Below are 55,699 nucleotides of genomic sequence, written 5' to 3'. Positions count from 1 at the left end.
CCCAAGCTTCACAGAAGATGACGCCAAACTTTTGCATCGAGAAGAACACCGCTTAACGCTGTCATTGGAAGAGGCGAGTCGCACCAACTTACCTATCGTATGCATGATGCATTACCCGCCCGTCGACAGCACCGGCGAGTCAAGCACTTTTTCGTCACTGCTACAGTCCTATAACGTGAAGGTTTGTCTATATGGGCATCTGCACGGGGCGTCACACAAATTTGCCTATAACGGTTATTTAGAAGGCGTTTACTACCGGCTTGTAAGCAGCGATTATCTCGGGTTTACACCCTTTCGTATTCCTGATGAATGGCTTATATAAATACGGCCGGCGGTCAACCAACCGCCGGCATCAAACACCGCTTCGCGATTACCCCGTACCCGACTAACCTTGGAATCCAAGGATCAGGCGTTTGACAGCTCTGTTGAATCCCATAAGGTCCAAACCTTCCTCTGCAACCTACACAACTGACATCCGTCGCCCTGATATCCCTCGAGACCGGGTTCAACATAGGCTTGCATCATCAGATGTTTGGAGCGAGTACGATCGCGATCGAGAAGGCGATGTCGATTGTACTATGTCCAGTGAACACAAGGTTTATGTTCGTCTACAACGCAGTTCAAACACACCGTAGCCCATTTCTTTTCCGTGTTCCTCCATCCACTGGGCGTTACGCTGCAGAACTGTTCGAACTTGAGGATCCAATAATGCCTTCGGATCAGCCAAAGTTGAGTCTTGCTGATTTACCGGCAGGGGCAAGCTTGACACCGAGCCGGAGCGCAGCACCTTGACCTCAAAACCGGCATCGTGAAAAAGCTGTTTCCACCCGGACAGATCGGGCACATACTGAGCGCCATATAGATTTCGGACTTCTCTTCGCCAAGCGTCCGTCACAGGGCCAAGTGTCATCATCTCAACCGCAATCACGAAACCATTTTCCTCCATCACGCGCCGATATTCCCGAAGGGCACGGTGGGGCTTCGTAAAGACCAACACAGATTCGCTGACAATCGCATCGAACGATTCGCGCTGGAACGGCATCGCCTCGGCCGAACCCACCACTCCACGCAAACGTAGATTGCGCTCAGAAGCTAAACGAAGAGCGTGATCGATCATCTTGCGACGCACATCGAGCACGGTGACATTTGCATCCCAACGTTGCGCAAGTAAACATGCAGTTGCACCGTTACCACAGCCGACATCCAAGATACGAGCGTGTTCTCGCAACGAAATGCGGTCCATCCACCACGTAGTCAATTGTTCACCGCCAGGGTGTGCATGAAGAATTCCGAGTTGTGCCAAGGCATCATGATATGTCACCGCTCGCCCCTCCTCAGCCCATCGTATGCGGCCAAGATGCTTTACGAACCCGTTGAATGCCTAGACACCGACCAACCTGCAAAGTTGCAGTTGCCTGGTCTGATCTCGTACAGTGAAGAAACGAACCGGGAGGGGAACCTGACATGGCCAAGATTGGGCGTATCTTTGAGGCAAGTATTGAGGAAGCAGGGGATTACATCTTCACACCGTCCGGAGTGATCATCCTGATGGAGAGCGGGGATTTTCAAATATATAGCGAGAGCGCTCGCCACAACCTCCTGCGTCGCACTTGCATGCGCTACGCTTGGGATCAGCTCGTCGACGGTGTGAAGGTGGATGAACTCAACATCCGGATTCGCGACATCACCGCAGACCTACGGCGTCGCCTCGACTCCGAAAATGAATGGACGACGGACGAAATTCTGAAGACGTGGTACGAGCAAAATCCACGCCAACTATTTTTTCTCCGCCGTTATTCAAGCTCGCCATCCCACACCAACATGCCGCCGCTGTAATTGGCCACATGTTCGAAACCGTTGGCACGTAAAAATTCGGCAACGCGCTGCGATCGATTGCCGCTACGGCAGACAAACACATACGACTTTTGCGGATCGAGCTCTGACATCCAATCTGCTACTTCCTGCATCGGTCGCAGCGGCACGTTGGGAATGTGGCCCTCTGCGTATTCTTCTGGTGTCCGCACGTCGATCACCTGTACATCGCCAGCCTGTAGCAACCGCTTCAGTTCATCCGCATTGTACTGAGGAATATCGTTGACCATAACTGCCTCCAAGGTACAGATTTATCTCCGTCTCGCAACCTAGTCGTGGCAGACGGACATCGATACTGTACCACAATCGTGAGGCGATGGATATCAGAGTGGCTCATGCAAAATTTCGCTCACTCGTTTTCTCAGCACATCCGCGCTGATGGCAAAACCGATGCCCTGCGAACTTTGGGACACCGCTGTGTTCATGCCAATCACTTCGCCACGGAGGTTGATGAGTGGTCCACCACTATTGCCTCGATTGATGGCCGCGTCTGTTTGAATGAGATTTGGGTAGTCGCGATCACCAATTTGTAGCGGACGGTTTTTGGCACTAACGATGCCTACCGTCACCGTATGATCGAGGCCGAGCGGCGAACCGATGGCCAACACCCATTCTCCCACGTGAATGTCCCGACTATGGCCAAGTCTCAGGATGGGCGAGGGGACAGGCATGTCAGCCCGTAAAATGGCGATATCATGCCGGCGATCGCGCCCGACAACTTCTGCATCAATGAGTTCCTTGCGCCCAAAAGCACGTAGCATAATGCGATCTGCCTCGGCGATCACGTGTTCATTGGTCAAAATGTACCCTTTGGGGTGGAATACAAAACCTGTTCCAATGTTCAGGGCGGAGCGACCGACTCTTGGCACAGGGCGATCCCAGGGGAAAAACAGCGTTCGATCGCGGTACGGAGTCTGAACAACCTCAATGCCGAGGACAGACTTTTTATAACGCTCAACTAATTTCACGAAATTGGGAATCGCAGCTCCGGAATGCCGCTTCCCAGCCGACACCTGCGACTTTTTCATCATGTGCGTCACCCCTAAGAACAACAAAAGCCGCATACGCCCACGACGATGCGTTGTACATTGTATTCTTGGGGAGAAACGGGCGTGAGATGGGTTTCCAAAAACGGGCTTTAGACCGATACATCTCTCCGATAGCGCACACCATAGTTGCCCCGTCGTGTTTTGTAGACCTGTACGCGAAGATCCGTATTGCCACTTTGTAGATGATCGTCGCGTATGCACATTGCGACGTATGACGCCACCGACTTTGAGTCGTACAGGCGAGCTTCATACACCCATGTCATGTGATATCCCCCTCGCATGGGATAGTGTGTCCACATACCACGAGTTCATGAAATGGTTTTACGGATAGTTCCTATGCTACCAACGTCTACAAACACGTAATTGACACTTCATAACCAGCGAACTTCTTTACATTCCACACACCCTCGTCAAACAACAAGTATTGGCCCTTAGCGCCCCTTAACGTCCCCTCCCAAATCGGTTGCTTATCCAGTTGTACAGACTTTATATTGACATTAAATCCTTCCGGCCGCGGATAACGAAACGCGTATGTTGTAACATCCGAAAGCACGTACTGTGAAAACTCTGGAGCCAATCGTGCCACGACGTCTTGACGAAGTTCCGCAAGCGACTGTTCCGGCCGTTGCTCTTCTTTAAGCATTTTTCGCCAATCCGTTTTGTCCGGCAAGTGCTTTGCAATTTCCATTTCCAGTTCCCCAGCTAACTTTCTAGTTGGTACTTCCGCTATCGGCAACGCCAGTGTGGCACCTTGGTCCATCCATCGTTTAAACTGTCTTCCCTTTCTGGTGAGACCAACCTTATAACCACTACTCCAAGCGAGATATACATAGTGCGGAACCATGCAGTGTTCTTCCGCAAACGCCTCGTCTCTGCATGTACCGAGGTGAAAGTGACAGTCATGGGGTTTGACAATGCAAAGGTCACATTCAGCCAATGAGCGAACGCACGGGAAACAATATCCATTTTGAAAAAGCTTGTTTACCTTCCGCCCACAAACAATGCACCGCCGGACGCCTGTAAAGTTCACCCGCACGGTCTTGTTAAACCAACTGGCAAGTTCTATCGTTCCCGACGATAACGATAAGCGATAGGTGACGGGCTCACCTACCTGCGGGTCCAATTCCCGGATGTCTCCTTCAAACATATTTGCCGCCTCCATTCGCCAAACTACGGGCACAATTTCCGACAAGGAGTGGGCCCAATGTTGTATGTTGCACTCGCCGTCATTCCGGGCTTGTTTTTGTTGATCTTTATTTACACGCGCGATCAACTCCACCCCGAACCCAAGCGGCAAATAATACGACTGTTCCTCCTCGGGGCCGCCATCGTCTTTCCAGCAGGGCTCATCGAGCGAATGACAATGGATAGCCCTGGCTTTCAACAAGGAGGTCTCGAGGGACGGATTATTACGGCCTTTTTTATTGCTGGGATGATTGAGGAATTTCTCAAGGCCTCGATTTTTGACCGCACAGTCCTTCACAGCAGTCTTATCCAAGGCCGTGTCGATTGTATCGTCTATGCGGCTGCAATCGGACTTGGTTTTGCAACCGTCGAGAATATCTTATATGTGACAAGTTCTGGCTTTCTAACGGCCATCGTACGCTCGGTCACAGCCGTGCCAGCTCACTTCATGTTTGCAATCATCATGGGATATCGATTCGCTAAAACTAAGTTTGACGGCAAGAACAAAGCTTTCGCATATTTGCTGCCAGCGCTTGCTCACGGAACCTACGACACGTTTGCGCTGGCCTCCACCTTGTGGGCCGACATTATCTTGGCCGTATTGCTTCTCGTTCTCGCCGAAATATCTGCAAAAATTTTACGAAATGTCGGCGCCACACGGCGTAGGACAGTACACCTTCGCAACAGCTAGCACACCTGCAACGGGTGCCTAGCGTAAATCAAACCCGTTCTGTCCAAACGGCACCGGTCCAGTAGCGACGCCATGAAATTCAAAGAGCCAGGCCCTCTCGGCACGAAAGATAGACATCTCTATACTTTCATCCAGCATCAGCATTTGAAATAAATTCATGGATGTACGGAAATAAGGGCTCATGTGCTCATCTTGAAGACGAAGGTTTAACACTTTGTAGCGATCTGGCTCCCTTACGCGCACGCCATCCCGTCCGATTACCTCACCGAACACCGCAACGTCTAGTAGATCCTCTTGCTGTGCGCGAGCGCGTAGCACGTCATATAATTGCCGAACCGATTTTGCTTTACGGCTATTGTCGAATACAAGCGCATAATGCGCTATCCGCTCTGTCAACCGTCCATCCCTCTACTTTTTCTCGCAGACGGCGTACCTGCCATCTCCAATATGTTCCCATGCAAAACGCCCCCTGTGGTAAACCAACCTGATTAGGGGGCGATTTGCGCATAAGGATATGGGAAAGTCTGTTCTCATTATACATGACAAAAGTCGAGAAAGAAATAGGACGGGCCCTAGTTCCTGTAGAAAATTCGCGATTTTGCACGAACTTTAACGACACGCATCTACCAATGCGCAAACCCATGCCTCCGCGTCATCCAAAACCCAAATGATGTCCGCACCAGCTCGCACCCCCACTTCTCGTAACCTGCGAACAGGATCCATATTCATTTCTGTGCCCACAACGAGGACACAGCGCGCATCTGCAACCCATTCCGTCGCCCTCGCGATGTGGCGTACCTGTTCACCCTCAAACACAACCCCAGGGAATAGTCTTCCCGCACACGTTGGGCATCGTGGAACCGCTTCCCGAAAGGCCAACTTGGCGGTGAAAAGCGAGCTACATACATCACACCGCAATTCCCGCAAATTGCCATGTAATTCAATTACGCTTTGACTACCAGCATCACGATGAAGGCCATCGACATTTTGGGTGACAATGCGCACGCCCGCGTGTGCTAATGCCAAATGTGCGGCATTGGGAGAAGCACTCCGCCATGTCGACAGCATGTGACGATAGGCATCATAAGCTGAGTGAGGATCATCCAGCCAAATATCCCGTCGAAAAAAGTCGTCAAGCGAAACACCCATAACGGAGCCGGTTCCAACAGGTAAACCACTTTCCACACTAATGCCTGCACCTGTAATGGCCACTAATTGGGATCTGCAAAACCGTGACATATCGATGCGTTTTAAGGTATCCAGGATATTACCGTTACAGTAAAAAACCATTTCATCGCGCACCTATACAAAATTTTATAGATTATTTCCAGTATTGTATTTACATATGCACGCTCAGCCTATATATTTACACCGTGAGCATGATTCACTAATTGTTAGGAGGATTTACATGAAGGATTCTTTTGGGAGCCGTGTTCGAGCCATTCGACAGAGCAGATCGTGGTCACAACAGGAGTTGTCTATGCGTTCGGGAATTTCGACACCGCACATCTCGTCGATTGAACGCGACAAGCGTCACCCATCGTTGGACTATGCCCAGCGATTGGCCGCGGCACTGGGCGTACCGTTGCATGTTCTATGTGATCCCCATACGGCGTACAGAACACCAAACATGCGCAACTCGCCGGATGAATTGCCGCTCTCCATGCAAAACTTTATTTTGAATGAGTCGGCCATGCCCTACCTAGAAGCAGCCCAGCGAATGGCTACGCTATCCGAAGCAGAGGCATCATTTTTACGCGTCGTTATCGAATTATTGGCACAACGAAAATGCCTGATGAACTCTGACAAAGAGAACCGCAAACCGTGACAAAACGGTGCGGGTACTATCGCCGTCCCATCCGATTTTTCAGGTACTTGTTCCACCCCATCGCAAGGGACACATTAGTCCCAAAGAACCTTGACGCCATAGCGTCCACGCTGCGTTTGGAAGACACCGATGAACCTGGGCGGACGCTTTGGCATCCACCATACTCCCTCTTCCAAGCGGGCTGCAAGGCAGTCCGCTTGAAAACGAGTATCAACCAATCGATAATAATATATCCAGGCCAACGCTGATTCACTCCCACTCGTCGGATTGACGTTGCTCTGAATCGGTGCTGATGGGTAAAACAACTGTGAACGTTGTACCCTCGCCGAACCGGCTTTCAACCAATATGTCACCATGGTGTTCCAGCACAATTTGTCTCGCAATCGCCAAGCCGAGACCTGTACCAGATCGAGAACGCGTTCTCGCTTTATCCGCCTTATAAAACCGCTCGAAAATATACGGTAAATCTTCTTCAGGAATGCCTGCTCCCGTATCGGAAACCCGAATGTATGCGTAGCCGTTGCGAATATCCGACGCAAAAGAAATCGTGCCTTCCGCTGTGTGGCGGAAAGCATTGTCCAACAGGTTTGTAAAGACCTGTTCAAGCCTGTCTTCGTCCGCCTCAATCCATACCGGTTCGTCCTGCGTAGACAACTTGAACGCCAATCCATAGTCAGAGGCCAGAGCCTGAAATTTCCGTGCTGTACGCCGGATCAGTTGCACCAAATCGATATGATGAATATTCATCTGGAATTGTCCACTTTCTAACTGTGCCAAGTTGAGCAAGTCGTTGACCAACCGTTTCATACGGAGCGTTTCATCGTGAATGATCTCGGTGAGCTCGTGACGCATGGCCGGATCGTCCGAGATATCATCCAGAAGTGCTTCTGTATACCCTTGCATCATACTCAGAGGAGTACGTAACTCGTGTGACACGTTTGCAATAAAATCCTTGCGCAAGCGGTCTAGCCTGCGCTCTTCCGTCACATCTCGCAATACGCATAACGTTCCCCGCATCGTCGTAGCATCTGCCTCGTACAAAGGAAGCATCGTGATGGCCATCGTGCGACCTTCCCACGTATCTTCGCGGAAGACCGGTTCCTGTTCTTGGGTAACCCGAGCAAACAGCTTCATCAATCGATCCGGCAATAGTTGTTCATTGACCACGCCTTGCTCGGCAACCGATAGCATGCGCAACCTTCTCCTTGCCGGAGGATTGGCAAGGACCACACGGCCTTGCATGTCCGTTGCAACAACACCATCCTCGAGCGAAGACAAGATGCGCTGTAGCCCTTCTCTCTCCATCGAAAGTTGTTCGATGGTTGCGGACAACTCCTCCGCCAGTGCGTTAAAGGTATGGCCTAACCTGCCGACTTCGTCATTGGTTACGACTTTGACTCGTTGCCGATAGTGTCCACGGGCCATTTGCTCCGCCGCGCGATTCATTTGCAACAGCGGCCGTGATAGGTTGTTCGAAATGACAAAAGCGAAGCCTGTCGCGAGGATAACACCCAAAACCGTATCAAAAATGACTAAGTTGCGCATCTCATGCGCAGGTTCATCGAGAACGCTCATCTGCTGTGTGACTACCAGCATACCGGGCGACGCCCCGGCATCCGGAAGCTTGACATAGACAGCCAACTCATTGGACTGGTTCCCCACGCGATGCACAGCTACCGGCTCGCCATCGTTGAATTGGGATTTTTGCGACGGTGTCAAACTGCGGTATGCTCGAAGCAATGTGGGATTTTTTGTATAAGGAATTCCATACTTAATCTCCGCTCGCTCCACATTGCGTGCGAGATCGCTCGCAACTCGTTCCTTGACACCGCGATCGGAATTAGATGTCAACACGGACTGGATTGAGGTGGCGAGTTGGGTCAAGGTTTCAACTTCTCGCTGGACAATGTACTTGTTAAATACCTGTTGCAAAAGCACGGACAACAGAGCTTGAATGACGAACACCATGCCTACGATGGTCAGCCACAGCTTCGCGACAACACTGTTGCGAATCACGAGGCCACCTCGAACTTGTAACCGACGCCCCATACCGTGACGATGTATTGGCTGACGCTATGCGACACTTGTCCAAGTTTTTCTCGGAGTCGCTTGATATGCGTATCGACCGTGCGCTGATCTCCGTAGAACTGATAGTTCCAGACATCGCGCAACAACTCTTCGCGGCTAAACACTTTGTCAGGACGCTGTGCTATATAGACCAAGAGATCAAACTCTTTTGGGGTCAAGCTCACCTCATTGCCATCCACTTCCACGCGGCGGGCATCAATCTGGATGGACAACCCGGGAAACGTAAGCGTCTGGTTTAAGTCGTTACGAGCGTAATCCACTTCTCCCGTTCGTTTCAGCAATGCCTTGATGCGCATCACCAATTCACGAGGACTAAACGGTTTGACAACATAGTCATCTGCGCCAAGTTCGAATCCGTGTATCCGGTTCGACTCATCGCCCGCAGCCGTCAACATAATGATGGGCACGTTGCTGTGTTGTCGAATTTGCGTACACACATCGCGCCCGTCCATTCCTGGCAACATCAGATCCAAAACGATCAGCGAGTACGGCTCGGACAGCGCCTTGTCCACAGCCTCATTGCCATCTTCCGCTTCCGCAACAGAGAATCCGCTGCGTTCCAAATACATCCGAACCAATCGCCGTATGCGCTCTTCGTCGTCAACGACCAGAATACGTGGTTGTGGCATCTTGCGACCTCCGTCCCTGTCTTTCTGTCCATTATAAGGCCAGAAGATCTCGTCAACAACGATCCGCCGATCGCAGAGCGCTTAAAGCCCTGCAACCGACGGATCGACTGTTTAGGATTGAGTCGGAAACATCCGGCTAACAGAGGTCCGAAAGTTGTTCCAGACAGCATCTACCGGTCGACCTGCAGCTAGGTCTTTCGAAAAACTTTGGAAACGCGCATAAACGTCTGGGTTAGCGCTTACGTACACTGTGCGGATTTGCGGATTCATGCGACGTACGCGATGACTGATGGCCTGTTTATCCTTCAGTCCCTGGTTGGTCGTTGCCGGGTGGGCTTGCTGCAGTGCAACATAAGCCGTGTCGCCAGCGACAAACGTCACGGCCTGTTTGGCATAGCCGGCCCGCACAAGATCATCGGAGATCTTTTGAGCAATTTGCATGTGCACAGCATTTGCATGCTGAGGGTTGGCCGGGACGCCCGGCACGCGATTGCCAATGTCTGCGGCAGCCTGTCCTGCTCGACGAGTTGCCGTCGCCGCGCCATTCGCGAGATCGCGCGCGCCCTTGTCCGCTATCTGTCCGGCTCGGTCTGTGGCGTTTGTCACCGCGTTGCCGGCTTGGCGCGTCGCATTCAGCACATCAGTACCTGTTTGCGCTGCGTTTTTGCCTGTACCACAACCGGCGACGGACAGTGCAACCAAACCAACTGCTACCATACGTACAACACGTTTCACTTGGCAACACCTCCTCCGCCCTTAGCATGTGGCCTAGACGAAGGAACATACGCAGCGAATTTCACCGAAAGCCAGTCGTGTTGCCCTTCCTCCGCGCTCCTGTTGCAGATGTCGCCTTGCGCGCCTGCGCACCACCGCGTCGAGAATCGCGCTTCGGGCGTGGTGAATCAAGAAATGTCGGCTTTACGTATGGCGGCGCCGTCAGATCGACACTCCGATATAACGCCTTCCATTCATCAGGCTCAAGCATGCGCCACTCACCCGTCTTTAAGTGGCCGAGTGCGATAGGGCCAAACGCGATTCGCTTGAGCCGCTTCACCGGTAAGCCGAGCGCTTCGAACATGCGGCGAACCTGACGATTACGCCCTTCGTGAATCGTCAAATGAACAACGGACTCTTCCCCTTGCCGTAACACCTCGACGACTGCAGGTGCCGTTAGCCCGTCGTCAAGTTCAACACCTTGCTGCAACAATTGACGGGCCTCTTTGTTCACTCGACCTTGCACCGTGACCCGATAAACCTTCTCGACATGATGAGAAGGATGCAACAAGCGCTCGGTCAATGCGCCATCGTTAGTGAACAGCAAGAGCCCGCTCGTATCATAATCGAGCCGGCCAATGGGATAGAGCCTCTCTTCGATTTTCGGCAAAAGAGACATAACCGTCCGTCGCCCTTCCGGGTCGGACACCGTCGACACGTAAGCCGTCGGCTTGTTCAGCAGAATAATAACCTTTGCTTCGAGGCGAATTGGCTTACCGTCGACGGCGATCACTTGACGAGCGGGGTCGACTTTGTAACCAAGCTCGGTCACTGTTTTTCCATCGACGCTTACCCGGCCATCTGCAATCAAAGACTCACACTTGCGTCGAGATGCGACGCCGGCGTGTGCCAAAATTTTTTGCAGTCGTTCCATGCTTATACTCCCGTCTGCCGCCCTATGTAGATGTCTTCAAAACATCCCGCGATGTATCAGAAGTGTATCATACCAGAAAAGAGCGATACGGCGAACACGGATGCAAGGACACTGATGAAGTCGCTGAGTAAACCTACTTTCAGCGCATACCGAAAGCGGCTGATGCCCACACTGCCAAAATAAACAGTTAAAATATATAACGTTGTATCCGAAGAAGCTTGCATCGTCGATGCCAGCATGCCAAGCCACGAGTCTGGACCATGCTTCTGAAAAATGTCGATCATCATCGCTAGACTACCTTGGCCACTGATGGGACGGAGAATGCCCATAGGGGCAACCTCAGCAGGAATGTGCAACCAATTGAGTACGGGATGTAAACATTTGACGAGCAAGTCCATGGCACCTGATGCCCGAAACACGCTGACCGCCACAACCATCGCGATCAAATGCGGGATCAAACGAACTGCCGTGCCAAAACCACCTTTCGCACCGTCGACGAACGCGCTGTAAATGGGCACGCGTTTAACGATGCCATGAAGCAAAATGACACCAACGAGCAGTGGCAACATCCATTCGCTAATTGCCGAAATTGCCTGCTGCATCACGCTCTCCCCCGCCGTCGCCGATCAATTGCACGGTACATGCGATCCAGCGCGATCGCGGCGACCGTTCCGATGGCCGATGCGATGAGCGTGGTACCGACGACCGCAGTCGGATGCGCCGAATGATATTGCATGCGCATGGCGATCACGGTCGTTGGAATCAGCGTGATACTCGCCGTATTGACTGCCAATAGCGTACACATGGCGTCACTGGCAGTCTCTTTGTCGGGATTGAGTGTCTGCAACTCGCGCATCGCCTGTAGACCGAGCGGTGTGGCTGCATTGCCAATACCAAGCAAGTTGGCACTCATGTTTGCGAGAATTGCACCCATAGCCGGATGGTCCGGCGGCACGGACGGAAACAAAAAACGCGCCACAGGTCGCAAGCGGGCGGATAACCACCCCACCGCACCGGCCTGCTCCGCAATCTTCATGAGACCCAGCCACAGCGCAATCGCGCTAATCAGTCCAATCGACAACTGCACGCCGCTTTCCGCCCCTTTTAATATGGCGTTTGCGACGTGCGACATATGGCCTGTAAACATAGCTGTGACGATGCCTGAGAGAAACAAAGTGAGCCAAATAAAGTCGATCACGCAGGAAACACCCCCGTCGGACAACACCTTGTCCGTACAGGGTATGCCGACTTTGGCCCAGATAACACTCACGCAGAGCCAAAGCCGGAACTCTGTATCACATCACAGGAGGCTGGCTCTGTTGCTTGTTTGCCTGTCCACCGCCGCCTGCAAACAACTGTTGAATGCGCTCGATCACGCTGGGAGCCATATCGATCAACCGGTCATACAACTGGTTTTGATTGTCGGTTGAAAGTAACCTCACATTGTTTCCGTGTACAATGAGGAAGCCGATTGGCGTGATCGAAACACCGCCGCCAGAACCTCCGCCAAACGGGTGTTCACCCCCCTGGCCGGATCCCCCGTCGCCGCCTTCAAACTCGCTACCGCCAGCCGCAAAGCCAAACCCCACTTTTGAGACTGGTAAAATGACAGTCCCGTCAGGGGTCTCCACGGGGTCGCCGATGATCGTGTTGACGTCGACCATTTCCCGAATGTTGGCCATCGCCGTTTGCATCAATCCTTGGATTGGGTGCTCCACGTCAAAAAGCCCTCCTTTTCCAGGCTACAAGCAGCCGGATTCCTGCGCTGATAACGTACCCCATTCGTATCCGCAATATGCTTTGCGTTCGCAGATGAAACAGAGTCTGATGAAAGGCGGGACGTACTTGAATATACGGGCGATCGACAAACTTGCACTGGTGACTGAGCCAACCAAGAAACGTGCTGATCGCTGCATACATGGTGCCTACAAGCATGCCCGTTTGCACCGAGTCGTTGACCCCTACGTGGGCTTCGACACGTAGATTGTAGATGTGAATGTGCGGGGACGTGTTTTTGGCGATGTGCAGAGCACGCTTGATAAACGCGACGAACTCACGAATTTGATCCCAGCGCCGGGGAACATCTGCCGTCGAAACCCCTCCCTCGTCGGTTGGGCCATCGTGCCCTGCTTTGCCATGCGCAACGACGGCCGGTCCGCCCTCGGTCTGCGTCGCTTCCAGTTTCGTCAACTCGCGCCGCACGCGAACCAGACCAAGCAGTGTTCGAATTTCAATAGACGCGCTGTCGTCCGCATGCACGCGCTCATACGCAAGCGAAATTTCAACAGGAAGGCAAAGGAACAAAAAGACGAGTACAAGCAGTGCCAATACAATGAGGAGCAGCCACATGGTACGCACGCCACCTCTTTCGTGTCGATGACATTATGCGTACCTTCCAGCACTCCTATACTTAACCTGTCAGTCACGAGCGATGTCGGATGGCAGTTGGAACAGCGAGACGCCTTCGCGCCCTAAATCTTCTGGCAAGGGGGGCAGTTCGTCGAGCGAACGAAGACCGAATTGGCGTAGAAACTCGCTTGTTGTGCCATAGAGGATGGGCCTACCTGGGGCATCCTGACGACCGACCTCTGCGACAAGTTGGCGGTGCACCAATGTCGCCAAGGCGCGATCCGACTGCACGCCGCGAATTTCGTCGATTTCCGCGCGTGTGATGGGTTGCTTGTAGGCCACGACTGCGAGCACCTCGAGCGCCGCGGTCGACAATGTGCTTTGCATCGGCGTTTGCGCCATCCGCTTGAGATAATCAGCGTATTCAGGGCGAGTGACCAATTGCCACGTGTCGGCGACTTGTTGCACGGCGATCCCAGCCGCGCGCTCGTCAAGTTGTGCCCGCAACTGTAGGCATAGACTCTCCGCCTCGCCCGGGGAAACACCGAGAATGGAGGCGATGTCCCTCGTTTCTAAACCGTCGCTTCCGACTGCAAACAAGACGGCTTCCAATGCGGACAACAGGTGCATATCAATCCCCTACCCAAATCAGCTCAAGTGGACCAAAAGGTTCTGTTTGGCGGCACGCCAAGCGGCCATCTTTAATCAGTTCAAGAACGGCAAGAAACGCCGTCACGAGCGCTGGGCGCGTGCGCGCTCCCTGAAATAACACGGCAAACTCCGTCATCCGGTAGCGGCGCATTCTTTCCACGATTTCTTCCATAACGTTTTCGACGCGCTCAACATGACCCCGAATTTCGGCGACGCGCTCACTAGGCGGTAAACGCAAGTACAACTTGCGAAAGGCGTCCACCAAATCCCAAAGTGTCACGCCGGATAAAGGAGGTACTTCACGCGTGCGAAACGGATGCAAATCCATCGGTTGCCGGGAATAAACCTCGGCACGATTGGCGGCCATCGTCGACAGTTGAGCAGCTGCCCATTTGCAGCGCTCATATTCTAATAATTGCTCGACAAGAGGAGCGCGCGGGTCCTCGACTTCCTCTTCGTCGTTGGTACGCGTGCGCGGCAGAAGCATCCGCGATTTGATAGATAAAAGCGTTGCAGCCATCACCAAAAACTCACTGGCGATTTCCAGAGACCAAGTTTCCATCTCGTGCAGATACTCCATATATTGATCCGTAATGGATGCTATCGGAATATCATAAATGTCGACCTCGTGCTTGCGGATCAGGTGTAGCAACAGATCCAGTGGGCCTTCAAACTGAGCCAGGCGAACTTCGTAAGACATGGCACACACCCCCTCACGTCCCGTAAAACCAAGACATGAGCAGATACACGAGATCGGAAAATGCGGCGTTCAACGGTGGCACAAGGAAAATGAACAGCAGAATCCACGGCCCGTAAGGTTCAATTCGACTGTACACAGCTGCCTGCCGATACGGCAACAGTTCGTATAAGATGCGCGAGCCATCAAGCGGCGGGATGGGAATTATGTTCAGCACGAACAGCGCAATATTGATCTCAAAGAGCATGCCAAGTACCGTGCCCAAAATTCCGTATGTGTACGGTTGCATCGCCCGCAACACGCCATAGCTCGCCGCTGCGATCACGAGGTTGGAACATGGCCCGGCGGCGGCCGTGACGATCACGCCAAGGCGCCGATGGCGAAAGTGTGCGGGTTGGATGGGTACAGGGCGCGCCCAGCCAATTGGCGCGATGAGCATGGCGATGACACCTGTCCACTCAAGGTGAACGAGTGGATTCAAGGTCAGCCGTCCCTCGTGGCGAGCCGTTTTATCTCCTTGAAGATCAGCTGCCAAAGCGTGGGCAAATTCATGAAGAACGAGACTCGCAAGTACCAGTAAAACGCGCAAAATCCAGGTTGGCGACGACCATTGAGCGAACAAAGCGAAACCTCCCGCCGCGATCGATAGACGAATTATAGCACAGCCCCGCGCAAGTCACGCAGACGAGCACGCCACAGGCTACGCTCTACGAAAGCGGCATCCGTGTACAGGAGAGCCTCTTTTAATTCGCCGGCAAGATTGGGTTTGTCACTGACAATGAGCAGGCGATTTTGGCTCGTCCACGGCACGCCCACAGGCAGATCGACGATCGATACGAAGCGTTCGGCACCTTCCCTGACAAACGCTCGCAACTGTCCAGCCCGATAATGGGATGCGATGATGTTGTAGACGATGATCCCTGACGGTTGCAAAACGGCACGCAACCAATCCCACACCTCAGTGGCCAGGGCTGGCTGGTATATGCGCGTTTTGAGGTAGGCATCGACGAAAATGAGATCGTATATTCCGGCCATCTCCGAGCGCACGAACGCGAAGCCGTCACCCACCCAGTAGTCGGCCTCCTTGTGTGTTGGCGCTTGAAAGTACTCGATGGCGAGCCCAAGGACCGTTTCGTCGATCTCGACTCCGTGGAGCTGACAGTTTGGATGTGCCTTACGAACATGGTACAGACTTGTACCTGCACCCACACCTATTGATAAAAACGAAGATAACTGAGGTCGTGTTTGAACAAGTCCCCGAAACGCACGTTGATAAGGGAAAACCGGCCGGTCGGGCCGGGCGAGATCGACCGCTCCCTGCCACCCGCCCCGCTTTCCAAATCGCATTTGGCGCACGCGCCCGTCTTCGATGACTTCTATCCAATCGTGCACCGAACCAGGTCCAGAAAATAGTTCTGAAATCGCACGTCATCCCCAATCGCAATCAGTCTGCAATTAGTATAACGGAACGACGTCAGGCTGTCGCTGTCGCTGGCTGACGTGACCAGAACCGTGAAAGAAACGGCCAAACAGGGCGAACGATCCCCACAAATGTCTGAAACATGCCGAAATAGCGGAATAGCCGGGGAAGGAACATCAACATGCTGAGCATGACGGCTCTCACCTCCACCTTTCTTCTGCACGATATGCTATGGCAGGGTCATTCTTGTGGGCGCTCTTGTCGATGATTGTGTGCCAACATCAACACCCATTCGATTGCGGAGGTGGTGACAGGAGAGCCACGTTGCGGAGCATCGCGCCCTTGCATCTTGCCGATGTCTCCGATGCCAATGACGACGGGCGCGTCAAGTCGCCGCAGAATATCGACCGTGTCCCCTTCGACGATGTAGGAGTTCAATTCAAAACCGTCCTTATCGACTGCCCGTTCCACCCGGTTGCCAAACCGGTCGATGCTAAAATCCACCGCCGCACCTTCGACATCTGTCGTTTTAGAGGCGACGGCGAGGGCTCCAATGACCTCGATGTCAGGGTGGTGCAAGAGCACGCTTAACGCCGACTCGCCGCCTGACTCGTGCTTGTTGCCGTTATCGTCGAGCATGACAATGACAGGATCGCCTGCAGACTGGCGGATCCAGTCGACCAGTTGGATGCCTGTCGCTGGCGTCGGATTGCCGGCACTCTCTGCAATCACCTGGCAGCCCGTACGTCGTGCCGCCATTTTGAGCGCACGTAAAGCCATGTGATCGCCATCGGTGACGACAATGACCCTCCGCTTGCATCCCCCTTTGCCGCTATTTGCATGTGACATGACACTCACCCTTTGGGTTTAGCAAACATGGCCGCCAAAAAGGCGAAGACGATTGCAGCCGAGATGCCTGCGCTGGTTACCTCAAAAATGCCAGTAATGACACCAATCCAGCCGTGTGTCTGCGCTTCGAGCATGGCCCCGTGGACAAGCGCATTGCCAAAACTGGTGATAGGGACTGTCGCACCCGCACCCGCAAATTTAATGAGCGGATCGTAAAGTCCTAACCCGTCGGCCACTGCCCCAGCCACGACCAATATAGACATCACATGTCCAGGCGTCATTCGCGTCGAATCCATCAGAATTTGCCCGACGGCACAGATGGCACCTCCGACGAGAAACGCCCAAAGAAACGTCGACCAAGTTGGCATGGCTTACACATCCTTTCGTTCGAACGCGATCGCGTGGGAAATGCCAGGAATGGTGTCGCTTTGCTGGGCGCTGACCGTCGATAGCAAGGCACCCGTAGCACTGACCAGAATCCGTTTGTAGGTACCGTCGAGAAGTCGTTTAAAGAGATGCCCAAACGTGACGATGGTACAGCAGGCTCCGCCACTTCCACCAGAAAAGACTTCAGGCTGCTTCGCGTCGTAAATCAACGCCCCACAGTCGTTTAAGCGCTCTGGTTCAGGGTTTATACCGCGTTCTGTCAAAAGCTTACGCAACAGCCGCAAACCGATGTGGCCAAGGTCTCCGGTGACCACCAGATCGTAATCGGCAAACGTACGCCCTGTGTCGCGCAGATGTTGCAAAAGGGTATCGCAAGCGGCTGGTGCCATGGCGGCACCCATTTCCCAGGGCGACTTGATACCGTAGTCGACAACACTGCCAATCGTCGCGTGAGTCAGTTGAATGGTGCTCGATGCGCGAGAAAGAACTGCGGCTCCAGCCCCTGTCACGGTCCGTTGCGCTGTCGGTGGCTTTTGTGCGCCGTACTCCGTCGGGTAGCGAAATTGACGCTCTGCCGTGCTGGTATGACTGGACGTCCCGACAATCGCCCGCTGTGCGTGACCAGTGTGAACGATCAAGGCACCAAGCGCCAACGACTCACAAATCGAAGCACAGGCGCTATACACCCCCAAGGCAGGCCGCATAAAGGCGCGCGTACCAAAGTAGAATCCCGTCAACTGAGCGTTGAGGTCGCCCCCGACTAGAACGTCAATGTCTTCGCTCGTCACATTTGCTTTCTCCATTGCAGTCTGTACCGCTTGCGAAAACATTCGCTGTTCTGAATGCTCCCACGTGTCGTCGTCGATGCGGTCGTTGTCAAGACGAATATCAAAATCTTGTCCCAGCGGTCCTTGCGCTTCGACCTGACCGGCAACCGTACCAACGCCGGCGACGTATACCGGATTTTGTTGCAAATCCCACGTGGATCGCCCCAGACGCGCCATGTCCTCATCCTCCTTACAGGTGCTCGATGATATAACGAATGAGTGCGATAAAGAAGGCACTCACGACCCCATAGACAATCACCGGGCCGGACACCTTGAACATGTTGCCACCGATACCTGCAACAAGCCCTTCGCTTCTATGTTCCATGGCGGCTGAAGTCATCGTGTTGGAGAATCCTGTGACAGGCACAGCGGACCCCGCTCCGGCCCACTGCGCAAATCGATCGTACACGCCAAAAGCGGTGAAGCAGGCCGCGAGGAAGATGAGTACTGCGACGGTAGGGTTGCCAGCTTCTGTGGGCTTGAAGTGTCCGTAGCGGATAAACAGCGTTTGGATGACCTGTCCGAGTTCGCAAATCAGACCACCCACGATAAACGCCCGTAAGGTGTTGCGTACAATCCGGCGAGCAGGTCGCTCGCGTTTTACCAATTCTTGATAACGAAGGCGATCCTCTTTTGTGACCAGCGACACGCACATCCCTCCCACAAGCGTTCGTTTGATCGACGATAGGATACCCAGTGCAAATGAAAAAAGCCGCCAACGGCGGCTTTGCAATTATCCACTGAGTTTCCAACCCGTCACTCCAGTTCCTTCTTGATGTGCTGTAAAATGCGTTTCTCAAGCCGAGACACTTGAACTTGCGAAATTCCCAAGACACGGGCGACGTCGCTTTGCGTCTTGTCGCGAAAGAAGCGCATGTACACAATGAAGCGCTCTCGTTCGGGCAAACGCCCAATAATTTCATGAAGCTCGACTTTATCAAAGTTCCCATCCGTCTCTTCGTCGGCAATTTGATCCATCAGATAAATCGGATCGCCGTCATTTTCGTACACCGTTTCATGAATCGATGCGGGTGCCCGCAGCGCCTCCTGCGCAAAGACGATCTCGGAAGGCTCCATGCCCATAGCTTCTGCGACCTCGGTAATGTGAGGTTGCCGACCAAGTTCTTTGGAGAGCCGATCGCGCACGTGTCGTATTTGTTTTGCCGTCTCCTTAAGGCTGCGACTCACCTTGACCGTGCTGTCATCGCGCAAAAATCGTTGGATTTCGCCGATGATCATGGGGACGGCATACGTGGAAAACTTCACGTCATAAGACAAGTCGAACTTATCGACCGCCTTCATCAGGCCAATGCAACCGATTTGAAAAAGATCATCCGCCTCGTACCCGCGGCCCAAAAAGCGTTGTACAACCGCCCACACGAGCCTTTGATTATGTACGATCAACTTGTCGCGTGCCTCTGTATCGCCCTCATGGCTCAACTCAAGCAGCTTGCGTACCTCGTCATCGGAGAGCTTCTGATGTTTCAAAGACGACTCTTTCGCATAGTCCATCGCGAGACAGCCCCCTTACATGACGTCAGGGGCGGTTCGAAACGTTTTAACGAGCGTGACGCGAGTTCCTTCCCCCACTTCAGAGACAATTTCCATCGAGTCGACAAATGTCTCCATGATGGTCATGCCCATCCCGGATCGCTCCAGTTCAGGACGCGATGTATACATGGGCTGTTTGGCCATTTCAATATCAGGGATACCTACGCCATGGTCCTCGATGACCACGCGCACCGTGTGTTCAAATAACGCACACTCGACGGTGACTTCTCCGTCACCCTCCTGGTAGCCGTGAATAATGGCATTTGTGACCGCCTCCGAAACAGCCGTCTTTAATTCTGTCAACTCTTCCATCGTTGGATCCAATGCTGCAACAAAAGACGCAACGGCAACCCGGGCCAACGATTCGTTTTCCGACCTACTTGGGAACTGCAGACGCAGGTAATTGTCAAGGCGGACATCCTCAGCGATGCGATCCATATATATCACGCTCCCAGAATGGCTGCCATCGCAGCTTCCTCAGATTCATACACCGGCAGTATTTTTAACAGGCCTGACATCTCAAACAATCTCCGCAACGGCGCACTTACTTCACAAAGCGCCATCTTACCGCCATGTTCCATGACAGTACGATATCTGCCAAGAATCAGCCCTAACCCCGAACTGTCCATGAAGTCGATGTTGCGAAACGACATCACTAAGCCCCGATACCCATGTTCCTCCAACTGCTGTTCGATTCTATCCCGAATTTGTTCCACAGCATGGTGGTCCAACTCACCTTTGAGTCCAATGACCAAGACACCTTGCTCGTATCTCGTCTCTACCGGCACTGTCATTCTCCCTCCATATCAGCGATCTGGCCAAGAAATTCACGCTTCAAACGGTCAATTCCTGCACGTTGACAAAAGTAGTTGTGATTCTTGCGTTTTCGACAATTCTCCCATTTCAAGCTAAACTTCTACGTAGTAAAATGGACAAAAGCGGTCGTGGAGGTAGCTTTATGGAAACCCTCGGAAGAAAAATGCGGGCTTTGCGCAAGCAACGCGGTTTAACTCAACTACAACTGGCCCGTGGAATTTCAACGCCAAGTATGATTAGTCAAATTGAAAGTGACCGAGCAACACCGTCACCACAATTGCTTGAACAACTCGCCAATCGTCTTGGTGTCGAACTCAATTATTTTGAATCTGAGTTCATTGAAAAATCGGACGAACTGCAGTGCTATCGGTCAGCAAAAGAACACATGGAGGCAGGGAATTACCGCGAGGCTATCGACTTGTTCCAATCCCTGAGTTGGCCACTGGCGCCACAATTTCGTCCAGACTCCATCTATATGGATGTAGCCACCTGTTACTTCCGACTTGAGGAGTACGAACGAGCAGCCAATATGTATGAGTCGCTCGTCGAGTTGGGATGCAACCGCTCGGAAGTTTCGGTCGTGGTGAGCGGATATTACCATGGTGCGTTGGCGCACCGGAAACTAGGTCACGACGATGTGGCGATCGCGTACTTAGAACGTGCTCGCGAAATCCTCCGCACTCATGTGGAACATTACTCCTCCATGTCAATCAAAGTAGGGCTCAGTTTGGCGCGACTTTACCTGCAATGGAGTCATTTTGCAAAGGCCAAGGAGATTTATCTCGAACTGCTCGAACTCACACACAGATATTCGAGCCGTGTTGACTTCGCAACGATCTACCATGGTCTAGCGTGTTCGTCGACCTACCTGGGCGAATTTGACGACGCTTTAGTTTACTGTGAGCGAGCCGTAGAAGAACACGAAAGCTTACAGAACAATGGCAACGCCATGCGCTGCCGGATCAATCGTGGCCTCATTCTGCGTATGGCGAACCGCTACGATGAGGCCTACACTTATCTGCAAGAGCTTCGTGCACGTGTAAATCCGCATGACAGCTTACTTCGGACCGCTATACACCACGAACTCGCTCAACTCTGCTTGCAGTTCGAACGGCTGCACGAGGGGATTGAACACACCGAAATCGCGCTTACGTCGAAACGTCTTGACAGACGTGCGGAGGTCGCGTTGCGAACGTTGCGTATCAAGATATTCTTACAACTTCAGGATCTTGTGAACGCGTATGCTGAATTGGATCGATTGGAAGGCTGCTGCAAAGATGATACAACGTCGTTGCCCACGGACTATGTCCGCTTAAAGTGCGAGGTTCTACACCAACTTGGAGCTGACGCAGAGCTGATCAAGTTCTGTCAAACACAAGCGGGACAAACAATCTCCGCCGACGAAAACCAAGAACGAGAGATAGCGCCGTTCACATTTTGGATATTTCCAAGACAATAAGATTCATCAGCAAAAAACTCGTTCGCTCGACACGTTGTCGATAGGAGTCGAGCGAACGAGTTGCAATTTCGACACGAGATCGTCATGACTCGGCGTGACCAAAGGTGACGACTTTTTTGACGGTTTTCGCAAAACCCTGGAAGAAATTCGCCTTGTCCACGGACTCCTTGGCCACCAAAGGCACTTGTGCGACCGTCTGTCCTCCCGAGCGCACAACGACCTTGCCGACCACGGTTCCCGCATGCACTGGCGCCTTGACCTTGTCGAGAAGTACCTCTGTCGTGTAGGGCTTGCGCATTCCCTTTTCCGTAACAAAGGCGACAGGTTGTTGCGTGACGGCTTCCACCGTATCCCGTTTACCCTTTAAGACCTTTGCCTTACCCACAACTTGCCCCTTCGGAAATACGGAGACGGTCGTGTAATGGGCGAACGCCCAGTTGAGCATACCGCTGACTTCTGCGTTGCGCACCGCAGGCTTGGGCTCGCCCATGACCACCGCGATCACGCGAAATCCTTCGCGCTTGGCAGTCGCCGATAAGCAATATTTAGCTTCCTGTGTGTACCCCGTTTTCAACCCGTCGACACCATCGTAAAAACGCACCAGTTTATTGGTGTTGACTAGCCAAAGTGGGTGATCGGTATCCTTGCGCAGATAGTCGCTGTAGATGGATGTAAAGGACGTCACTTCCGGATGTGCCAACAGCGCGCGCGACATCACCGCAATATCGTGTGCACTCGAATAATGGTTTGCAACAGGAAGCCCATTACAATTTGAAAAGTGCGTATCGGTCATGCCAAGCTGTTTGGCACGCTCATTCATGCGAGCGACAAAGGCTTCTTCACTGCCATCCAGATGCTCCGCCATCGCCACGCATGCGTCGTTCGCAGAAGCGACGGCAATGCCTTTGACCATATCGCGGACGGTCATGCTTTCTTCGGGTTCGAGGAAAATTTGTGACCCACCCATGCTCGCCGCGTGTTCACTGACCTTAACCGAATCGGTCCACTTGAGTTTTCCTGAATCGATGGCTTCAAAGATGAGAAGAAGGGTCATGATCTTCGTGATGCTCGCCATGGGAAGCCGTTCGTGTGCGTCCTTGGCGTACAACACTTTTCCTGTTGTCGCGTCCATGAGCACAGCAGAACGCGCTTGTTTGGCGAGATCGATAGACGACCCCGATTCTGGTACGGGAGTTTCCGGTATTTCCTTAACCGGGACGACAGAACTAAGTTTCGAAGTTGCATCCGCGTACACCATGGGTGCACATGGCCCGGCGAGAGTCGCCAGCAACGCGGTTGCGGCGACGGCCTTGTGCATATGTTTGGAGTGCCGTTTCATCCTGCAACCCCCTTTTCGTTCGGTTTCGAATCGAATCGGGGTTATTTTGTGCAGAGAACCACGCATCTACACGCCCGCGCTGGCCGCTCCCCCACAGTCTCCGCACGATGTCCAAAATTCTGTTCAGCAGTCGAGCAAATCGAGGAACGAAACGCCTACAGGTGGCGCTTCCACGCCAAAGAACGCAGCAACCGTCGCACCGATATCGGCGAAAGTAGAACGTATGCCTAAATCGATGGGGGAGGACATTCGCGTGTGCCAAACGAGCAGCGGAACGCGCTCTCGAGTGTGATCCGTACCAGGAACCGTGGGATCACATCCGTGATCTGCCGTCACAATGAGCAAATCCTGCGGCCGCATGGTGGCGAACAAAGAGCCCAATGAATGATCGAATGCTTCGATGGCTCGCGCAAACCCGACCGGGTCATTGCGGTGTCCATACTTCGCATCAAAGTCCACTAAATTCGCGTAAATGAGACCTTCTTGGACGACTTGCATCTGCTCCAGAACGACGCGCATCGCATCGTCGTTGTCGTGCGTATGAATACTCGTGGTAATGCCCGATCCACCATAAATGTCCCCAATCTTTCCGATCCCGATGACAGGGTACCCAGCTTGCTCGACAGCGTTCAACACCGTGTCGCCAAAATGTAGAGAGAAATCGCGGCGGCGATCCGTACGCACAAAATGGCCAGGCTCACCAATGAACGGACGAGCGATCACGCGCCCGACCGCATGCCGTCCCGTCAGGATAGAACGCGCATACGCACACCAGTCGTACAACGTGTCGACGGGTACGATCCCTTCATGAGCAGCGACCTGAAACACGCTATCTGCCGACGTATAGACGATTGGACGACCCGTCTGCATATGAAGACGGCCATACTCGTCGATCACGACGGTGCCTGAGGCCGGCTTGTTCGCAAGCACAGGTTTGCCAACATACCGCTCAAACGGCTCTATAATCTCGGGAGGAAATCCATTTAGGTACGTGGGCATCGGCTCGGACAAAACGACACCGACGAATTCGAGGTGCCCGTTGGTCGTATCCTTTCCCGCTGAGCGTTCCACCATTGTGCCGTATGCGCCTGTCGCCGCAGCGGCCGACACGCCTGGCACGCGATCGATCCGCCCCAAACCCAGGCGCGCCAAGTTGGGAGCAACCAGGCCGCCCACGGCCTCGGCGACGTGAACGATGGTATTGCTCATAGCGTCAGGTTCACCGTACGATGACGCGTCCGGTGCGGCGCCAATCCCACAACTGTCAAGGACAATCCAAATACAGCGTCGCGATGCCAACATGACATCTCCTTCCTAAAACACTTAAGAACGTGGATGAGCAGATGCGTACACTTGCTTCATGCGCGTCTTTGTCACATGCGTATAAATTTGCGTCGTCGAGATGTCAGCATGCCCGAGCATCTCCTGTACTGCCCGCAAGTCGGCGCCGCGCTCCAAAAGATGTGTCGCAAATGAATGCCGCAGCGTGTGGGGCGTAATGTCCGATACGATGCCTGCTTCACGCGCATACTTCTTAATAATTTTCCAGAATCCCTGCCTGGACATTTGCGTGCCATGATGATTGACAAATAGCGCAGTCTCACCAGCACGAACCAGAGTAGGGCGAGCATGCTCAAGATATAAAAGAAGCGCTCGCAAGGCGTACTCCCCAATGGGAATAACACGTTCTTTGCCGCCCTTGCCAAAACATCGCAAAAAACCTGCGGCAAGATGAACGTCTTCACAGCGTAGTGAGACGAGCTCACTCACGCGGATGCCTGTGGCGTACAGCAGCTCCAACATCGCTATATCGCGAAGTCCAGTCGGGCCACTAGGGTCTGGTGCACGCAGCAGACGATCCACGTCTTCCGGCGCTAATACGCGCGGCAACCGCTTTTCAGTTCGTGGCGTTTCCACATGTCGCGTTGGGTCCCGCTCAAGAAGATCCTCACGTACAAGAAAGTGAAAAAACGAGCGAATGCTCGCCAAATTGCGCGACAACGTTGAACTCGCTCGACCTCGCGCATGCAGATGAGCTAAGTATGCGTTGATGTGGTGCCTTTCCACGTCTCCCCAGCGACATCCGCGTTCGTTTAAGAATGCATGAAAGGCACGCAAGTCGCGCTCATACGAGTCGAGTGTGTTGACGGACAAACCTCGCTCCACGCGAAGATGTTCCATAAACTGCCGAATCCACTCGTCCATAAGAACGCTCCTTTGCCGTTCAAAACTACACGCATTGGAGTATTCCACGATCCGAACTGAAAGTCCTGCAACAACCATTCGAGCCGGAAAACGATCACGCCTTTGGATGTTTCATCAATTCATAAAGAGCCTCTTGCTCATCTGGTTGAACCGCCACATCTTGAAGTACAATGTTGCGCGATTCGTGTCCACATCGCTGGCAACGATGGACGATTTGATACCCTTTGCGCGAATTGTACTCTATTCGCAAAGGTTCCATGATGCCGCCACAGTTTGCCTGTCTGTCACCCGGAAAGACGTCGAGATGCACAGAGTATAGGCAATGTGGGCAGTGATTGCGGCATGTCCTTTCGCTGGGCTCGACTTGAAGCCCACAGTTTATACAGGTAAACGATTCATTGCGATGCGTGAAACGAGACAAGAACCAAAACCTCACCCAATGAGTTGAGTCAGCAAAGCGGGAACCATGAAAGCCTGAATCGACGCACCCAACATGATTCCGCCGCTGCATAACAAAAATGTACCAGTATATCGCAAAAACTGCACGGTGAGACGAGACACCGGCACTGCTTGCATCACCAATTGGTATGAAAAGCGGATGGCAGTGGCACTCGCGATGAACAGCGTGAACAGGATGATCAACTGATGTGCAAAAATCCCGATGGAGGCTACGACAAATCCTTTCCATCCGAACTGAAGCGTGGTATAGGCGACACCGAAGCCTACCGTGAACGATTTGAGGAACACGGCACCCACGATGAATGGAATACCGATGACCGAGACGCCAAACAGCCAAATGCAACCGATGAGTTCTGCGTCAGATAATGCTCGCTGTGCCCACACCTCGCTGCCAGAAGCCACCTGATGATGCGCGAGCGCGATAAAAAGCTGCTCCAAGGCATTGCCCAAAACCAATTTGTCCGCCTGCCCCAGCTGCCCCGCAACAATTGCGCCAAACACCAGTCCGCAAACGGCAATACCAAGCAAAAACGACCATGTGTGCGCATGTTTTCCGACCTGTGCGCGCAACTGGCGGCGGATCGTATGCGTGAGTAGATCCCAGCGGCGTCGTTGTGGTACGAATGCGGTCGATCTCACGTTCCATCCCCCAAATTCGGCCTCGGCTGCCTGACCTGACAAGCCGTTTATGCGAAAGGTGGTACCTCAGCCACCTCTCATCAGGATTCTATGAAACGAACATCGCCGCTAGACTTCGAAATTGAGTTGACATGATGGAGTACAAGATTCCGCGAAAAAGGGGGATGCCCCCCTCACACTAGCACTTTGCCATAAGTGCCTGCCCCGCCAACAGCAAACGAGACATGCCCCTGCAACGTCTGAAACACGCGTTCGCCGAGCGCTTCCCCGACGACCTGTTGCACATCTTGTTTGGCGACATTTTCGCGGAGCAACGCTAATTCGCTGCCAAACGCATCGACAAGTGAGCGATACGCCTTCGGTCCAACCCCGGGGATGTCTAGCAATGGCACTATGTGGCGATACGGTGGCCGCCACTCTGGGTGTTGTGGTTCATCAAAATCGGCCAGAGCGTCGATTCGATCCGACACGCCGGTAACGATGTTGCGATCCGTGCCGCAACTGCACACGCGGCCATCCCCTGCGATCTCGCCACAGCGCCGGCAACGTGTCTGATAATACTTGCCGTGAACCGGATGCAGACCGATATTTTCGACAATCTCCCTACCATCCTGACGTGCGAGAAGGCGACGCACCTCGGCGAACGACACGTGGTCGAGACGAACGCGATTGCATTCGCGAGCGATGGTATCGAGACCGTGTGCGTCCGAATTGGAAAGGTACGTGAAAGGCTGAATTTGCTCAATGCGATCCGCCATTGAGGTATCCGCCGAAAGGCCGAGTTCCAACGCATCGATGGCACCGAGATCGATAAAGTCGGAGACGCGATCGACAGCGGCGCCGAGAATACCTTTAAATGGCGTGAACGCGTGATGGATGACAAGCAGCCCGCCGCGCTCATGCGTCTCCTGACTTAGCGCAAAAGGACTGGTCCGGGCAAGCTGGGACGACAAGGATGTGTTCTTTTGCACCGTCTTTAACCACGCATTAAAATCGTGTGCCGCAGCCAGGTTGGGAAACCAGCAACCAAAGTGAGCGGCACGTCCCCTCGGCCCCTTTAACTCGACCTCCGCCCCAGCGATGACCAGCAGTCGATCCCGGTATAGCAGCCCCCCGTCCGGCAACTCGGCGAGCTCGCCTGCGGCGACCAACTCGTCGAGTTCGGCCAACACTGGGTCACACACGCCGTCGATCACGCCGACAATGTCAAGCCCCTTGACCTTTTGTGCATGCTCCAGCAAGTTCGTGAGCGTGAGATTCTTCCCAGCGGCAATTTTCACAGGCCGATCTTTTGCGCGCCCTACGTGAATGTGGAAGTCTGCAAAGTAGGTCTTCATCGGCCGTTCTGGCGCCACCAGTAAAGCGCCACCAGCGTTTTCGCATCTTCGATTTCACCATTTTCGAGCATTCGCTCGACTTCATCCCTCGTAAACAGGCGCGCTTCGACGAATTCATCTGCGTCCGGATGGACTTCACCCGCTTCTACAACACTCGTGAAGTACACGTGCAGGCGCTCGTTTGTAAATCCAGGAGCTGTGAAAAAACGGTGTACCAATTGCACGTCCTTCGCTACATAACCCGTCTCTTCCGCCAACTCCCGCAGTGCAGCTTGTTCCGGTGCTTCACCCGGTTCCAACTTGCCCGCGGGGATTTCCCATAAGGTCTTTTCACACGGCTTGCGATATTGCTGCACGAGCACGATGGAGCCGGGTTTGACCTCAGCCAACACCGCCACCGCACCTGGATGAACGACCACTTCCCGAGTACTGGTCGAACCGTTGGGTAGTTTCACTGTCAAACGCTTCAGTTGGATCATGCGTCCGGTAAACAAAGATTCCTCGCCAATCGTCTCTTCGTGATGAATCACGTCACATTCCCTCCTCGTCTATACCGAGTCCGCTGCAAATCTTAACAATCAGATGCTCCAACTGGTACAGACTGTTTACGCTGATGCGCTCGTCCTCCGAGTGCTCGCCTTCATAACCGGTGCCTAGGTTCAAGGCTTCCACGCCAAGTGTGGATAACCAATTCGCGTCACTGCCATGCATCACATGAAGTTCTTGACATGCGAGGCCGCAATCGCGGATCGCAGAAGACACTGCACGATACCAACCTCCGTCGCGCGCGATGGCATAGGGTGGGTACAACAGTTCCCGCTCAACTTGAGCGTCATATCCGCATAAAATTGCTGTCTGCTGAAACCTATCCGACGCGATGCGGGCAGCCTCAGCGAGTCCAAGAGCTTCGCTTGATACCACCCTCCCCACAACCTGTATCCCATGTTCGAGCGGTTGAAACGAATCGATTTCGATTGTCGCACCGCCAAGCTGTGGCTGGCGCATGGCCGCGATGGCATGCGTAGCCGCCTGCACCAGCCCAACTCGTGGCACACCCCCGCCAGTCGGCAAGCCTAGCGTGCAGGTCAGGCGAACGAGACCGGCTCCAGATAGCACGACGGACCCCACCGGACCATGACAGTCCAGTACCAGTGCTCGCTTGGCGTACAGAGCACTCGGGTCAAGTGCCCGCACACCATAAAGCCCTGCCTCTTCGCCGACGGTCATAAGGATCTGAATATCCCCATGCGGCAAGTGTTCTTCGTGCAAACGGCGAATGGATGCGAGAATGGCGGCAACTCCTGCCTTATCATCAGCCCCTAGCTGGGATCCGGTTCGACTGCGAATCATGCCTTGACGATCCATATAGGGCAGGACTCCCGTCGCTGCACTTACCGTGTCCAGATGTGCACACAATAAAACGGCGGGCATGCCGGCTCTACCAGGCATAGACGCCCATAGATTTCCGGTTTGCCCACCGAATTGCTCATTGGCGTTGTCGATTTCTACCTCGCACCCGAAGTGTTCGAGCCAAGTTCTGCATGCGTCAACGATTGCCCCTTCCTGAAACGAAGGGCTGGGGATGGCGACGAGATCGAAAAAAAGTTCGATCACGCCCTCCCGCCCCTCGCTTGACTCACACGTCCGCATGGCTCATCTCGGAATGGGTCGGCGCACAGTCAAACACATCACAAAATGCATCACAGAGGGCCTTCTCCCAAAATGGCATGGATTGTGCCTGACCCAATACCTTTGCAACCGATGTCACGCCGCGATCTTGAATACCACAAGGGATGATCGCGCCAAAGTCGGCCAACTGTGTATTGACGTTGAGTGCAATGCCGTGGTAAGTGACGAACTCCCCACTCGGGCGCCGTTTGACGCGCGCACCTACAGCGCAAATCTTGTCGTCGCCAACCCATACGCCTGGTAAATCGCCGACGCGAGTACCCGTGATGCCGACGTTTGCCAAAGCACGGATCACGAACTCCTCCAAGTTGCGAACAAATTTGGCCACATCGTTTTCCCATGGAGCAAGGTGAAGGATCGGATACAAGACTAGCTGTCCAGGCCCGTGATATGTCACATCACCGCCGCGGTCGACCTCGCGCACGACGAAGCCCCGACGCTCAAGCACTTCAGCCGGCAACAGAATGTGATCGCGCGTGCCGTTGCGGCCGATGGTGATGGTCCGCGGATGCTCCAACGCGAACACGGTCTGTCGCTCATCTATGCCGGCAAGAAGTGCGTCGACGCGAGCCAATTGCAATTGCAATGCCCTATCGTAGTCGATCTCGCCGAGCGACTGCCAATCAAGCGCAACTGCCATGTCTATGACCTCCAGAATGAAAATCCGCTAGCAAACCATTTCGCCGCGTCAGCGCACTTTTCGTGCACCTGCTGGCACTTGCTCTTTGGCGTGGTAAGAACTGCGCACCATAGGTCCTGACTCGACGTGTCGAAAGCCACGCTTCAAGCCTTCGCCGCGCAGCCTCAAGAATTCGGTCGGCGTATAAAACCGTTCAACGACTAAATGCTTTTCCGTCGGCTGTAAATATTGTCCAATGGTCAAGATATCGACGTCGACAGCACGAAGATCGTCCATGGTCGCATAGATCTCGTCCATGGTTTCGCCGACGCCAACCATGATACTCGACTTGGTTGGAATATCGGGTTTCATCTCCTTGGCACGGCGCAAAAGTTCCAGCGTGCGATCATACTTCGCGCGCGAACGGACGCTGTCGGACAGACGGCGAACTGTCTCCACGTTGTGATTTAAAATGTCTGGCTCAGCGTCCATGACGAGCCGCAATGCGTCCCAATTGCCATCGAAATCAGGAATTAACACCTCGACGCTGCAACTTGGCACTTGTTTACGGACTTCGCGAATCGTCGCAGCGAACATTGACGCGCCGCCATCGGCGAGATCGTCCCGGGCAACACTCGTGATGACGACGTGTTCAAGACCCATGGCGACCACTGCTTCAGCGACCCGCTTGGGTTCCCGTAAATCGAGTTCCGTCGGTCGTCCCGTGTGCACGGCGCAAAACCTGCAGGCGCGCGTGCAAATATCGCCGAGGATCATGAACGTAGCTGTTCTTTGCTCCCAGCACTCAAAAATATTTGGACAATGAGCCTCTTCGCAGACCGTATGCAGTGACTGCGTGCGCATGATGTCCTTGAGCGCCGTATAGTTTTTGCCTGTTTTCGCGGTCACCTTAAGCCATTCAGGGCGGTTTTTCCGCTGTTCCTCTATCTTTTGGGCCCGCTCTTCCTTCGCCCCAATCGTCGATTCACTCATTTTCATCATCCCAACTTGTGAGATCAAAAGCGGCACCCCCGCTTTCGTCCTCCCTCTATTGTACCGCTTGCGAACTCGAGCTTCTAGCGGCGCTCAAAGGTGCCACTTTCGCCCCCACTCTTATAGACCAAGCGCGTATGTTCAATCTCGATGGCGCGATCGGTTTTCTTGCACATATCGTAGACTGTGAGCGCTGCGACGGCACAGGCGGTGAGCGCCTCCATCTCGACACCCGTCTGGTGCGCGGTGTCGACCTGCGCCTCGATGCGCAACCAGGCATAATCTGGGTGATCTCGCTCCTCGAAGTCCATATCGACCACAACGTGGTGCAAGGGCACAGGATGGCATAAGGGAATAAGATCGGACGTCTTTTTAGCCGCCATAATCCCAGCTAATTCTGCAATCGCTAGGACATCGCCTTTGCGCATTGCTTGGTGTACAATAGCGTCGCGCGTCGCTTTTCGCATGCGCACCAGTGATTCGGCGACAGCTGTACGCTTGGTGATGGCCTTCTCGCTGACATCGACCATGTGTGGTCGGCCGTCCTGTGTAAAGTGGTTCAAGCTTTGCTCCGACACATGACATCGCTCCTGTTGTCCAATTGTACGACTGGCACGAGGTGATCCGACATGCAGATCGAAATTCGCCTGTTTGCAAATTTAAAGGAAATCATGGGACAAGACAAAATTCGCATCGATGTGCCAGACGGGCTACCAGCTGGTGAACTGGCCAGTTTGGTTGCAAGCCGGTATCCACAACTGGAGGATGCGCTGGCGAACGTGCTCGTCGCGAAAAACCACGCGCTGGCACGGCCGGCTGACACATTTCGCCCGACCGACGAGATCGCCTTCATCCCGCCTGTTGGCGGCGGTGAAGTCGAAAATGAGACACCGTGGCTGCGGGTTAGTGAACAGCCGCTCGTCGTCGAGGAAGCGTATAAACTTTTAGAAAACCCAAAGCATGGTGGAACAGTATTGTTTGTCGGAACCGTTCGCGAATGGACCGGCCAGCGACACACAGATCACCTGTTCTACGAAGCGTATCCGGCGATGGTGTACAAACAGTTGGCGGCCATTCAAAGCGATGTGGAGCGGCGTTTCCCGGGTATTCAAACGCTGCAATGGCACCGGATTGGAAAGCTCGTGCCCACCGACATCGCCGTCATCTGTGGGGCATCCTCGCCGCATCGCGCCGCTGCCTTTGAGGCGGCGAACATGCTGATTGAACGCCTTAAGCGCGAAGCTGCCATTTGGAAAAAAGAGTTCTTCGCAGACGGGTCAACCGCTTGGCGGGCGAATCCATAATGGCAACCCATCGTTTATTCTAGCACGTTGCGTTTATTCTTCTAAACGGGGCAATCCGGTCATAGACTCTCACAGGAATGTCAATAGAGAGGTGTGTGGCCATGGATCGTACCACGCTTCGCAACGTCGTCTCGCAGTTCATTGCCGCTTCCGCCGCACTCCTGCTCCTCTTGGTGGGTTGCACGTGTACGGTATGGGCCTTCCTTGGCAAGTCCGGGATGGAGCAAATCGCCACCTCCGAAGCGGACGAGCTGTCGAATATCGAATTAAACCAACTCTATGGAACGGCAGACTATCAAGGACAGTCCACGACACAGACGCAGTCCATCGCGTCGGCTGTCGCGGCCCATGTCCGACTGCCGTTTTCTGACCCCCTTAAGATGTTGACCTCCTTACTGCCTGAAACAAGCGCACAAGCTGTCCAGAATAGCGGCGCACAGACGTCGTTGTTCCAGTCGATCACGACTATCGCCAACAACCCCCAGGACATTGTCCTTGGCTGGCTGCCGTCGACGTCAAGCAGTTCTTGCATTCAGCTCATGGCCGATAATCCTGGGATGAACGTCGTGAGTCCCGGATGGCTGCATCTTCAGGATGCCTCTGGAAATTTAAGCGGTAGCGTACTGCCGTCCGTGATCGAGTACGCTCACCAACATAACATCAAGGTCTGGGTGATGGTTGACAATCAATTTTCCGCGACCTTGACGCACGAGGTTTTGGCCAATCCCAAAGCGGAGTCAAACCTAGTCGATGAATTGGTATATCAATCCAAACTCTATCACTTGGATGGTATCAACATCGATTTTGAAAATTTGGCGGCGGCGGATCGGAACCTGTTCACGCAATTTATCGGGAATTTGCACCGCGCGCTCTCCCCCATCCATGTCAATCTCTCGGTCGATATTTCGCCTGACATCGTTCCACTAGACGACAGTCTCGCGTTTTTCCATGCGGGGTTGGCTGACAATGCCGATGAAATTGTCTTAATGGCGTACGACGAACACTGGAGCACAGACCCCGATCCCGGCCCTGTCGCCGATCTGCCATGGGTGACGGCAGGCGTCAACGATTTACTCGACACGGGCGTACCGACTGATAAGCTGATTTTGGGTATGCCATTTTACACGCGTTTCTGGTACGTGCACAGCGATGGGAGCGTCACGAGTTCAGCGGTCAGTGCAGGAGCGGTCACCGATATCCTGCATCAGGACAAGGCGCCTTTAGGCGTATGGGACCCGAAACTCGATCTCATGTACACAAAATTCCCAGATGCAGACGGTTATACAGAGGTATGGTATCCAACGGCCAACACCTATCAGGATACCTTGTCGCTCGTGACACAAAATGGACTTGCTGGCGTCGCGGTATGGTCGCTTGCATGGTCAGATCCAAGCACTTGGACAGCGACGGTTCACTCCTTACGCACAGAAGGCGTTCAAACGAAACACGACGCCGGTTGATGTCGAGGGGGAGATGCGCATGGATAAAACGCTGATCGGCCTCACAGCTGTGACGGTTGCAGGGTACGCGATTTGCGCATGGACGCGCCCAGAACTAGCCGCCGAAGGTTGGCATGAGGCCATGGAGATGTTGATGCAAGCGGTACCGTGGATCCTAGTGTCCATGTTTGCCGCTGGCCTCATAGCACAGCTTTTCGATCCGGCCGCAATCGCCCTCTGGCTGGGACCTAAATCTGGTGTGATCGGTATCACATTAGCGGCCTTTTTGGGGCTTGTCGGCACTGGATCCCGCTTTGCCGTGTATCCACTTGCTGCTGGACTGTTGGCAGCGGACGCCGCACCTGGTGCCGTCTTCGCATTCGTGACGTCGTGGCAGTTAGTATCACTTAGCCGCCTGCCAGCAGAACTGCCGTTTTTTGGGATCCGCTATACTGCGCTCAAAACGGCAGTATCCTTGCTGATGGCCATCGCAGGCGGCATAGCTTTTCAGGGGCTTTGGGGACACTGGCAGCGATTTCGCTGACGACAAATGCCCGTAAGAGTTCATCACTGCACGCGCGATTCCGCGCCTCCCTCGATATACCGTTGGTTCATCCAAAGCACATGTTCGATATTGGCCTGTCCGACGTTCGTTTTTGCAAGCAAGTAAAATTCCCGCGGCAATGTATGACCCTTTACGTTCCATACGGCCACCCAAGTCTGATTGCCTTTAAGCGGAACCGAAGCAATACGCTGCAAGTGCGTTGTGTCGCGCAGCACATAGTCGCCGTCGTGGATCATAACAGCCTCTGGCGGTGCGTAATAAACGTCAATTGTGTGCCCGTTCCAACCGTGATCGTCCGACCGAATGACGATGTTGCCGTCTTTCGTCATGACGTCAAAGTGCGGATTACGTGCCTGATAATGCGGGAGATCCACCTTGTTGGGCGGATCGGCGATCGCGCTGGGCAGAGCTTGTTGGGCAAGAGCAGCTTGGTTCGCTGGCCGATTTTCATCACCGCAGCCGGTCAGAAGCCATGTAGCAGAGAAAACAGCGACAGCCACAGATGTTAGCCGATGCATGGCCAAACCTCCAATCTTGGACTGGATGGACTATCATGTAGTCTGCTTCCCAGCGACACGGTTATGCCCGTGCGTTACAATGTGTCTATGGACAAGCGCAAAATCCAAGGAAACGAGCGACAAGACGGCGATCAAATCCACCAAATTAGGCTAAACGGTGGCATCATCCCGTATAAAATGATCCCACCACGACCACACCAGGTGCGTATCATTCTGCGGTGGCAGGATGGCATACTGTGCGTCAGTGCGCCGCGGGGAACACCGGAGGCAACCATTCAAAGTGCGATTGAACGCAACTGCGAGTGGGTTCTGGCACGGCAGCAAGCGTCATCCTTGCTTCACATCCGCCCTCTTGTCCCCGGCGACAGCATCTGCTTGCTCGGCATGCCATGGTCCATCCGCCTAGCTGGACGAATCGTTGGTCCAGATTCACTTCACAGATGCATTTATGTACCAGAGGCGCCACCCTCGTCTCAACACGAGGTGCTATATACTTTGATCAAGCAGATGGCGGCGGAAGTTTTGCCGAAGCGAGCCTGGGAATTGGCAAATGCACACGGACTCCTGCCGGACAATGTGCGCGTCAGAGAGCAAAAGAGTAGATGGGGGAGTTGTTCAAGCAAGCGTAATATCCAATTGAATTGGCGGCTTATACAGGCGCCGGAATGGATTTGTGACTACGTTATCATCCACGAACTGGCACACTTGCGCGAGATGAATCACAGTGCGCGCTTTTGGTCCATCGTCGAATCGATCCTGCCTAATTGGCAAGAAGCACGTAATTGGTTAAAGCAGTATGGCGATGATTTGTTTCGGCTACGAGCGGATGGTTGGGTGCAATTCTGAACAGGCGCCACATTCCACTATGGTAGAAAACGGTCCGCCTTTCGAGTCGGACCGTTTTCTGAGCCACCATGCATTAATACACCGGGGTCGTGGTGCAGGTTGTGGTGGTACCATAAGGAACCAACAAGATGAACAGGACGAAGATGATGAGGAACACAACCGCCCAGCGGGTGTAACCGCCAAACACTCCGTACATCACTACACCCCCTCGCTCAATTCTGGTGTAGTGTATGAGGGGCTCGATTGCCCCGCAAGTGACAGCCGCCCTTGTCAAATCCGCCTTGCCTTGGCATAGCGTAGAACGCCGTATCCTGTTACACGGTTTCGTTCTTAAGAAACTGTAAAGCGATGGCGACAAACGCCCGACAGCCGACAGCAAGCGCATCTTCATCAATATCAAAACGCGGGTGATGGTGAGGAAACGCGTCCTTGGCTACAGGCCGAATTCCGGTGAAAAAGAAGGTACCGGGAGCCGCCGTTTGATAAGCTGAAAAATCCTCGCCACCCATGGTCGGCACGGCTTCGGTCACCAGATTGCCCAACTCAGCTTGCAGTACATCGCGAACAAAACGCGTAAGTTCTGGATCATTGTTTACTGGGCGATAGCCTTTGTCGTAGTGAAACGTGTAACTCGCCCCATGCGCGGACGTGATGCCACGAATGATGTCCTCCATCCAGCGCGCCGCAAGATCGCGTCGTTCTTCTCGAAAGGTGCGCACCGTTCCAGCCAATTCCACGGAATTGGGAATGACGTTGTCGGCAGTGCCCCCGATGAACTTCGTCACGCTCAATACGAATGGTTCAAGCGGATCGATCATCCGGCTTGCGATGTGTTGCAGGTTGACGACGACTTGTGCGGCGATGGCTATCGGATCGACATTCAAATGCGGTTGCGCCGCATGGCCGCCGCGCCCGACAATCGTGATGTAGAAAGTGTCTGGCGAAGCCATCAATGCGCCTTCACGCACCCCGATGCGGCAACTCGCAAGCTCTTGCCACAAGTGTTGTCCGACAACCGCGTCCACGCCATCCAAAACACCCTTGTCGACAAGTTCCTGCGCGCCGCCTGGATTCAATTCTTCGGCATGTTGAAATATGAAGCGAATTTCGCCGCTTAATAAATCTCGCCGGTCGTGTAGAACCTTTGCGGCACCGAGCAACATGGCGGTATGCCCGTCATGGCCGCAGGCGTGCATCACACCTGGATTTTGCGACGCAAACGAGAGCCCCGTTTCCTCCGTAATCGGAAGTGCATCCATGTCGGCCCGCAACGCGAGCACCTTGCCCGGCCTACCCGTAACGAGCCGAGCCACGACGCTCGTCTCGGTGGGACGAGAAATTTCAAGTTCAGGCAATTGTGAGAGCGCATCAAACACAAACTGTGACGTCTGAACCTCTTCGAACGAAAGTTCAGGATGCGCGTGCAGGTGGCGCCGCCAGCGCACCAAATCTGGCTCAATGGCCTTGACCCATTGTTCGATTTCTGACATCGTTCCCCGGTTCCCCTCTCGTAAGCGAATTACGCACGTGCGCTCATGAGCCATTGCCACAATCCATCTGTGTCGACTTGGTGTCCGACATAAAACGGACCGAATTCTGCAAAGCGCGCGCTCGACTCGTCAAAGCGCATCTCGTGTACCAGTTTTTTGAATTGCAGCGGATCGTCCGCGAAAAGCGTCACACCCCACTCCCAATCGTCAAGACCAATCGATCCACAGATGATCTGTTTGACAATTCCTGCGTAGCGCCGACCAATGGCCCCATGGGCTTGCAAGAACTTGCGCCGTTCGTCTTCATCGAGCATATACCAGTTATCCGGATGCATCCGCCGTTTGTTCATCGGGTAAAAACAAATATGGCGGTGTGACGGCATGGTCGGTTTGAGTCGAGCTTGGATGGCTTCGTCCTGCTCGATATCTACACCAGGCTTCGCCAAGTACCCGCCCAGTTCAACCACCGAGATGTACGAATATGTAGATTCAGTCAAGTCCGCCATGGGAGTTGCCGCAAAAGCCGCCTTCACCTCGTTCAATTCTTCCAGCGAAGGGCGCATATACAAAAACAAGACATCCGCTTTGTGACCAGCAATCACGAACTGACCAAAGCTACCCTTGCGATCGCGCTGAAGCGCATACTGACTTTCTGCAAACTCCGCATAGGTGCGCAGCACCGAGTTGGGCTGTGGAGTGTTCTTCCATACGTCATAACGAACCTTCCGAAAGTCGTGATAAACATACCATCCATCCAGTGTTTTGGGCGCACCCATAACGACCTTCCTCCTTTGCCTGTGACCACATTATAGCAAGGTATAGCACAGGCCCAAAGGCGCGAAGATGCATGTTCAAATGATACGGAGCATATCGTTCTATATGTTTGGACAGGCAGGGGGGAGAATGATGGTTCGTACTGTGAAATGGACCGTCTTTGCTATTTCATTTGCCACGGCTGTATACAGCACGGGTTCGGCCCTCATTATCGCACGAGCAGGGGCCTTGAACGGCATTGATCAACTTGCAGCGGCAGGTGCCGCCGAAACCATCGCGGGCCTCGCTTTTTGCGTTGCAGGTTTGCTCGCCCTGTGGAAGTTATGGATTGGCGCGATTTTTCATGGGTTAAATTTTCTTTGGTGTAGTGCTGTGGCGGCAGCTTATGGCGACGTGACCGTGTGGCTATGGTGCGGTGTCGCAGCAGTTCTCTGCGCTGTGTCGCTATTGACAGGATGGCGTCAGCGCAAGCGTCAAATGGTCTCCTTGCACAGCCCGTGAACTTGCGTCGACTCGCCGGGAGAGCTACAACACGCTCCGCCTGCGTCCATCTGGATTCTGACAAGTCTCGATACGCAAAAGTCTGTGGATGCTCCCCTGACGAAAGCCGCCGCTTCGCATGAGCGCTGCCACCGACAACAAAGAGGGGATCTGATATCCCCTGCTTGCCGTTATTTGGGGTTCAGCCCGCACAACACGACAACTTCGACACGTCCTTGTCAAACGTCAGCGCCGCCAGCTTCAATCCCTCCGCCATGGTCAGATACGGAGCAAGGGTTGATCGCAGGTCTTCGATCGTCAGCCCAAACTTGACGGCGATCACGCCTGAATAAATGACATCTCCCGCATTTTCCGCCACTGCGTGCACACCGATGATTCTGCGTGTCTTGGCGTCCGCCACGAGCTTGAACACCCCGGTCGTCTCCCGGTTGACCAGAGCCCTCGGCACAGCGTCAAGCGGCAGTACGGACGTCAATACGTCATATCCGGCGGATTTCGCCTGTTCTTCCGTGAGCCCCACCGTCGCAATCGCTGGACTGGTAAACGTCACACCAGGTACGACGTTCAGGTCCACTTGCAGCTCGGCACCAGCAACCGCATTCTGCGCTGCAATGGCTCCCTCGTATGCTGCGACATACACAAATTGCGGTCCCATTGTCACGTCTCCTGCGGCATAGATACGATGATTGCTGGTGCGCAGATATTCATTCACCAGGACTTCGCCACGACGACCGACCTTTACGCCCGCTGCGCTCAAGTTTAACGACTCCGTGTTCGGTTTACGGCCCGTGGCGACAAGCAGCGCCTCCGCCTCTATCACTTGTTCCGTGCCATTCACAGTGACAAACACCCGTTTGAGTTCCCCATCCTGCTCAACACGTTGAATGACGGCATTTGCGACGAGTTGGATTCCTTTCTCTGTCAAAGCATGCGTCACGGCAGCCGCAACTTCTGGTTCGGCCTTCGGTAAAATACGAGATCCACGTTGCAGCAATGTGACCTCCGAGCCCAAATTTCGAAACAAGCTCCCCATTTCCAGTCCGATAAATCCGGCGCCAATGACAATGAGGCGCCTCGGGACTTCCTGGAGTTCAAGTGCAGTCGTGCTGACCAGGTAATCCACATCGGCAAGACCCGGAATGTTCGGCACGAACGGGGAAGCACCGGTTGCGATCAGGAAGCTTCGGGCCGTGATCTGTCGGCCATTCACTTCGATGGTCGATTCATTGACGAAGTGCGCTTCCCCTGAAATCCACTCAAATCCGTACTCGTCAATCAAATCCACGTACTTGTGCTGGCGCAAGTCTTCGACCAGTTCATTCTTTCTGTTCACGAGGGTCTTCATGTCAACCGGACCTGCGCTCGTGTGTAATCCGAGAAATGGGTTACTCGCTGCCAGCTGGTGAATTTCTGCTGCCCGAAGCATATTTTTCGACGGGACACATCCGATATTCACACAGGTCCCGCCCACCGTGCCTCGCTCGACCATGGCGATTTTTGCACCGGTTGACGATGCTTCGATGGCAGCCGAAAACGCCGCGCCACCAGATCCGATAATGAGCAAATCAAAGTCGAAGTTGTCGTCCATGTCGTTGGTTTTTTCCTGATCAGGGTCGCTGAAGATGGTCGCATCTCCCGGTCGGTAACCCGTATCGGCAATTGCCTGCCTGGCATCATCTAAACGATTCAGGTCAGCCAGTTCAAATGTCGCTTCATTTCTGCGATAGCTGGCGGATATATTTTCAGCACCCACGGTCCGAAGAGCATGGGATACATGCCGTTCACAGTCATCACAAGTCATTCCGTTCACGACCAGCCGAATTCGTTTCCTGTTTCGTGACTCCGCCATAAGAAACACTCCTATCAAACGCCTTCGTTACATCCTGGTGCAGCACCGGATGTGTTCCGCATTGTCTGCAACGATCTCCTTCGCCAGTTGCAGAATCATCCGCACCCGCTCGTCGGATATGCGATACACGACGTACTTCCCTTCCTGCCTCGAGGTCACATAGCCACACCATTTCAGACAAGCGAGTTGGTTGGACACCTGGCTTTGGGACGCTCCAATGGCGTCAACCAGTTGACTCACGTTCATTTCTCGGTCAAGCAAGGCCTCCACGATTCTGAAACGTGTCGGATTCGACAATCCATGAAAAAACTTTGCAAAAATTTCAATCTGCGCTCCATTGTCAGATAATGTTGTATTGAGTTCCGGCATCCCCTTCAACTCCTTTCGTGACGCTCCGACAAGTCATGGGAAGCGATTGTACAGCTTGAATTTGTCCTGAATTTTTTGCTTTTGCGCCATCCAAGAAACATCACAATGGCGATTGCAATGACAACGCCACCCGCAATCCAAAAGCGACTTGCAGCTAACACCGCTCCAGCAGCCGTGAACCCCAACGCTCCTATTAAAGTCGACAACCCGCAACAGAGCATTGGGATAACCGCAATGCCCATGAGTGCCCACGTTCCGCTTGCATTACGTTTTTCCACATTGTTCCCCACAACGCGCACCTCCTTCTCCATTCATCATATCACAATATCACAATATATAAAATGCGTGTTGAACGACGGCTAGAAAACACCGACGTATTGTAATTTTTAAGTCAATTGACTCGAGCTTTCATCAAGCACATTTTCAAAATACTTGAAGACGCGCACCGAGAAAGCGTGGCGCGAGGAATAGGGGATATTTTCCTCAACTTCGTACGCACGAAGGATAACAAGAAAAAGGGACACAAAGCGTGGGGATCACCTATCCAGAGGTGCATAACGCCAAAAACCACATCTCTACGGACATGGTTTTTGGCATCTGGGGTCTGGAAACGCACCCGTTCCAGCGATATTCTTCCTGCATCTCTTCACAGCTACGGGTTTAGCCGACTCTATGCTCCATTCTCAGCTTGTCGGCAATCATCGCGATAAACTCCGAGTTGGTGGGTTTCGTCTTGGAAGCGCTCACGGTATACCCAAACACTTTTCGAATGGCATCGATATTGCCACGCCCCCAAGCGACCTCGATGGAGTGGCGGATGGCCCTTTCAACACGAGAGGGGGTTGTTTTGTATCGATCCGCAATTTTAGGGTACAAAATTTTTGTGATGGAACCTAGAATTTCGACGTCTTCATACACAATTCCAATAGCTTCCCGTAAATAATGATAGCCTTTGATATGCGCTGGGACCCCAATTTCGTGAATAATTTGAGTGATTTGCGCATCTACAGAGCGACGGGAAGGCGGCGCTGGTGTATATGTACTCGTACTGTTGTAGGCTACAGCTTGTTGTGTAGCTGCCACAGGTGCGGCATTGCCGTTCATCACCTGACGGATTCGCTCAGCCAAAAGCGGCATATCAAAAGGCTTTAGAATGAAGTACGAGACGCCCAACTCGACAGCTCGCCGCGTAACCGTCTCCTGACCAAATGCAGTTAACATAATAACTTTCGGTGGACGCCTCGTGACTTCGGAAAGTCGTTCCAACGCTCCAATGCCATCAAGAACTGGCATAATGATGTCCAATACCAATACATCCGGCTCTGTATCGCGAATCAGATTGAGAACATCGCTTCCGTTATAAGCAATACCACAAACTTGCATATCCGGCTGGGCCGAAATGAATTCGCCCAAAAGTTCGGCGAACTCATGATTATCGTCCGCAATTAGCACCTTCATTCGAGAAGACACGAATTAACACCCTCCCTGCTTATCTGTCAGTCTAAAGATTCGACGGCAAAACGTACACTCCTGCCAAATCTATGTAATACTTTTCGTGTCGATATATGGCTTTTCGACAATATTCGACAAGGGCCGTCCAGGATGGCCCTTGTCGTACAACGATTGTGCTTTCAGGCGAGTCGTTTATACAGCCTTCGCCGGACCACTCGTAAGCGCTGTCGAAGCAGGTTCCTCGTCGTGCCCAGTATGATGCAACATCCAGTAGGCATACACACCGTATCCACGCGTAGGGTCTGAAACAAAAACATGCGTCACGGCTCCGACGAGTTTGCCGTCCTGCACGATGGGACTGCCACTCATACCCTGAACGATACCACCGGCGGTGGATAACAAACGAGGATCTGTCACTCGCAAAATGAGACTTTTGGTCGAAGGCGTGCGCTGTCGTGATGTATTTTCAATTCGGACTTGAAATGGCTCCACCTTTTGCCCATGCAAAACCGTATAGATAACCGCTGGTCCCGGGTGAACCTGCGTCGGTAGTGCGACGGGTATAGGTTCACGCAAGCCTCCAGTGGCATTGCAAGCCGCGACATCAAGCTTCCCAAAGATGCCATATGGTGTGTTCTCCGCAATATGGCCCAGTTCACGGCTTGAATGTACAAACATCCCCTTTTTTTCACCCGGCTCCCCTATTTTACCTGCTTGAACCCCCGTAATCACAGCAGGATACATTGTACCCTGCCCAACAATAGGCCGCCCCGTGTCGACGTCACTTATCATGTGTCCCAGTGCTGCAAATGCGCCCGTTTGCGGATTATAAAAGGTCAAGGTTCCAACACCGACCGTTTTGTCTCGAACATAGACGCCCAATTGGGATCCGTTAGCAGTTGCTGGACAACGTACAACAACATCCCGTTTGCGTTGGCCGCGTTGAACGGTCAATACAATTGATCCTCGCTTATCGCGTATCGCTTGTTGCAATTCAGTCGCCGTACGGACGGGGTGCTTGTCGACCGAAAGGATCATGTCACCAATTTCCACGTGTGCACTGGCTGCGGGCGACGACCCATCGGATGTTCGATGAAACCCGACAACAATGGGTCCCATGGACGACAGACGGATCCCCACAGCCTGTCCACCGACGATCACCCGTTCGGCTTGCTCCACATGAACGTGCGTGTGCCAAGGTATGAGTCCGAATACACGATTTTGAATATCGACTTCACCAGGCTGTTGCGACGAAAGATCGACAAATGTCGGATGGGAAAAATCAGAACGCGTTTGCTCTGGGGAATGAATGATCCGAAAACCACTCGTGCGAGGTACTGCGATATCATCGTCGGTCGTCATATCGATATTGGTCGGCAAGGTTTCCAGGTGCCGAACCGGTGGCGCAAAGCAAGCAAGTGTAACCGCAATCAAACCGGCAAACTTCAGCGCACGCAACCAACCCGCCATGGTTCGTTCCCTCCCCTTGGACATGACACCTCGTGCAGCGTAATCCTAAGGTGCCCGCGGCGGGCCGATCTATAACGTAAAAAAGCTCCCACCTACTTCGCGATGGTGGTCCCTCTTCGGAAGCTTTCCAATAGTGCACGTGCATGGCGCACTGCCGTTTCATCCGAGACGCCAGCCCCGAGCAGTCGCCCGATTTCCAACGCCCGTTCGCGCTCCTCAAGCTGGCGAACACGCGTCGAAGTCGCGTTAGCGACCACTTCTTTATGAATTTCAAAATGCACATGCCCCGCGGCGGCCAATTGAGGTGAATGCGTCACACATAAGACCTGTTTGTCGCTACCCAGCTCCCGCAAAAGCTCTGCGACACGTTGCGCCGCATCACCGCTCACACCCGTATCGATCTCGTCGAACACGAGCGTCTCGATTTGCTCGATATCGGCGACAACGACTTTGACAGCCAATAGCGTGCGCGAAAGCTCCCCGCCCGATGCAACTTTTTGCAGTGGGAGTAACGGCTGACCGCGATTTGCACGAAAAAGAAACTGAATGTCGTCCATACCATCCTCAGACCGTGCGCTGTCCTGCCAACGAACAGCAATTTCACACTGAGCATCCGTCATTTGCAACCGATGTAACGCCTCGTTGACTCTTACTTGCAGCCGTTTCGCCGTCTCGACACGCGCATCGTGCAATCGGCGTGCAGCTTCGATATACTGGGTTTCCATCACCGTCACTTGTTCTTCAAGAGTGGCGAGACGCTGTTCATGTGATTCGAGCTCAGCAAGCTTCATCTTCATGCGTTGCAAGTACTCGGCGATCTCGGCTGCGGTAGCCCCATATTTGCGCGTCAGTCCCCGCAACTGAGCCAGCCTGTCTTCAATCTGTGCTAAACGACTTGGATCGACATCTAGACGTCCCGCGTAACGGCTCACCGTAAACGCAGCCTCTTCAACCTGGATTTTCGCAGCGACGATAAATTCGTGGATTTGGCCAAACTCTTGCACACGTTCAGCCAATTCGGCAGCCTCCTGCTCCGCTATCGTCAACTGCGCAATGGCTCCACTGCGCGGATCGTCCAGGCTGTTGGCCAAGACGTCGACATGCCCTCGAAGTTTTTGGGCAGCCAAGAGACGTTGTCGTTCTTCGCGAAGCTCGTCGTCCTCTCCGGCGACAACGCCCACTCTTTCAATTTCTTCAATTTGAAAGCGACACATGTCGATCTGTTGCGCCCGCTCCCGTTCAGTCACCTGAGTTTGTGCCAACTCCCGCACAAGCGATTGCCACGCTATATATGCTGAAGCAGTCGCATCCAAAAATTCTCCATGTCGACCGTAGAGATCCAACAAACGCCGCTGATAAACCGGCGTGACTAACGCAACCGATTCGTGTTGATCTTGCATCTCCACCAAAGTTTGGCCAACCTGGCGCAACATCTGCACAGTGGCCGCACGGCCGTTGATCCGGCACTGGGAGCGACCGCTTGTGTACACCGTGCGCGAGACCACGAGTACGTCATCATAATCGATTCCCCATTGCTCCAACAGCTCTTCACAGGCCGAATTCCGACCGACGGCAAACACAGCTTCAATCAGCGCATTGTCCGCCCCAACCTGCACGATTTGAGAAGACACCCGTGCGCCGAGCACCGCGCGCGTCGCATCGAATAAAAGCGACTTCCCAGCGCCCGTTTCGCCTGTGAAGACATGGAGCCCCTTGCCAAAGGTGAGCCGCAATTCGTCAATCAGGACAAAATTGCGAACATACAACTCAATAAGCAATGCCATTTCCTCCTCACATACCAGAGGACGGATCATTGTGGAGCTTGTTTCGCAGTACATCAAAAAATTCGCGATCCGGCCATCGAACCAGCGTCGTATCGTACGGCGCCTGTCGGATCAACACTTCATCGCCCTCTTGCAACAAAATACCCTCTTGCCCGTCGACGGCGAGTGCCACGTCGCGATGTCGCGCATGTACGGTGAGACGGACGACAGACGACGAATCGATAACACACGGGCGGGAAAACAGTGTATGCGGACAAACTGGGGTAACGAGCATCACTTGTAAGTGCGGACTTACAATCGGTCCGCCACAGGACAGAGAATAGGCTGTGGACCCGGTAGGTGTCGATATGATGACACCATCCCCCGTGTACGTATCCACATATACATCGTCGACGTAAACGTCAAGAGTCACCATGCGCGCAAACGATCCCTTGCCGATGCCCGCATCATTGAGCGCCGTGAATTTCGCGACTTCTTTGAGATCGCGATACACAAAGGCTTCAAGCATTAAACGGTTTTCTAAATGGTAATCTCCGGCGACGATGCGACGAATAGCCGGCTCTAGTTGGGAAGGTTCAGATTCCGTAAGAAATCCTAGATGGCCTACATTGATGCCAAGTAGTGGAATGTGATATGGTGCAAGCTGACGCGCAACCCCGAGCAGTGTTCCGTCGCCGCCAAGAACAATAGCCAATTCCGCTGTCTTGACCTGCGAGTTACTCGCAATAATGTCTGTGTCGTGAGCGACCGAGACGTCGATCACGCCAATGCCGGCTCGTTCCAATTGCTCCGTGACATCATTGCGAACCGAACAAGCTTCTGCCTTCTGCGGATTATACAAGAGAGCAATTTGGCGCAAATGTCCTCCCCCATCCCTACATGCGGTGAAGCCAAGCGAACACGACAAGAGCGCCACCACTAAGCCAAGCCAGATTGTGCAGCCATTGTCGCATTAGTTGACGCCGCGGTTTGGCAATCGAAAATTCGGCACGCTGAATTCGCTCGTGCAACACATCGACAAAGAGCACACCGTGGATACCAAGAATCACGGCAAGAGGAAAATATCGATCATTCACTTCAGTTTCTGGTACCTTCTCAAGCGTTACAAACACAGCATACTCGCGTCCGTTTTTACGCGCAATGAAGTCGGCGCTCATGGAATAACTCCATTGTGAATCGTCAACCCAACCAACGTATTCCGCCTTGCCTTCGATCCGCAGAATATCGTACCCGTTCTCTTCAAGCCACTTGCGCGCAACCGATTTCAGGCCATCGACACCAACTTCGCGATCGCGATAGAGCCATTCGCGACATAAGGAGCGAATGACGATACCCACACAGATACACGCCGCCAGCAAAGCCAAGCCCGTCAGCATGTGACAGCCAACTCCCAACCGTCACTCAGATTTATGGCTGGTCACCCTGGCTCCCTTCCGTCGCCTCCTACAGCGTGCCATGCAGAATCGACGAGGTCAGAACAGCGCGATCTCCATGTAGCGGTTTGCTCTGGATTCGGAAACATTCTCCACCATGCAAGAAATTCAATATTTCCGTCGCCACCTGAAATTGGCGAGTAATCGAGCCCCCAGCAGGACCAGCCGAGTGTTGTGACATGATCCAGCATGTCCAACAACACGTCGAGATGAACCTGTTTGTCTCGGACAATACCACCCTTGCCGACTCTCCCCCTGCCTGCTTCAAATTGTGGCTTAATCAGACTGACAATGTCAGAAACAGGATTACACACCTCTGCTAACTTCGGAAATAGCAATTTCGTCGAGATGAACGAGACGTCCATCACAGCCAAATCTGGAGTCGGATCGAATAACGCTGGATCGGCATGGCGAAAATTGAATCGCTCCATCACGCGGACGCGATCGTCTTGGCGCAACGACCACGCCAATTGCCCATATCCGACGTCGACTGCATAAACCAAGCGCGCCCCGTGCTGCAAGAGACAATCTGTGAAGCCACCCGTCGAGGCTCCAACATCGATAGCGACGCGATCCACCACAGGTATGCCAAATGTCGTCAACGCCCGTTCCAGCTTCAACCCACCGCGCGACACAAATTGATGCGGTGGCCGCTTCACCGTAACCTGCCGTTCCGGGTTAATTTGCGTCCCCGGCTTTTCGACACGCACGCCATCGACATCGACAAGACCGGCCATCACAGCCCGGCGCGCCGCCTCGCGGCTTGGAAAGTCACCCCGTTCATGTAAAAAGACGTCCAACCGAACCTTGGTCATGCTGTCTTCCTTTCTTGCCTCACGTCCGATTTGTCCGCCGCAGCCGAGCCGGATTGCGCCCGACAAGAGCGACTGTCTCCCACACACGTGCGGCAAATAGGATAATTGGCGTCGGTGAGTGAATAGCCACGGTCTTTCCCACGGCCTTGCCTCCGACCGTCAGCGCAGTAATGACAGCCGTAATTCCAATTTTCCACGCTTCCTGCGCCCACCCCTGAGCGTGCACAGCAAGTAATACCTGCACGCTGACAGCCAGTGCGCCAGCCCCGCTCAAAACGCCCGCGATATCGCCAATCACATCACTGCAGACGCTCGAAACTTTTTCTGCGTTGCGTACAATGGCGATGGCACGACGGGCACCGTAAACCCGCTTAGATGCCATCGCGTGGAACGGCGTCTCCCGCGCCGCAGCTGCCGCCATACCAAGCATGTCGAACAAGGCGCCGATACAAACGATGAGCAGTACGATCACGGCTCCGATATACCAACTCGTCTGATTTAAAAAGATCGTAGATGTATCGAAAACCGCACTGATGGGCAAAGTCAGTGCGGCGATAGTCCAAACAAATTTGAAATTGGCTGACCTCGAATCGTTCTTCTTCATCGAAACCTCGCTTAAAGCTGGGTTCTCACGCACTTATGTAATGAAAATCAAAGGGTGGCAGTTTCCTGAGTAAACGCTGTGGCTTAGGTCCAGTAGGTTTTCCCAAGCGTTCACCGAGACGTCGCCGTCACGGTGGTTTCCCATTATGAACACCTTGACAGCGTCACCGACTGTCAGACTGGATTACCACTTAGTCCACACTATAATCCTCAGAAAACCTCGCCTTGTAGCGAACAGTCTAGGCGTTTTCCGCAACAGCCGCGAACGCGCCCTAGCCTCTTTTGCAGTACGGATTTCACCCAGCACCGGCGGCATCTCCGTGGCCGCGGGACGCCGCCTGAATTCCTGGGATCCTTCAGCACCACTTCAAGGCAGGCTACACTGCACACAGATTGCCTCCGCATGCAGGTTCATACCCCAAGCCATAACCCTTCCCATGGATTGCGAGCTACGCACTTGGGCCTCCGCGAAAGCTGGGTTAGTCTCCGCATGCCATTGCGGGCTACCCAACTTTCTTAACTCCCAGCATAAGCCCAGGGCTGGGCGCCCCAAGCCAACACCAGGAACTTCATCGATGTGCCCTTTGACGGATTTTTAGCCCCGCCTTCAGGCGCGGACGGCTGACTAGAATACTGCGCCACCCAATGACATTCGCAAGCACTTGTCGTAGACCGAAAGCGACTTTACGTGTTTGTATTATATCACATCATAAGGCCAATACCTGTAGTCGTCTTCTGGAGTGTTACGCAAATCTGAGATGAGACGGCAACTGTTGGCGTTTCACAGTGTCAATGGGATCGAACGAGTACAAGCGATTGTAGTTCCCCTAAGTACGGAGAATGAATCCCACACCTGTTCAATGCTTCTTGCCCGCGGGCGATGGTCTCCTCAGCAAGGCGACGGGTTTCCTCAATTCCTATGAACCGCGGATAGGTCAGCTTGCCTTCCGCCTCGTCCTTGCCGGCAGTCTTGCCCAATTCGGAAGTTGAACCCACGACATCCAACACATCGTCAACCATTTGAAACGCGAGTCCCAAAGCCTCTCCATAGGTCGACAGGGCTTCCTGTGCTTTTGCATCCAAATCGGGAAACAAACTTCCGATTTCCACTGCAGCCTGAATCAAGCGCGCAGTCTTGTGAAGATGAATAAACTGAACGTCCGTTAACGTCCCCTGCCCACCGGTTCGCTCGACGTCGACCGCCTGTCCTCCGACCATACCGTCTGCTCCCGCACGCGAAGCCAGGATTTGAATCATACGCAACTGTCGCTCAGCAGGAACTTCTGGTATCGGCCTGGCCAATAGGGCAAACGCTTCAGTGAGTAACCCATCGCCTGCGAGCAATGCCATGGCCTCGCCGAATACCACATGGTTGGTTGGCTGTCCACGTCGCAAACTGTCGTCGTCCATACAAGGCAAATCGTCGTGAATCAACGAATAGCAGTGTATCATCTCCAAAGCCGCCGCTGCCGGCAACACACGTTGGCGTTCCACGCCAAACGTCTGCGCCGTCGCCATCAGTAACGCCGGGCGGAGACGCTTGCCATCTGCCATCAAACTGTAATTCATCGCTTCATACAAACGCGTCGCCAGACCGTCCGTGTGAAGAAGACCTTGCAAATATGCTTGTAACTCTGTCTTGCAGGATTCCAAATAGGACCCCATGTCGATCACGCCCTTTCCTCGCCTGCAGGTGTTTCTTCCACCGCATCGAGGGTAAGCTGCTCCAACTGGAACTCCGCTTTGTCTAACTGTTCACGGCAGAAGGCAACCAATCGCATCGATTCCTCGTACGCGCTTATCGATGCGTCGAGCGGCAAATCGCCGGCCTCCAACTTGCGTACGATTTCTTCAAGTCTTTGCATCGCTTGTTCAAATGTCAAGTCTGATTTGCTCGTTTCGTTCCCGTTTTCTACCATGCCGTTTCACCTCCGCTTGGACGATTCCATCGGCTACCTGGATTTGAATGTCTCTGCCCGGCGCCAGTTGTTCGACGCTCGCCAGCACCTGACGACCGGCTTCATCGAGTACCAAACTATAGCCGCGCCGCAAGACCGCCAAAGGATTTAACGCCTCAAGAGCCGCAATTGTTCTGTCGAGATCGGCCTGTGACCGCGCGATGCGCGCCCGCAAAACCTCGCCTAGTCGACTTTCCAAACGCTCAATGCGATGGCGAGACGCCCCAACACCATGTCGCAAATCGACCCGATGCAGGCGGCGTTCAAGCTCGTCGAGGCGCCGCCGCGCTTGCACCGTCGGGCGCCGAAACGACTCGCGCAGCCTGCCTTCCAAAAAGTCAACGGCCTGGCGCTGAGGCATCAGCAGACGATCGGGGAAGCGAAACAGCGGTCGATTTTCGAACTGTTGCAACGTTCTGCGATACAACTGTACCTTTGACGCAACGGCTGCCTGCGAACGCGCCAACGCCTGCGACAGTTGCAACTGTAAATCTCGTCGGTGCGGCGCCACCAACTCCGCCGCCGCGGTCGGTGTCGCCGCGCGGACATCTGCGACATAGTCGCAAATGGTGACATCCGTTTCATGCCCGACCGCGGAGACAATCGGAACTGGAGACCGAGCGACGGCACGAGCCACCTCTTCTTCATTGAATGGCCAGAGTTCTTCGAGCGATCCACCGCCGCGCCCCACGATGATGACATCTACCGGCTCCGACAACTGCCATAGTCGTTCTAAAGCCGCGACAATCGTACGGGCCGCGGTAACGCCCTGGACCTGGGCTGGTGCCAAAATCACACGGGCCAGCGGATAGCGGCGCTCCAGTGTCGTACAAATATCGCGTATCACTGCACCCGTTGCGGAAGTTACAACGCCGATCCGCTTAGGATATGCTGGTAGCTTCCGCTTTCGCTCGGCGGCGAATAAGCCTTCCGCTTGCAGTTGATTCCTTAATTGCTCAAACCGAACATATAACGCCCCGATGCCATCAGGCTGCAAATCGTCCACATACAACTGATACTGACCATCGCGATCGAAAACGCTGACCGTGCCCAGTGCGATGACTCGCATGCCATCTTCCGGCTTAAATCGCAACCTACGGTTCCTTCCGGCAAACATCACGGCTCGAATGCGGCTGGTTTCGTCCTTTAAAGTAAAGTACATATGGCCGCTAGAATGGTGTTTGAAATTAGAAATTTCCCCTGCCACGTAACACTGTGCAAAAGTTGGGTCCGTCTCAATCCGGCGCTTAATTCGCAGGTTGAGCTCAGTAACCGTAAAAACCGTCGCTGACGAGGGCGATCGCGCTGCTTCACTCATCAACGTCCCCCCTCATTCCACGCCTCTGCTCGCAGAGGGAAACCGCATTGGCGACGAGCATGGCTACCGTCATCGGTCCGACGCCGCCCGGGACCGGCGTGATGGCACTGACCAGAGGCGCGACTTGCGCAAAGTCGACATCGCCAATTAAGCGGCCATCGACGCGATTCATCCCAACATCAATCACGGTCGCTCCTGGTTTTACATGCTCTTTACCGATGAGATGCGGTGCACCTGCAGCCACGACAAGTATATCTGCTTGTCTCGTGTAGGTTGGCAAGTTAACGGTCTGACGATGGCATTGTACCACGGTGGCACCACGCGACAATAGCCATTGCGCTGTGGGCCAGCCAACCAACCGACTACGACCGACGACGACCGCCGTTTGACCCGCAATGGGTACACCCGTGGAATCCAAGAGCCGCGCAATGCCTGCTGCCGTACAAGGCCAAACCGACGGGGCGCCCCGGCTGGTCAGTCCAAGATTGGCCGGGTGCAGACCGTCGACGTCCTTTTCCGGCGCAATGGCCTCCAGCACGCGATCCGCGTTCAAATGCGGAGGCAACGGCAGTTGAACGAGAATGGCATCCACGCTGTCATCCTCGTTCAGCTGCCCAATGAGCCGAAGCAACTCGGATTCTTTTACATCGCCGGGCAATTCGCGAATCACTGCATGCAGTCCCAAATCCATGGCCAATTTGCGTTTGCTGCGCACATATGAGGCCGAAGCTGCATCATCCCCGACGAGGACAAGCGTTAAACCAGGCACAACGCCTTGCTCGCGCAAGCGTCGTACGCGTTCTCCCACATCTCGCTTCACTTCAGCTGCGACCTGTTTACCATCGATGATTTGCGTCACATGTCACACCTCCATCCGACACCTGACATGTACAATTTCGGAAACGAGCAGGGGCCGTCTCACCCGATCACGCATTCGAGCAAGACAGCCCACTCTCGTTTTAGCGACTCATGCTTGTGCTGTGACCCGGGAACAACTTGGCCTGCGGGTCGATAAACGTCTTGGCATTGTTGACTGCCGTCGGTGCTTCTCCAAAGCCAGTCGCGATGAGCTTCAGTTTACCAGGATAGGTGACCACATCGCCGGCCGCGTATACACCCGGAATGTTTGTCTCCATTTTCGAATTGACGACGATGTCGTTCTTCTCGATTTCAAGCCCCCACTCTTTAATCGGTCCGAGCGAAGCGGTAAATCCGAGGCCGCTGACAATCGCATCAACTTCGATGGTCTCTGTCTGCTTCGTCTGGTTATTCACAATTACCGCGCGCTCTACCCAGTTGCCGCCTTGCACGTCGGACAGTTCGTAGAACGTCTTAATCTGGATGCGCGACTCGTAAAGCTGCCGCACACTTTCTTCGTGTGCGCGAAACTGATCCCGGCGGTGAATCAACGTGACAGAGGCGGCTACTTCTTCGAGCATTAGCGCGTAATCCACCGCAGAGTCGCCGCCACCAATGACCAGCACGTTTTTGCCGCGGTAGTTTTCGACTTTATCAATATAATAGGCAACGCCACGGCCCTCAAAATCCTTAGCTGTCGGAGCCGGCAGAGGCCTTGGTGAAAAAGCACCAATACCTGCGCAAATGATGACCGCACGACCGATATGCACAGATTTGTCCGTGTGCAGTTCGAACAAACCATCTTCACGACGAACGAGGGTTTGAACCGACTCGTTTAGGTGGATACCCGGATTGCGCTCCATCGCTTGTTCAATCAGTTGATCGACAAGTTGACGAGCGCGAATTTTCGGAAATCCAGCGACATCGTAAATAAATTTTTCAGGATACAACGTAGCCAACTGCCCACCCAGTTCCGGCAGGCTATCGATAATTTTGCATGAACAATTGCGCATACCGCAATAAAATGCCGCAAACAGTCCGGTTGGACCGCCGCCGATGATCAGCATGTCTGTGACGTTTTCTTGGACGAAAGCCTGATTTGACAACGTGAAACCTCCTTAGTCAACGTAAAAACACACTTGCGCTCATTATACAAGAGACAGAAAAAAAAGACTACGAAAACCTATGTGTTTTGTCGACAATTCGGTCTTTGCCAACTTGTTTACCCGGTTTTTTATGCATGAATTCGCCAATATCCGATTTGCGCTACCCCAAGCGCATTGTCGCGCGCAAAGAGAGCCGGCGCAAACGCGATATGCACGTTCCGCAAACGCCTCCCCAGCCGAGCGGCGACCTCTCGTTGAATCTCTTGGTTTGCGGCGACTCCTCCAGCGATGAGTACATGATCGAGTGGATCGCGATGTGTCCGTATCACATATTCGACGGATTTGGTAAGTGCGCGAGCAATACACGACTGCACAGCGCGAGCTACGACTGGACCGGGTACTCCCTGCTCAATGGCCGTGAGCGCCTTCGTCAACGGCCCGGAAAAACTCATTCTGGCACCGCGCACAGGTGCCGGCAACTCGAGTTGCTCGGTCGACTGAAGATCAACTCGACTCAACGCCTCAAGATGTGGACCGGCTGGGAAAGGCAATCCGAGGGCCACGCCGACGCGATCGACAAACTGTCCCACATGTAGATCCGCCCCTTCGCCGACTCGGACAATTTGATAGCCAAAGGGGGTACGCTTGGCAACCATGACATCACACGTTCCACCAGAAATATGGATAGCTACGAATGGAGTTGGTGGCATTGGCTCAAAATATTCGGCCGCCGCCAGGTGACCTTCCTGATGGGACGTGCGTGTCATGGGAATGGAAAGCATCTGGGCAATGGTAAGCCCAAAAGAAGCACCTGCGTGAAAGGCTGGCATGTAGGAAGTCGCCCAGGGTCGCGGCCGCACACTGGCTGCAACATGCACAAAACGCGGCTCTATCCCGTCACGAGTGAGTTGATCCTGCAAGGACGCCATCATTTTGGGCAGATTTTGCACGTGTTGAAATACGGCTTCGGACTGGCGCAGACCCTTCGCGCCATTCGCGACACGTAAAAGCGTTCTGGCTTCGGCGAGCATTTTTCCATCCTGGGCATCGATAGCACACAAAGATGTCGTATAGTTGCTCGTATCGATGCCAAGCACGCACGCTACTTTACGACGGCTCGCCATCTACCGGTTCGACCTCCACATCAGAAACCTCTTGCACAGGTACATCACGTTCTCGCGCAATGGTCGGCAACACTTTCGCAAGAACACCATTGACAAACTTCCCTGACTGCTCCGTCGCGTACCTTTTCGCTAAGCGAACTGCCTCATTGATAGCACTTGCCATCGGAATCTCTGGCTCATGCATCAACTCAAACACAGCGAGCCGCAACACGTTTCTCTCCACGCGCCCGATCCGCTCCGGCGACCAACGGTCCATACTTCCGGCAAGAACGCCATCGATCTCATCCAAGTGCTCCATGACGCCTCGTACAAGCCTCGTCATATAGTCCACATCGGCGTCTGTATAGGACTTGTCCTCCAAAACAAACGAAACGGCGTCGATCACGCCGCTATCGCTCAGGTCAATTTGATACAAAGCCTGCAAGGCACACTCTCTAGCTTCATGTCGAGTCAAGCAAGTCACTCCGTATATCGATCTGAAAGTAGTTTATCCAAAAGTTCGCGCCATGATTGATTCTCTTCGAGCACGCGACCAACCATGTAACCAATTGCAGCGAGTACCGCCAGCAACAGCGTGCGCCAGAAACCGAACAGAAGCCACAAAATCCAAAGCACAACCCCTACGAGCAGGCCGTGATAGCGCCGGGGCCAAGCCCGAAATGCCGCAATCGCGCGACGCAACGCGTTCATACGCCGCTCCACGCCTTACCTGAACGCGCACCGGCAGCCAACTCCGTCACATGCACGAGTACGCGCTCGACCACGACGCCCGTCGCCCGCTCGACATATTCTTTCACGGCTGTCTGCGCATCCCGGCTCAACTGCGCAATATCGACGTCAGGCAACA

The 55,699-nt window shown here is 53.7% G+C and carries 69 protein-coding genes (2 of these 69 cut by a window edge); 10 read left to right on the top strand and 59 right to left on the bottom strand.

The window, feature by feature from the left end; genetic code table 11:
- Positions 1–322, top strand: the end of a protein-coding gene (locus tag QMF38_RS05435; RefSeq protein ID WP_281758884.1) for a metallophosphoesterase. It extends 380 nt beyond the left edge of the window; 322 of the gene's 702 nt are visible here — the last part of the coding sequence; its start codon lies beyond the left edge, outside the window; its stop codon occupies positions 320–322.
- Between the two features lie 276 nt (positions 323–598).
- Here QMF38_RS05435 and QMF38_RS05430 read toward each other — a convergent pair whose 3' ends face one another.
- Positions 599–1,321 carry a class I SAM-dependent methyltransferase gene (locus tag QMF38_RS05430; RefSeq protein ID WP_281758883.1) on the bottom strand — a complete coding sequence of 241 codons (723 nt, stop codon included), beginning with the start codon at positions 1,319–1,321 and terminating at the stop codon, positions 599–601.
- Positions 1,322–1,464: 143 nt separating this feature from the next.
- Between QMF38_RS05430 and QMF38_RS05425 the strand changes: the two genes are divergently transcribed.
- Entirely contained in the window at positions 1,465–1,836 is a 372-nt protein-coding gene (locus QMF38_RS05425; protein WP_281758882.1) for a hypothetical protein, read from the top strand.
- On the opposite strand, the gene QMF38_RS05420 is transcribed toward QMF38_RS05425, so the two are convergent.
- The 4 genes from QMF38_RS05420 to QMF38_RS05405 form a co-directional block, all read right to left on the bottom strand.
- Entirely contained in the window at positions 1,794–2,102 is a 309-nt protein-coding gene (locus QMF38_RS05420; RefSeq protein WP_006446269.1) for a rhodanese-like domain-containing protein, read from the bottom strand. The genes QMF38_RS05425 and QMF38_RS05420 overlap by 43 nt on opposite strands.
- Positions 2,103–2,195: 93 nt before the next feature.
- On the bottom strand, positions 2,196–2,903 hold the full coding sequence (locus QMF38_RS05415; protein WP_232302221.1) for a S1C family serine protease: 708 nt from the start codon (positions 2,901–2,903) through the stop codon (positions 2,196–2,198).
- Positions 2,904–3,010: 107 nt separating this feature from the next.
- Positions 3,011–3,184 (bottom strand): hypothetical protein, encoded by a 174-nt coding sequence (locus tag QMF38_RS05410; RefSeq protein WP_198146634.1) that lies wholly within the window; start codon positions 3,182–3,184, stop codon positions 3,011–3,013.
- An 86-nt stretch (positions 3,185–3,270) separates the two neighbouring features.
- Complete coding sequence (locus QMF38_RS05405) at positions 3,271–4,068, bottom strand: DUF2797 domain-containing protein (protein WP_281758881.1); 798 nt, start codon at positions 4,066–4,068, stop codon at positions 3,271–3,273.
- A 57-nt stretch (positions 4,069–4,125) separates the two neighbouring features.
- Between QMF38_RS05405 and QMF38_RS05400 the strand changes: the two genes are divergently transcribed.
- The gene (locus QMF38_RS05400; protein WP_281758880.1) at positions 4,126–4,797 is read left to right on the top strand and encodes a PrsW family glutamic-type intramembrane protease; all 672 of its coding nucleotides are present in this window, start codon (positions 4,126–4,128) and stop codon (positions 4,795–4,797) included.
- 18 nt (positions 4,798–4,815) lie between these two features.
- Here the strand turns inward: QMF38_RS05400 and QMF38_RS05395 are convergent, their stop codons facing one another.
- On the bottom strand, positions 4,816–5,193 hold the full coding sequence (locus QMF38_RS05395) for a hypothetical protein (RefSeq protein ID WP_058094471.1): 378 nt from the start codon (positions 5,191–5,193) through the stop codon (positions 4,816–4,818).
- Between the two features lie 213 nt (positions 5,194–5,406).
- Complete coding sequence (locus QMF38_RS05390) at positions 5,407–6,087, bottom strand: SIR2 family NAD-dependent protein deacylase (RefSeq protein WP_281758879.1); 681 nt, start codon at positions 6,085–6,087, stop codon at positions 5,407–5,409.
- Between the two features lie 118 nt (positions 6,088–6,205).
- Here QMF38_RS05390 and QMF38_RS05385 point away from each other — a divergent pair, with 118 nt between their 5' ends.
- Entirely contained in the window at positions 6,206–6,625 is a 420-nt protein-coding gene (locus QMF38_RS05385) for a helix-turn-helix domain-containing protein (protein WP_058094473.1), read from the top strand.
- Positions 6,626–6,874: 249 nt separating this feature from the next.
- Here QMF38_RS05385 and QMF38_RS05380 read toward each other — a convergent pair whose 3' ends face one another.
- From QMF38_RS05380 to spoIIAA, 19 genes are all read right to left on the bottom strand, one after another.
- A complete protein-coding gene (locus QMF38_RS05380) occupies positions 6,875–8,641 on the bottom strand; it encodes an ATP-binding protein (RefSeq protein WP_281758878.1) in 1,767 nt (588 codons plus the stop codon).
- Positions 8,638–9,342, bottom strand: coding sequence for a response regulator transcription factor (locus QMF38_RS05375; RefSeq protein ID WP_281758877.1), 705 nt, complete (start codon positions 9,340–9,342; stop codon positions 8,638–8,640). Before QMF38_RS05375 ends, QMF38_RS05380 begins: the two co-directional genes overlap by 4 nt.
- 111 nt (positions 9,343–9,453) lie before the next feature.
- Positions 9,454–10,077, bottom strand: a complete 624-nt coding sequence (locus QMF38_RS05370; protein ID WP_281758876.1) for a YhcN/YlaJ family sporulation lipoprotein — start codon at positions 10,075–10,077, stop codon at positions 9,454–9,456.
- Between the two features lie 61 nt (positions 10,078–10,138).
- Positions 10,139–10,990 carry a pseudouridine synthase gene (locus QMF38_RS05365; protein ID WP_281758875.1) on the bottom strand — a complete coding sequence of 284 codons (852 nt, stop codon included), beginning with the start codon at positions 10,988–10,990 and terminating at the stop codon, positions 10,139–10,141.
- A gap of 56 nt (positions 10,991–11,046) precedes the next feature.
- A complete protein-coding gene (locus QMF38_RS05360; protein WP_040288977.1) occupies positions 11,047–11,592 on the bottom strand; it encodes a spore maturation protein in 546 nt (181 codons plus the stop codon).
- Positions 11,592–12,188 (bottom strand): nucleoside recognition domain-containing protein, encoded by a 597-nt coding sequence (locus QMF38_RS05355; protein ID WP_281758874.1) that lies wholly within the window; start codon positions 12,186–12,188, stop codon positions 11,592–11,594. The genes QMF38_RS05360 and QMF38_RS05355 overlap by 1 nt, the downstream gene beginning before the upstream one ends.
- Positions 12,189–12,285: 97 nt before the next feature.
- On the bottom strand, positions 12,286–12,708 hold the full coding sequence (ytfJ, locus tag QMF38_RS05350; RefSeq protein ID WP_083496046.1) for a GerW family sporulation protein: 423 nt from the start codon (positions 12,706–12,708) through the stop codon (positions 12,286–12,288).
- 1 nt (position 12,709) lies between these two features.
- Complete coding sequence (locus tag QMF38_RS05345) at positions 12,710–13,339, bottom strand: DUF2953 domain-containing protein (RefSeq protein WP_281758886.1); 630 nt, start codon at positions 13,337–13,339, stop codon at positions 12,710–12,712.
- A gap of 69 nt (positions 13,340–13,408) precedes the next feature.
- Positions 13,409–13,969, bottom strand: a complete 561-nt coding sequence (gene scpB / locus QMF38_RS05340) for an SMC-Scp complex subunit ScpB (protein ID WP_281758873.1) — start codon at positions 13,967–13,969, stop codon at positions 13,409–13,411.
- A 1-nt stretch (position 13,970) separates the two neighbouring features.
- On the bottom strand, positions 13,971–14,690 hold the full coding sequence (locus QMF38_RS05335; protein ID WP_281758872.1) for a segregation and condensation protein A: 720 nt from the start codon (positions 14,688–14,690) through the stop codon (positions 13,971–13,973).
- Positions 14,691–14,703: 13 nt separating this feature from the next.
- Positions 14,704–15,309, bottom strand: coding sequence for a site-2 protease family protein (locus QMF38_RS05330; RefSeq protein WP_281758871.1), 606 nt, complete (start codon positions 15,307–15,309; stop codon positions 14,704–14,706).
- A 32-nt stretch (positions 15,310–15,341) separates the two neighbouring features.
- Positions 15,342–16,079 carry a spermidine synthase gene (locus tag QMF38_RS05325; RefSeq protein WP_281758870.1) on the bottom strand — a complete coding sequence of 246 codons (738 nt, stop codon included), beginning with the start codon at positions 16,077–16,079 and terminating at the stop codon, positions 15,342–15,344.
- 268 nt (positions 16,080–16,347) lie between these two features.
- On the bottom strand, positions 16,348–16,956 hold the full coding sequence (locus tag QMF38_RS05320; RefSeq protein ID WP_083496047.1) for a stage V sporulation protein AE: 609 nt from the start codon (positions 16,954–16,956) through the stop codon (positions 16,348–16,350).
- Positions 16,957–16,961: 5 nt separating this feature from the next.
- Positions 16,962–17,324, bottom strand: coding sequence for a stage V sporulation protein AE (gene spoVAE, locus QMF38_RS05315; RefSeq protein WP_058094484.1), 363 nt, complete (start codon positions 17,322–17,324; stop codon positions 16,962–16,964).
- 3 nt (positions 17,325–17,327) lie between these two features.
- A complete protein-coding gene (spoVAD, locus tag QMF38_RS05310) occupies positions 17,328–18,347 on the bottom strand; it encodes a stage V sporulation protein AD (RefSeq protein WP_281758869.1) in 1,020 nt (339 codons plus the stop codon).
- A 13-nt stretch (positions 18,348–18,360) separates the two neighbouring features.
- Positions 18,361–18,825 carry a stage V sporulation protein AC gene (spoVAC, locus tag QMF38_RS05305; RefSeq protein ID WP_390854074.1) on the bottom strand — a complete coding sequence of 155 codons (465 nt, stop codon included), beginning with the start codon at positions 18,823–18,825 and terminating at the stop codon, positions 18,361–18,363.
- A 101-nt stretch (positions 18,826–18,926) separates the two neighbouring features.
- Complete coding sequence (gene sigF / locus QMF38_RS05300; RefSeq protein ID WP_281758867.1) at positions 18,927–19,682, bottom strand: RNA polymerase sporulation sigma factor SigF; 756 nt, start codon at positions 19,680–19,682, stop codon at positions 18,927–18,929.
- Positions 19,683–19,697: 15 nt separating this feature from the next.
- A complete protein-coding gene (gene spoIIAB, locus QMF38_RS05295) occupies positions 19,698–20,159 on the bottom strand; it encodes an anti-sigma F factor (protein WP_058094487.1) in 462 nt (153 codons plus the stop codon).
- 5 nt (positions 20,160–20,164) lie between these two features.
- Positions 20,165–20,515, bottom strand: a complete 351-nt coding sequence (spoIIAA, locus tag QMF38_RS05290; protein ID WP_006446242.1) for an anti-sigma F factor antagonist — start codon at positions 20,513–20,515, stop codon at positions 20,165–20,167.
- A gap of 164 nt (positions 20,516–20,679) precedes the next feature.
- Here spoIIAA and QMF38_RS05285 point away from each other — a divergent pair, with 164 nt between their 5' ends.
- Positions 20,680–21,996 carry a helix-turn-helix domain-containing protein gene (locus QMF38_RS05285; protein WP_281758866.1) on the top strand — a complete coding sequence of 439 codons (1,317 nt, stop codon included), beginning with the start codon at positions 20,680–20,682 and terminating at the stop codon, positions 21,994–21,996.
- An 82-nt stretch (positions 21,997–22,078) separates the two neighbouring features.
- Here the strand turns inward: QMF38_RS05285 and QMF38_RS05280 are convergent, their stop codons facing one another.
- From QMF38_RS05280 to moaC, 11 genes are all read right to left on the bottom strand, one after another.
- Positions 22,079–23,335 carry a D-alanyl-D-alanine carboxypeptidase family protein gene (locus QMF38_RS05280; RefSeq protein ID WP_281758865.1) on the bottom strand — a complete coding sequence of 419 codons (1,257 nt, stop codon included), beginning with the start codon at positions 23,333–23,335 and terminating at the stop codon, positions 22,079–22,081.
- A 123-nt stretch (positions 23,336–23,458) separates the two neighbouring features.
- Entirely contained in the window at positions 23,459–24,637 is a 1,179-nt protein-coding gene (locus QMF38_RS05275; protein ID WP_281758864.1) for a phosphopentomutase, read from the bottom strand.
- A 21-nt stretch (positions 24,638–24,658) separates the two neighbouring features.
- Positions 24,659–25,540, bottom strand: coding sequence for a site-specific tyrosine recombinase XerD (gene xerD, locus QMF38_RS05270; RefSeq protein ID WP_058094492.1), 882 nt, complete (start codon positions 25,538–25,540; stop codon positions 24,659–24,661).
- Between the two features lie 94 nt (positions 25,541–25,634).
- Complete coding sequence (locus QMF38_RS05265; protein ID WP_232302225.1) at positions 25,635–26,051, bottom strand: RNHCP domain-containing protein; 417 nt, start codon at positions 26,049–26,051, stop codon at positions 25,635–25,637.
- Positions 25,973–26,638 carry a stage II sporulation protein M gene (spoIIM, locus tag QMF38_RS05260; RefSeq protein WP_232302226.1) on the bottom strand — a complete coding sequence of 222 codons (666 nt, stop codon included), beginning with the start codon at positions 26,636–26,638 and terminating at the stop codon, positions 25,973–25,975. Before spoIIM ends, QMF38_RS05265 begins: the two co-directional genes overlap by 79 nt.
- Positions 26,639–26,811: 173 nt before the next feature.
- The gene (locus tag QMF38_RS05255; protein WP_281758863.1) at positions 26,812–27,993 is read right to left on the bottom strand and encodes an endonuclease Q family protein; all 1,182 of its coding nucleotides are present in this window, start codon (positions 27,991–27,993) and stop codon (positions 26,812–26,814) included.
- Complete coding sequence (locus QMF38_RS05250; protein ID WP_281758862.1) at positions 27,972–28,505, bottom strand: NUDIX hydrolase; 534 nt, start codon at positions 28,503–28,505, stop codon at positions 27,972–27,974. The genes QMF38_RS05255 and QMF38_RS05250 overlap by 22 nt, the downstream gene beginning before the upstream one ends.
- A gap of 1 nt (position 28,506) precedes the next feature.
- Positions 28,507–29,589, bottom strand: a complete 1,083-nt coding sequence (locus QMF38_RS05245) for a M20/M25/M40 family metallo-hydrolase (protein ID WP_281758861.1) — start codon at positions 29,587–29,589, stop codon at positions 28,507–28,509.
- A 22-nt stretch (positions 29,590–29,611) separates the two neighbouring features.
- Complete coding sequence (gene lipB, locus QMF38_RS05240; protein ID WP_281758860.1) at positions 29,612–30,304, bottom strand: lipoyl(octanoyl) transferase LipB; 693 nt, start codon at positions 30,302–30,304, stop codon at positions 29,612–29,614.
- 48 nt (positions 30,305–30,352) lie between these two features.
- A complete protein-coding gene (lipA, locus tag QMF38_RS05235; protein ID WP_232302228.1) occupies positions 30,353–31,276 on the bottom strand; it encodes a lipoyl synthase in 924 nt (307 codons plus the stop codon).
- Between the two features lie 83 nt (positions 31,277–31,359).
- Positions 31,360–31,854, bottom strand: coding sequence for a cyclic pyranopterin monophosphate synthase MoaC (gene moaC / locus QMF38_RS05230; protein WP_281758859.1), 495 nt, complete (start codon positions 31,852–31,854; stop codon positions 31,360–31,362).
- Positions 31,855–31,905: 51 nt separating this feature from the next.
- Between moaC and QMF38_RS05225 the strand changes: the two genes are divergently transcribed.
- From QMF38_RS05225 to QMF38_RS05215, 3 genes are all read left to right on the top strand, one after another.
- Entirely contained in the window at positions 31,906–32,580 is a 675-nt protein-coding gene (locus tag QMF38_RS05225; RefSeq protein WP_281758858.1) for a molybdenum cofactor biosynthesis protein, read from the top strand.
- Positions 32,581–32,681: 101 nt separating this feature from the next.
- On the top strand, positions 32,682–34,040 hold the full coding sequence (locus tag QMF38_RS05220; protein WP_281758857.1) for a glycosyl hydrolase family 18 protein: 1,359 nt from the start codon (positions 32,682–32,684) through the stop codon (positions 34,038–34,040).
- 19 nt (positions 34,041–34,059) lie between these two features.
- On the top strand, positions 34,060–34,563 hold the full coding sequence (locus QMF38_RS05215) for a hypothetical protein (protein ID WP_281758856.1): 504 nt from the start codon (positions 34,060–34,062) through the stop codon (positions 34,561–34,563).
- 23 nt (positions 34,564–34,586) lie between these two features.
- On the opposite strand, the gene QMF38_RS05210 is transcribed toward QMF38_RS05215, so the two are convergent.
- Complete coding sequence (locus QMF38_RS05210; protein ID WP_281758855.1) at positions 34,587–35,102, bottom strand: hypothetical protein; 516 nt, start codon at positions 35,100–35,102, stop codon at positions 34,587–34,589.
- Here QMF38_RS05210 and QMF38_RS05205 point away from each other — a divergent pair.
- Positions 35,097–35,948 (top strand): M48 family metallopeptidase, encoded by an 852-nt coding sequence (locus tag QMF38_RS05205; RefSeq protein ID WP_281758854.1) that lies wholly within the window; start codon positions 35,097–35,099, stop codon positions 35,946–35,948. The genes QMF38_RS05210 and QMF38_RS05205 overlap by 6 nt on opposite strands.
- A 73-nt stretch (positions 35,949–36,021) precedes the next feature.
- On the opposite strand, the gene QMF38_RS05200 is transcribed toward QMF38_RS05205, so the two are convergent.
- The 3 genes from QMF38_RS05200 to hemQ all read right to left on the bottom strand — a co-directional run bounded on the left by QMF38_RS05200 (position 36,022) and on the right by hemQ (position 38,214).
- Positions 36,022–36,144 (bottom strand): hypothetical protein, encoded by a 123-nt coding sequence (locus tag QMF38_RS05200; protein WP_269744863.1) that lies wholly within the window; start codon positions 36,142–36,144, stop codon positions 36,022–36,024.
- Positions 36,145–36,262: 118 nt separating this feature from the next.
- Positions 36,263–37,438, bottom strand: a complete 1,176-nt coding sequence (locus QMF38_RS05195; protein ID WP_281758853.1) for an amidohydrolase — start codon at positions 37,436–37,438, stop codon at positions 36,263–36,265.
- A gap of 29 nt (positions 37,439–37,467) precedes the next feature.
- Entirely contained in the window at positions 37,468–38,214 is a 747-nt protein-coding gene (hemQ, locus tag QMF38_RS05190; RefSeq protein WP_281758852.1) for a hydrogen peroxide-dependent heme synthase, read from the bottom strand.
- 130 nt (positions 38,215–38,344) lie between these two features.
- On the opposite strand from hemQ, the gene QMF38_RS05185 reads away from it, so the two are divergent.
- On the top strand, positions 38,345–38,713 hold the full coding sequence (locus QMF38_RS05185) for a hypothetical protein (protein WP_281758851.1): 369 nt from the start codon (positions 38,345–38,347) through the stop codon (positions 38,711–38,713).
- Between the two features lie 181 nt (positions 38,714–38,894).
- Here QMF38_RS05185 and merA read toward each other — a convergent pair whose 3' ends face one another.
- The 18 genes from merA to amaP form a co-directional block, all read right to left on the bottom strand.
- Positions 38,895–40,562, bottom strand: coding sequence for a mercury(II) reductase (merA, locus tag QMF38_RS05180; RefSeq protein WP_281758850.1), 1,668 nt, complete (start codon positions 40,560–40,562; stop codon positions 38,895–38,897).
- A 27-nt stretch (positions 40,563–40,589) separates the two neighbouring features.
- Positions 40,590–40,931 (bottom strand): ArsR/SmtB family transcription factor, encoded by a 342-nt coding sequence (locus QMF38_RS05175; protein ID WP_281758849.1) that lies wholly within the window; start codon positions 40,929–40,931, stop codon positions 40,590–40,592.
- 660 nt (positions 40,932–41,591) lie between these two features.
- On the bottom strand, positions 41,592–42,389 hold the full coding sequence (spo0A, locus tag QMF38_RS05170; RefSeq protein ID WP_058094508.1) for a sporulation transcription factor Spo0A: 798 nt from the start codon (positions 42,387–42,389) through the stop codon (positions 41,592–41,594).
- Between the two features lie 186 nt (positions 42,390–42,575).
- Positions 42,576–43,853: a SpoIVB peptidase gene (gene spoIVB / locus QMF38_RS05165; protein ID WP_281758848.1), complete on the bottom strand. Its 1,278-nt coding sequence runs from the start codon at positions 43,851–43,853 to the stop codon at positions 42,576–42,578.
- Between the two features lie 92 nt (positions 43,854–43,945).
- Positions 43,946–45,637, bottom strand: a complete 1,692-nt coding sequence (recN, locus tag QMF38_RS05160) for a DNA repair protein RecN (RefSeq protein ID WP_281758847.1) — start codon at positions 45,635–45,637, stop codon at positions 43,946–43,948.
- Positions 45,638–45,644: 7 nt separating this feature from the next.
- Entirely contained in the window at positions 45,645–46,496 is an 852-nt protein-coding gene (locus QMF38_RS05155) for an NAD(+)/NADH kinase (protein WP_281758846.1), read from the bottom strand.
- Between the two features lie 16 nt (positions 46,497–46,512).
- Entirely contained in the window at positions 46,513–47,013 is a 501-nt protein-coding gene (locus tag QMF38_RS05150) for a hypothetical protein (protein ID WP_281758845.1), read from the bottom strand.
- Between the two features lie 41 nt (positions 47,014–47,054).
- Positions 47,055–47,885, bottom strand: a complete 831-nt coding sequence (locus QMF38_RS05145) for a TlyA family RNA methyltransferase (RefSeq protein ID WP_281758844.1) — start codon at positions 47,883–47,885, stop codon at positions 47,055–47,057.
- A gap of 19 nt (positions 47,886–47,904) precedes the next feature.
- Positions 47,905–48,489, bottom strand: a complete 585-nt coding sequence (locus QMF38_RS05140) for a CNNM metal transporter family protein (protein ID WP_281758843.1) — start codon at positions 48,487–48,489, stop codon at positions 47,905–47,907.
- 788 nt (positions 48,490–49,277) lie between these two features.
- Positions 49,278–50,153, bottom strand: coding sequence for a polyprenyl synthetase family protein (locus QMF38_RS05135; RefSeq protein ID WP_058094640.1), 876 nt, complete (start codon positions 50,151–50,153; stop codon positions 49,278–49,280).
- 5 nt (positions 50,154–50,158) lie between these two features.
- Positions 50,159–50,407, bottom strand: coding sequence for an exodeoxyribonuclease VII small subunit (xseB, locus tag QMF38_RS05130; protein WP_281758842.1), 249 nt, complete (start codon positions 50,405–50,407; stop codon positions 50,159–50,161).
- Positions 50,361–51,764, bottom strand: coding sequence for an exodeoxyribonuclease VII large subunit (gene xseA / locus QMF38_RS05125; RefSeq protein WP_281758841.1), 1,404 nt, complete (start codon positions 51,762–51,764; stop codon positions 50,361–50,363). The genes xseB and xseA overlap by 47 nt, the downstream gene beginning before the upstream one ends.
- Positions 51,757–52,623 (bottom strand): bifunctional 5,10-methylenetetrahydrofolate dehydrogenase/5,10-methenyltetrahydrofolate cyclohydrolase, encoded by an 867-nt coding sequence (locus QMF38_RS05120; protein ID WP_281758840.1) that lies wholly within the window; start codon positions 52,621–52,623, stop codon positions 51,757–51,759. Before QMF38_RS05120 ends, xseA begins: the two co-directional genes overlap by 8 nt.
- A 100-nt stretch (positions 52,624–52,723) precedes the next feature.
- A complete protein-coding gene (locus QMF38_RS05115) occupies positions 52,724–53,689 on the bottom strand; it encodes an NAD(P)/FAD-dependent oxidoreductase (protein WP_058094641.1) in 966 nt (321 codons plus the stop codon).
- Positions 53,690–53,856: 167 nt separating this feature from the next.
- Complete coding sequence (locus QMF38_RS05110; RefSeq protein WP_281758839.1) at positions 53,857–54,852, bottom strand: peptidase M22; 996 nt, start codon at positions 54,850–54,852, stop codon at positions 53,857–53,859.
- Positions 54,836–55,306: a transcription antitermination factor NusB gene (gene nusB, locus QMF38_RS05105; protein WP_281758838.1), complete on the bottom strand. Its 471-nt coding sequence runs from the start codon at positions 55,304–55,306 to the stop codon at positions 54,836–54,838. The genes QMF38_RS05110 and nusB overlap by 17 nt, the downstream gene beginning before the upstream one ends.
- A gap of 5 nt (positions 55,307–55,311) precedes the next feature.
- Entirely contained in the window at positions 55,312–55,542 is a 231-nt protein-coding gene (locus QMF38_RS05100) for a DUF2273 domain-containing protein (RefSeq protein ID WP_281758837.1), read from the bottom strand.
- A protein-coding gene (gene amaP, locus QMF38_RS05095; protein WP_058094520.1) for an alkaline shock response membrane anchor protein AmaP crosses the window boundary here: on the bottom strand, positions 55,539–55,699 show its end. It continues 385 nt past the right edge of the window; the window shows 161 of its 546 coding nt (coding positions 386–546); its start codon lies off the right edge, out of view — the gene reads right to left on this strand; the stop codon is at positions 55,539–55,541. Before amaP ends, QMF38_RS05100 begins: the two co-directional genes overlap by 4 nt.

It is taken from the genome of Alicyclobacillus hesperidum subsp. aegles (assembly GCF_027923525.1).
GTDB classification, from domain to species: Bacteria; Bacillota; Bacilli; order Alicyclobacillales; family Alicyclobacillaceae; genus Alicyclobacillus; species Alicyclobacillus aegles.
The sequence above is the reverse complement of the archived record's forward strand: the minus strand, read 5'-3'. Positions and strand labels throughout refer to the sequence as shown.

Bases quoted from the DNA above. Each gene is read 5' to 3' on its own strand.
- QMF38_RS05425 (WP_281758882.1), top strand. From the start codon at position 1,465: ATGGCCAAGATTGGGCGTATCTTTGAGGCAAGTATTGAGGAAGCAGGG.
- QMF38_RS05420 (WP_006446269.1), bottom strand. From the start codon at position 2,102: ATGGTCAACGATATTCCTCAGTACAATGCGGATGAACTGAAGCGGTTG.
- QMF38_RS05415 (WP_232302221.1), bottom strand. From the start codon at position 2,903: ATGATGAAAAAGTCGCAGGTGTCGGCTGGGAAGCGGCATTCCGGAGCT.
- QMF38_RS05410 (WP_198146634.1), bottom strand. From the start codon at position 3,184: ATGACATGGGTGTATGAAGCTCGCCTGTACGACTCAAAGTCGGTGGCG.
- QMF38_RS05405 (WP_281758881.1), bottom strand. From the start codon at position 4,068: ATGTTTGAAGGAGACATCCGGGAATTGGACCCGCAGGTAGGTGAGCCC.
- QMF38_RS05400 (WP_281758880.1), top strand. From the start codon at position 4,126: ATGTTGTATGTTGCACTCGCCGTCATTCCGGGCTTGTTTTTGTTGATC.
- QMF38_RS05390 (WP_281758879.1), bottom strand. From the start codon at position 6,087: ATGGTTTTTTACTGTAACGGTAATATCCTGGATACCTTAAAACGCATC.
- QMF38_RS05385 (WP_058094473.1), top strand. From the start codon at position 6,206: ATGAAGGATTCTTTTGGGAGCCGTGTTCGAGCCATTCGACAGAGCAGA.
- QMF38_RS05375 (WP_281758877.1), bottom strand. From the start codon at position 9,342: ATGCCACAACCACGTATTCTGGTCGTTGACGACGAAGAGCGCATACGG.
- QMF38_RS05365 (WP_281758875.1), bottom strand. From the start codon at position 10,990: ATGGAACGACTGCAAAAAATTTTGGCACACGCCGGCGTCGCATCTCGA.
- QMF38_RS05360 (WP_040288977.1), bottom strand. From the start codon at position 11,592: ATGCAGCAGGCAATTTCGGCAATTAGCGAATGGATGTTGCCACTGCTC.
- QMF38_RS05345 (WP_281758886.1), bottom strand. From the start codon at position 13,339: ATGTGGCTGCTCCTCATTGTATTGGCACTGCTTGTACTCGTCTTTTTG.
- scpB (WP_281758873.1), bottom strand. From the start codon at position 13,969: ATGCACCTGTTGTCCGCATTGGAAGCCGTCTTGTTTGCAGTCGGAAGC.
- QMF38_RS05335 (WP_281758872.1), bottom strand. From the start codon at position 14,690: ATGTCTTACGAAGTTCGCCTGGCTCAGTTTGAAGGCCCACTGGATCTG.
- QMF38_RS05320 (WP_083496047.1), bottom strand. From the start codon at position 16,956: ATGTCACATGCAAATAGCGGCAAAGGGGGATGCAAGCGGAGGGTCATT.
- spoVAE (WP_058094484.1), bottom strand. From the start codon at position 17,324: ATGCCAACTTGGTCGACGTTTCTTTGGGCGTTTCTCGTCGGAGGTGCC.
- spoVAD (WP_281758869.1), bottom strand. From the start codon at position 18,347: ATGGCGCGTCTGGGGCGATCCACGTGGGATTTGCAACAAAATCCGGTA.
- spoVAC (WP_390854074.1), bottom strand. From the start codon at position 18,825: ATGTGCGTGTCGCTGGTCACAAAAGAGGATCGCCTTCGTTATCAAGAA.
- sigF (WP_281758867.1), bottom strand. From the start codon at position 19,682: ATGGACTATGCGAAAGAGTCGTCTTTGAAACATCAGAAGCTCTCCGAT.
- spoIIAB (WP_058094487.1), bottom strand. From the start codon at position 20,159: ATGGATCGCATCGCTGAGGATGTCCGCCTTGACAATTACCTGCGTCTG.
- spoIIAA (WP_006446242.1), bottom strand. From the start codon at position 20,515: ATGACAGTGCCGGTAGAGACGAGATACGAGCAAGGTGTCTTGGTCATT.
- QMF38_RS05285 (WP_281758866.1), top strand. From the start codon at position 20,680: ATGGAAACCCTCGGAAGAAAAATGCGGGCTTTGCGCAAGCAACGCGGT.
- QMF38_RS05280 (WP_281758865.1), bottom strand. From the start codon at position 23,335: ATGAAACGGCACTCCAAACATATGCACAAGGCCGTCGCCGCAACCGCG.
- QMF38_RS05275 (WP_281758864.1), bottom strand. From the start codon at position 24,637: ATGTTGGCATCGCGACGCTGTATTTGGATTGTCCTTGACAGTTGTGGG.
- xerD (WP_058094492.1), bottom strand. From the start codon at position 25,540: ATGGACGAGTGGATTCGGCAGTTTATGGAACATCTTCGCGTGGAGCGA.
- QMF38_RS05265 (WP_232302225.1), bottom strand. From the start codon at position 26,051: ATGCAGCGGCGGAATCATGTTGGGTGCGTCGATTCAGGCTTTCATGGT.
- lipB (WP_281758860.1), bottom strand. From the start codon at position 30,304: ATGGCAGTTGCGCTTGATTGGCAGTCGCTCGGCGAGATCGACTACGAT.
- lipA (WP_232302228.1), bottom strand. From the start codon at position 31,276: ATGAGTGAATCGACGATTGGGGCGAAGGAAGAGCGGGCCCAAAAGATA.
- QMF38_RS05225 (WP_281758858.1), top strand. From the start codon at position 31,906: ATGCAGATCGAAATTCGCCTGTTTGCAAATTTAAAGGAAATCATGGGA.
- QMF38_RS05220 (WP_281758857.1), top strand. From the start codon at position 32,682: ATGGATCGTACCACGCTTCGCAACGTCGTCTCGCAGTTCATTGCCGCT.
- QMF38_RS05215 (WP_281758856.1), top strand. From the start codon at position 34,060: ATGGATAAAACGCTGATCGGCCTCACAGCTGTGACGGTTGCAGGGTAC.
- QMF38_RS05205 (WP_281758854.1), top strand. From the start codon at position 35,097: ATGCATGGCCAAACCTCCAATCTTGGACTGGATGGACTATCATGTAGT.
- QMF38_RS05210 (WP_281758855.1), bottom strand. From the start codon at position 35,102: ATGCATCGGCTAACATCTGTGGCTGTCGCTGTTTTCTCTGCTACATGG.
- QMF38_RS05200 (WP_269744863.1), bottom strand. From the start codon at position 36,144: ATGTACGGAGTGTTTGGCGGTTACACCCGCTGGGCGGTTGTGTTCCTC.
- QMF38_RS05195 (WP_281758853.1), bottom strand. From the start codon at position 37,438: ATGTCAGAAATCGAACAATGGGTCAAGGCCATTGAGCCAGATTTGGTG.
- hemQ (WP_281758852.1), bottom strand. From the start codon at position 38,214: ATGGGTGCGCCCAAAACACTGGATGGATGGTATGTTTATCACGACTTT.
- QMF38_RS05185 (WP_281758851.1), top strand. From the start codon at position 38,345: ATGGTTCGTACTGTGAAATGGACCGTCTTTGCTATTTCATTTGCCACG.
- merA (WP_281758850.1), bottom strand. From the start codon at position 40,562: ATGGCGGAGTCACGAAACAGGAAACGAATTCGGCTGGTCGTGAACGGA.
- QMF38_RS05175 (WP_281758849.1), bottom strand. From the start codon at position 40,931: ATGCCGGAACTCAATACAACATTATCTGACAATGGAGCGCAGATTGAA.
- spo0A (WP_058094508.1), bottom strand. From the start codon at position 42,389: ATGAAGGTGCTAATTGCGGACGATAATCATGAGTTCGCCGAACTTTTG.
- spoIVB (WP_281758848.1), bottom strand. From the start codon at position 43,853: ATGGCGGGTTGGTTGCGTGCGCTGAAGTTTGCCGGTTTGATTGCGGTT.
- recN (WP_281758847.1), bottom strand. From the start codon at position 45,637: ATGGCATTGCTTATTGAGTTGTATGTTCGCAATTTTGTCCTGATTGAC.
- QMF38_RS05150 (WP_281758845.1), bottom strand. From the start codon at position 47,013: ATGCTGACGGGCTTGGCTTTGCTGGCGGCGTGTATCTGTGTGGGTATC.
- QMF38_RS05145 (WP_281758844.1), bottom strand. From the start codon at position 47,885: ATGACCAAGGTTCGGTTGGACGTCTTTTTACATGAACGGGGTGACTTT.
- QMF38_RS05140 (WP_281758843.1), bottom strand. From the start codon at position 48,489: ATGAAGAAGAACGATTCGAGGTCAGCCAATTTCAAATTTGTTTGGACT.
- QMF38_RS05135 (WP_058094640.1), bottom strand. From the start codon at position 50,153: ATGGGGTCCTATTTGGAATCCTGCAAGACAGAGTTACAAGCATATTTG.
- xseB (WP_281758842.1), bottom strand. From the start codon at position 50,407: ATGGTAGAAAACGGGAACGAAACGAGCAAATCAGACTTGACATTTGAA.
- xseA (WP_281758841.1), bottom strand. From the start codon at position 51,764: ATGAGTGAAGCAGCGCGATCGCCCTCGTCAGCGACGGTTTTTACGGTT.
- QMF38_RS05115 (WP_058094641.1), bottom strand. From the start codon at position 53,689: ATGCTGATCATCGGCGGCGGTCCAACCGGACTGTTTGCGGCATTTTAT.
- QMF38_RS05110 (WP_281758839.1), bottom strand. From the start codon at position 54,852: ATGGCGAGCCGTCGTAAAGTAGCGTGCGTGCTTGGCATCGATACGAGC.
- QMF38_RS05100 (WP_281758837.1), bottom strand. From the start codon at position 55,542: ATGAACGCGTTGCGTCGCGCGATTGCGGCATTTCGGGCTTGGCCCCGG.